50 protein-coding genes and 2 pseudogenes (1 of these 52 only partly in view) are annotated in these 56,451 nt (G+C 71.8%); 29 read left to right on the top strand and 23 right to left on the bottom strand.

Annotation, left to right across the window (positions count from 1 at the left end; genetic code table 11):
• Nucleotides 1–712, top strand: a 712-nt coding sequence (locus ABD466_RS31185; RefSeq protein ID WP_344660791.1) for an ROK family protein, incomplete at its 5' end; no start/stop codon positions are given.
• 9 nt (nt 713–721) lie between these two features.
• On the opposite strand, the gene ABD466_RS31190 is transcribed toward ABD466_RS31185, so the two are convergent.
• Nucleotides 722–2,353 carry an FAD-dependent oxidoreductase gene (locus ABD466_RS31190; protein ID WP_344660792.1) on the bottom strand — a complete coding sequence of 544 codons (1,632 nt, stop codon included), beginning with the start codon at nt 2,351–2,353 and terminating at the stop codon, nt 722–724.
• A 205-nt stretch (nt 2,354–2,558) separates the two neighbouring features.
• On the opposite strand from ABD466_RS31190, the gene ABD466_RS31195 reads away from it, so the two are divergent.
• The 10 genes from ABD466_RS31195 to ABD466_RS31240 all read left to right on the top strand — a co-directional run bounded on the left by ABD466_RS31195 (nt 2,559) and on the right by ABD466_RS31240 (nt 11,621).
• Nucleotides 2,559–3,644 carry a SchA/CurD-like domain-containing protein gene (locus tag ABD466_RS31195; protein WP_344660793.1) on the top strand — a complete coding sequence of 362 codons (1,086 nt, stop codon included), beginning with the start codon at nt 2,559–2,561 and terminating at the stop codon, nt 3,642–3,644.
• Nucleotides 3,645–3,738: 94 nt separating this feature from the next.
• Nucleotides 3,739–4,161: a cupin domain-containing protein gene (locus ABD466_RS31200; protein ID WP_344660794.1), complete on the top strand. Its 423-nt coding sequence runs from the start codon at nt 3,739–3,741 to the stop codon at nt 4,159–4,161.
• A complete protein-coding gene (locus ABD466_RS31205) occupies nt 4,158–5,423 on the top strand; it encodes a beta-ketoacyl-[acyl-carrier-protein] synthase family protein (RefSeq protein ID WP_344660795.1) in 1,266 nt (421 codons plus the stop codon). The genes ABD466_RS31200 and ABD466_RS31205 overlap by 4 nt, the downstream gene beginning before the upstream one ends.
• Nucleotides 5,420–6,652: a ketosynthase chain-length factor gene (locus ABD466_RS31210; RefSeq protein ID WP_344660796.1), complete on the top strand. Its 1,233-nt coding sequence runs from the start codon at nt 5,420–5,422 to the stop codon at nt 6,650–6,652. Before ABD466_RS31205 ends, ABD466_RS31210 begins: the two co-directional genes overlap by 4 nt.
• 35 nt (nt 6,653–6,687) lie before the next feature.
• A complete protein-coding gene (locus ABD466_RS31215; RefSeq protein WP_344660797.1) occupies nt 6,688–6,942 on the top strand; it encodes an acyl carrier protein in 255 nt (84 codons plus the stop codon).
• Between the two features lies 1 nt (nt 6,943).
• Complete coding sequence (locus ABD466_RS31220; protein ID WP_344660798.1) at nt 6,944–7,405, top strand: SRPBCC family protein; 462 nt, start codon at nt 6,944–6,946, stop codon at nt 7,403–7,405.
• On the top strand, nt 7,402–7,743 hold the full coding sequence (locus ABD466_RS31225) for a TcmI family type II polyketide cyclase (protein ID WP_344660799.1): 342 nt from the start codon (nt 7,402–7,404) through the stop codon (nt 7,741–7,743). The genes ABD466_RS31220 and ABD466_RS31225 overlap by 4 nt, the downstream gene beginning before the upstream one ends.
• Nucleotides 7,744–7,767: 24 nt before the next feature.
• The gene (gene accA / locus ABD466_RS31230; protein ID WP_344660800.1) at nt 7,768–9,642 is read left to right on the top strand and encodes an acetyl-CoA carboxylase carboxyl transferase subunit alpha; all 1,875 of its coding nucleotides are present in this window, start codon (nt 7,768–7,770) and stop codon (nt 9,640–9,642) included.
• On the top strand, nt 9,639–10,223 hold the full coding sequence (locus ABD466_RS31235) for an acetyl-CoA carboxylase biotin carboxyl carrier protein (RefSeq protein ID WP_344660801.1): 585 nt from the start codon (nt 9,639–9,641) through the stop codon (nt 10,221–10,223). The genes accA and ABD466_RS31235 overlap by 4 nt, the downstream gene beginning before the upstream one ends.
• Entirely contained in the window at nt 10,224–11,621 is a 1,398-nt protein-coding gene (locus tag ABD466_RS31240) for an acetyl-CoA carboxylase biotin carboxylase subunit (RefSeq protein ID WP_344660802.1), read from the top strand.
• 45 nt (nt 11,622–11,666) lie between these two features.
• Here ABD466_RS31240 and ABD466_RS31245 read toward each other — a convergent pair whose 3' ends face one another.
• Both ABD466_RS31245 and ABD466_RS31250 read right to left on the bottom strand, forming a co-directional pair.
• Nucleotides 11,667–12,698 (bottom strand): methyltransferase, encoded by a 1,032-nt coding sequence (locus tag ABD466_RS31245; protein WP_344660803.1) that lies wholly within the window; start codon nt 12,696–12,698, stop codon nt 11,667–11,669.
• A gap of 158 nt (nt 12,699–12,856) precedes the next feature.
• Entirely contained in the window at nt 12,857–13,069 is a 213-nt protein-coding gene (locus tag ABD466_RS31250) for a hypothetical protein (protein WP_344660804.1), read from the bottom strand.
• Nucleotides 13,070–13,257: 188 nt separating this feature from the next.
• Between ABD466_RS31250 and tsaA the strand changes: the two genes are divergently transcribed.
• Nucleotides 13,258–13,668: a tRNA (N6-threonylcarbamoyladenosine(37)-N6)-methyltransferase TrmO gene (gene tsaA, locus ABD466_RS31255; protein ID WP_344660805.1), complete on the top strand. Its 411-nt coding sequence runs from the start codon at nt 13,258–13,260 to the stop codon at nt 13,666–13,668.
• 344 nt (nt 13,669–14,012) lie between these two features.
• Nucleotides 14,013–14,192, top strand: coding sequence for a hypothetical protein (locus ABD466_RS31260; protein WP_344660806.1), 180 nt, complete (start codon nt 14,013–14,015; stop codon nt 14,190–14,192).
• A gap of 4 nt (nt 14,193–14,196) precedes the next feature.
• Here ABD466_RS31260 and ABD466_RS31265 read toward each other — a convergent pair whose 3' ends face one another.
• Nucleotides 14,197–14,469 carry a GlsB/YeaQ/YmgE family stress response membrane protein gene (locus ABD466_RS31265; RefSeq protein WP_344660807.1) on the bottom strand — a complete coding sequence of 91 codons (273 nt, stop codon included), beginning with the start codon at nt 14,467–14,469 and terminating at the stop codon, nt 14,197–14,199.
• A gap of 402 nt (nt 14,470–14,871) precedes the next feature.
• Between ABD466_RS31265 and ABD466_RS31270 the strand changes: the two genes are divergently transcribed.
• Nucleotides 14,872–15,819, top strand: a complete 948-nt coding sequence (locus ABD466_RS31270; protein ID WP_344660808.1) for a hypothetical protein — start codon at nt 14,872–14,874, stop codon at nt 15,817–15,819.
• A gap of 72 nt (nt 15,820–15,891) precedes the next feature.
• Here ABD466_RS31270 and ABD466_RS31275 read toward each other — a convergent pair whose 3' ends face one another.
• The 3 genes from ABD466_RS31275 to ABD466_RS31285 form a co-directional block, all read right to left on the bottom strand.
• Nucleotides 15,892–17,688, bottom strand: a complete 1,797-nt coding sequence (locus ABD466_RS31275) for a PHP domain-containing protein (protein ID WP_344660809.1) — start codon at nt 17,686–17,688, stop codon at nt 15,892–15,894.
• Between the two features lie 309 nt (nt 17,689–17,997).
• Nucleotides 17,998–19,623, bottom strand: coding sequence for an outer membrane protein assembly factor BamB family protein (locus ABD466_RS31280; protein WP_344660810.1), 1,626 nt, complete (start codon nt 19,621–19,623; stop codon nt 17,998–18,000).
• A gap of 79 nt (nt 19,624–19,702) precedes the next feature.
• Entirely contained in the window at nt 19,703–19,897 is a 195-nt protein-coding gene (locus ABD466_RS31285) for a hypothetical protein (protein ID WP_344660811.1), read from the bottom strand.
• Between the two features lie 12 nt (nt 19,898–19,909).
• Between ABD466_RS31285 and ABD466_RS31290 the strand changes: the two genes are divergently transcribed.
• The 4 genes from ABD466_RS31290 (at nt 19,910) to ABD466_RS31305 (ending at nt 24,255) form a co-directional block, all read left to right on the top strand.
• Complete coding sequence (locus ABD466_RS31290; protein WP_344660812.1) at nt 19,910–20,398, top strand: hypothetical protein; 489 nt, start codon at nt 19,910–19,912, stop codon at nt 20,396–20,398.
• 202 nt (nt 20,399–20,600) lie between these two features.
• A complete protein-coding gene (locus ABD466_RS31295) occupies nt 20,601–21,440 on the top strand; it encodes a tryptophan 2,3-dioxygenase (RefSeq protein WP_344660813.1) in 840 nt (279 codons plus the stop codon).
• 154 nt (nt 21,441–21,594) lie between these two features.
• Entirely contained in the window at nt 21,595–22,710 is a 1,116-nt protein-coding gene (locus tag ABD466_RS31300) for a TIGR03364 family FAD-dependent oxidoreductase (protein ID WP_344660814.1), read from the top strand.
• A 243-nt stretch (nt 22,711–22,953) separates the two neighbouring features.
• On the top strand, nt 22,954–24,255 hold the full coding sequence (locus ABD466_RS31305; RefSeq protein WP_344660815.1) for a S53 family peptidase: 1,302 nt from the start codon (nt 22,954–22,956) through the stop codon (nt 24,253–24,255).
• Nucleotides 24,256–24,522: 267 nt separating this feature from the next.
• On the opposite strand, the gene ABD466_RS31310 is transcribed toward ABD466_RS31305, so the two are convergent.
• A complete protein-coding gene (locus ABD466_RS31310; protein WP_344660816.1) occupies nt 24,523–25,506 on the bottom strand; it encodes an aldo/keto reductase in 984 nt (327 codons plus the stop codon).
• Between the two features lie 310 nt (nt 25,507–25,816).
• Here ABD466_RS31310 and ABD466_RS31315 point away from each other — a divergent pair, with 310 nt between their 5' ends.
• Entirely contained in the window at nt 25,817–26,740 is a 924-nt protein-coding gene (locus ABD466_RS31315) for a TIGR03118 family protein (RefSeq protein WP_344660817.1), read from the top strand.
• Between the two features lie 62 nt (nt 26,741–26,802).
• Here the strand turns inward: ABD466_RS31315 and ABD466_RS31320 are convergent, their stop codons facing one another.
• Nucleotides 26,803–27,312 carry a hypothetical protein gene (locus ABD466_RS31320; RefSeq protein WP_344660818.1) on the bottom strand — a complete coding sequence of 170 codons (510 nt, stop codon included), beginning with the start codon at nt 27,310–27,312 and terminating at the stop codon, nt 26,803–26,805.
• Between the two features lie 182 nt (nt 27,313–27,494).
• Here ABD466_RS31320 and ABD466_RS31325 point away from each other — a divergent pair, with 182 nt between their 5' ends.
• Together ABD466_RS31325 and ABD466_RS31330 are read left to right on the top strand one after the other, a co-directional pair.
• Complete coding sequence (locus ABD466_RS31325) at nt 27,495–27,680, top strand: hypothetical protein (protein WP_344660819.1); 186 nt, start codon at nt 27,495–27,497, stop codon at nt 27,678–27,680.
• A gap of 117 nt (nt 27,681–27,797) precedes the next feature.
• Entirely contained in the window at nt 27,798–29,309 is a 1,512-nt protein-coding gene (locus tag ABD466_RS31330; protein WP_344660820.1) for a GGDEF domain-containing protein, read from the top strand.
• 76 nt (nt 29,310–29,385) lie between these two features.
• Here the strand turns inward: ABD466_RS31330 and ABD466_RS31335 are convergent, their stop codons facing one another.
• Complete coding sequence (locus ABD466_RS31335; protein WP_344660866.1) at nt 29,386–31,959, bottom strand: WD40/YVTN/BNR-like repeat-containing protein; 2,574 nt, start codon at nt 31,957–31,959, stop codon at nt 29,386–29,388.
• Between the two features lie 741 nt (nt 31,960–32,700).
• Between ABD466_RS31335 and ABD466_RS44535 the strand changes: the two are divergent.
• Nucleotides 32,701–32,874, top strand: a pseudogene (locus tag ABD466_RS44535) (hypothetical protein); the annotation flags it as partial.
• A 114-nt stretch (nt 32,875–32,988) separates the two neighbouring features.
• On the opposite strand, the gene ABD466_RS31340 reads toward ABD466_RS44535, so the two are convergent.
• Nucleotides 32,989–33,387 (bottom strand): SHOCT domain-containing protein, encoded by a 399-nt coding sequence (locus tag ABD466_RS31340; protein WP_344660821.1) that lies wholly within the window; start codon nt 33,385–33,387, stop codon nt 32,989–32,991.
• Between the two features lie 159 nt (nt 33,388–33,546).
• Here ABD466_RS31340 and ABD466_RS31345 point away from each other — a divergent pair, with 159 nt between their 5' ends.
• Nucleotides 33,547–34,908, top strand: a complete 1,362-nt coding sequence (locus ABD466_RS31345; protein WP_425558799.1) for a S41 family peptidase — start codon at nt 33,547–33,549, stop codon at nt 34,906–34,908.
• A 198-nt stretch (nt 34,909–35,106) separates the two neighbouring features.
• Nucleotides 35,107–35,790: pseudogene (locus ABD466_RS44615) on the top strand (AfsR/SARP family transcriptional regulator); the annotation flags it as partial.
• 1,126 nt (nt 35,791–36,916) lie between these two features.
• Here ABD466_RS44615 and ABD466_RS31355 read toward each other — a convergent pair.
• The 11 genes from ABD466_RS31355 to ABD466_RS31405 form a co-directional block, all read right to left on the bottom strand.
• Nucleotides 36,917–38,548 carry a phospholipase C gene (locus ABD466_RS31355; RefSeq protein ID WP_344660823.1) on the bottom strand — a complete coding sequence of 544 codons (1,632 nt, stop codon included), beginning with the start codon at nt 38,546–38,548 and terminating at the stop codon, nt 36,917–36,919.
• A gap of 118 nt (nt 38,549–38,666) precedes the next feature.
• Entirely contained in the window at nt 38,667–40,214 is a 1,548-nt protein-coding gene (locus ABD466_RS31360; RefSeq protein WP_344660824.1) for a hypothetical protein, read from the bottom strand.
• Nucleotides 40,211–40,717 (bottom strand): SigE family RNA polymerase sigma factor, encoded by a 507-nt coding sequence (locus tag ABD466_RS31365; RefSeq protein ID WP_344660825.1) that lies wholly within the window; start codon nt 40,715–40,717, stop codon nt 40,211–40,213. Before ABD466_RS31365 ends, ABD466_RS31360 begins: the two co-directional genes overlap by 4 nt.
• Nucleotides 40,718–40,893: 176 nt before the next feature.
• Complete coding sequence (locus tag ABD466_RS31370) at nt 40,894–41,409, bottom strand: hypothetical protein (protein WP_344660826.1); 516 nt, start codon at nt 41,407–41,409, stop codon at nt 40,894–40,896.
• Nucleotides 41,410–41,497: 88 nt separating this feature from the next.
• The gene (locus tag ABD466_RS31375; protein ID WP_344660827.1) at nt 41,498–42,718 is read right to left on the bottom strand and encodes an ABC transporter permease; all 1,221 of its coding nucleotides are present in this window, start codon (nt 42,716–42,718) and stop codon (nt 41,498–41,500) included.
• Nucleotides 42,715–43,440 (bottom strand): ABC transporter ATP-binding protein, encoded by a 726-nt coding sequence (locus ABD466_RS31380; protein ID WP_344660828.1) that lies wholly within the window; start codon nt 43,438–43,440, stop codon nt 42,715–42,717. The genes ABD466_RS31375 and ABD466_RS31380 overlap by 4 nt, the downstream gene beginning before the upstream one ends.
• Nucleotides 43,437–45,059, bottom strand: coding sequence for a peptidoglycan-binding protein (locus ABD466_RS31385; RefSeq protein WP_344660829.1), 1,623 nt, complete (start codon nt 45,057–45,059; stop codon nt 43,437–43,439). The genes ABD466_RS31380 and ABD466_RS31385 overlap by 4 nt, the downstream gene beginning before the upstream one ends.
• Nucleotides 45,056–46,039, bottom strand: a complete 984-nt coding sequence (locus tag ABD466_RS31390) for a hypothetical protein (RefSeq protein ID WP_344660830.1) — start codon at nt 46,037–46,039, stop codon at nt 45,056–45,058. The genes ABD466_RS31385 and ABD466_RS31390 overlap by 4 nt, the downstream gene beginning before the upstream one ends.
• Nucleotides 46,040–46,096: 57 nt before the next feature.
• Nucleotides 46,097–46,849 carry a hypothetical protein gene (locus tag ABD466_RS31395; protein ID WP_344660831.1) on the bottom strand — a complete coding sequence of 251 codons (753 nt, stop codon included), beginning with the start codon at nt 46,847–46,849 and terminating at the stop codon, nt 46,097–46,099.
• Entirely contained in the window at nt 46,846–47,409 is a 564-nt protein-coding gene (locus ABD466_RS31400) for a SigE family RNA polymerase sigma factor (protein WP_344660832.1), read from the bottom strand. Before ABD466_RS31400 ends, ABD466_RS31395 begins: the two co-directional genes overlap by 4 nt.
• 128 nt (nt 47,410–47,537) lie before the next feature.
• On the bottom strand, nt 47,538–48,398 hold the full coding sequence (locus ABD466_RS31405) for a YhjD/YihY/BrkB family envelope integrity protein (RefSeq protein WP_344660833.1): 861 nt from the start codon (nt 48,396–48,398) through the stop codon (nt 47,538–47,540).
• A gap of 258 nt (nt 48,399–48,656) precedes the next feature.
• On the opposite strand from ABD466_RS31405, the gene ABD466_RS31410 reads away from it, so the two are divergent.
• From ABD466_RS31410 to ABD466_RS31420, 3 genes are all read left to right on the top strand, one after another.
• Complete coding sequence (locus tag ABD466_RS31410; RefSeq protein ID WP_344660834.1) at nt 48,657–50,042, top strand: hypothetical protein; 1,386 nt, start codon at nt 48,657–48,659, stop codon at nt 50,040–50,042.
• A gap of 57 nt (nt 50,043–50,099) precedes the next feature.
• The gene (locus ABD466_RS31415; protein ID WP_344660835.1) at nt 50,100–50,849 is read left to right on the top strand and encodes a protein phosphatase 2C domain-containing protein; all 750 of its coding nucleotides are present in this window, start codon (nt 50,100–50,102) and stop codon (nt 50,847–50,849) included.
• A gap of 260 nt (nt 50,850–51,109) precedes the next feature.
• Entirely contained in the window at nt 51,110–51,271 is a 162-nt protein-coding gene (locus ABD466_RS31420; RefSeq protein WP_344660836.1) for a hypothetical protein, read from the top strand.
• On the opposite strand, the gene ABD466_RS31425 is transcribed toward ABD466_RS31420, so the two are convergent.
• Complete coding sequence (locus tag ABD466_RS31425) at nt 51,265–54,411, bottom strand: AfsR/SARP family transcriptional regulator (protein ID WP_344660837.1); 3,147 nt, start codon at nt 54,409–54,411, stop codon at nt 51,265–51,267. The genes ABD466_RS31420 and ABD466_RS31425 overlap by 7 nt on opposite strands.
• A 136-nt stretch (nt 54,412–54,547) precedes the next feature.
• On the opposite strand from ABD466_RS31425, the gene ABD466_RS31430 reads away from it, so the two are divergent.
• Together ABD466_RS31430 and ABD466_RS31435 are read left to right on the top strand one after the other, a co-directional pair.
• Nucleotides 54,548–55,834 (top strand): PLP-dependent cysteine synthase family protein, encoded by a 1,287-nt coding sequence (locus ABD466_RS31430; RefSeq protein WP_344660838.1) that lies wholly within the window; start codon nt 54,548–54,550, stop codon nt 55,832–55,834.
• Nucleotides 55,831–56,451, top strand: the 5' portion of a protein-coding gene (locus tag ABD466_RS31435; RefSeq protein ID WP_344660839.1) for an ATP-grasp domain-containing protein. It continues 432 nt past the right edge of the window; 621 of the gene's 1,053 nt are visible here — the first part of the coding sequence; the start codon lies at nt 55,831–55,833; its stop codon lies beyond the right edge, outside the window. The genes ABD466_RS31430 and ABD466_RS31435 overlap by 4 nt, the downstream gene beginning before the upstream one ends.

A 56,451-nucleotide genomic window follows, 5' to 3' on the forward strand; every position in this document is an offset into this window, starting at 1 on the left:
CGCGGCCGGCGCCGGCCGCGGCCACGACGACATGGCCGCGGTCGTGGTCTCCACCGGCGTCGGCGGCGGCCTGATCCTCGGCGGCGCGCTGTACTACGGCGCCAGCGGCAACGCCGGGCACCTCGGCCACGCACCGGTCGTGGTCGGCGGCGAACGCTGTGCGTGCGGCGCCGCCGGCTGCCCTGAGGTCTACGCCAGCGGCCCGAACCTGGTCGCCTGGGCGCGCCGCAACGGGTGGGACGCGCCTTCACCGCGCCCCGCCACCGCGGACCTGGCCGGCCGGGCCCGCGCCAACGGCCGGAGCCTGCCCTGGAAGCACCACCCCGACGCCGACGCCCCGACGCCGGGAGACCCGCTCCCGCGGCGCCCCGACGCCGCCGCCCCGGCCGCCGCCGCGAGGGCGGGCGACCCGGTCGCCGTCGCGGCCTTCGGGCGCGGCGGGCGGGCGCTGGGCGCGATGCTCGCGGCGGCCGCGGCGTCCTGCGACGTGACGGCGATCGTGGTCGGCGGCGGTGTGGCGCGCGCCGGTGACACACTGCTGGACGCGGTGCGCAGCTCGTTCGCGGAGCACGCCGTGCTGCCTTTCGCAGCATCCTGCCAAATCCTGCCGGCCGCTCTCGACGCGGACGCGTGTCTGGTCGGAGCGGCCGCGCTGATCCATCGTCCGGACCGCTACGCCAGTGCGCGGTTCCACACGGGGGTCCCGTCGTAGTGCCGCGTTTCACGCGCTCCGGCGGAGGACCGCATCGAGGGCCTCGCCCAGCGTCGCGGCCGCGTCGGGCACGGAGCCCGTCGACCGCCACGCCACGAACCCGTCCGGCCGCACCAGCACGGCGCCGTCCGCCGCCGTGCCGTAGGCGTCGGCCCAGTCGGCACCGGGCTCGGGCGCGAGCTCGTGCCCGGGTTCGTCGCTGATCCGGTACGCGTCAAGCGGTATGCCGCGCTGGTCGGCAAGCTGGAGCGCCGCGGCGTGCCAGGCGTCACCCTCGCGCCCGGTGAGCAGCACGAGGGACTTCTCGAACAGGTCGAGAGTCGACAGACGTTCACCCGTCCGGCGTAGCCACAGGTGCGGGGCCCGGCTGCCCGGGGCGCCGTTCGACTGGAAGCTGTCCGGTACGGCCGGTGCCTCCGGGTCCGCGCCGAGGACCGCACCCGTGGGGTAGCGGTAGCCGAGGGCCACGGCCAGGACGTTCTTCTGCCGGCCGGTGCCCGGGAGCGCGTCGTAGCCCGGGTGGCGGTGCTCCGCCGAGCGGGCCGAGGCGCGCTGGCTTGTCGCGACCGCCACCGGCCGCCGCTCTTCGCCGTACGTTTCGAGCAGCGCGGGTCCGGCCCAGCCGGACAGGACCGCGGCCAGCTTCCACGCGAGGTTGTGCGCGTCCTGGATCCCGGTGTTCGAGCCGAACGCGCCGGTCGGGGACATCTCGTGGGCGGAGTCCCCGGCCAGGAACACCCGGCCGGCGCTGTACTGCTCGGCGACCCTTTCAGCCGCGTGCCAGGGCGCCTTCCCGGTGATCTCGACCTCCAGGTCGGGGACGCCGGTGGCGGTCCTGATGTGCTCGACGCAGCGCTCGTCGGTGAAGGCTTCGAGGGGCTCGCCCTTTTCGGGGTGCCAGGGGGCGTGGAACACCCACTGCTCCCTGTTGTCCACCGGCAGGAGCGCGCCTGAGGCCTGCTCGTTCGTCAAGTAGCAGGCGATGAAGCGCCGGTCGCCGACGACGTCCGCGAGGCGTTTGGCGCGGAAGGTGATGCTGACGTTGTGGAACAGGTCGCCGGCGCCGCTCTGGCCGATGCCCAGCGCCTGCCGGACGGGGCTGCGCGGGCCGTCGGCGGCGATCAGGTAGGAGGCCCGGACGGTCCGCTGCGAACCGTCCTCGCGGCTGCGCAAGACGGCGGTCACTCCGTCGGCGTCCTGCTCGAACGAGAGCAGCTCGGTGCCGAACCGCACGTCGCCGCCCAGCTCGCGGGCCTGCCGCACCAGGACCGGCTCCAGATCGTTCTGGCTGCACAGACACCACCCGGACGGGCTGAACCGGGCGAGTGCCCCACCGGGGTCGATCTCCTTGAAGAGCCACTCCTGGTGGCCTCCGGTGAGGTCCTCGGCTTGCAGGATCCCGTGGTTGTCGGCGAGGACCGAGGCGGCCTCGTGGATCAGCGGTTCCACGCCCGCCGTCCTGAACAACTCCATCGTCCGGACGTTGTTGCCGCGGCCACGGGGGTGGCTCGACGTGTCCGAGTGCTTCTCGACCAGCAGGTGCCCCACACCGAGGCGCCCGAGGAAGACGGAAGCGGAGAGCCCGACGAGCGAGCCCCCCACGACCAGTACCGGTATGCGGTCCACGGTCCGCGCGTTCATCGAAAGCTCCATGTCTCCCAGGGTCGGACACCACCGGTGATCACGCTCGGCCAGTGATCCCGCACGGCGGCATTTCGCACGGATGGCCTCCCATCGCTCGCGCCGATCTTGATGGGACACAACGATCGACCCCAGGTTTCGGGCAGCGCGATGACGGATTCTTCGGGCCCCGACAGTCTCCGAACCTTGAGGGAGAAAGCGGACCATGACAGTCCTGACGAAATCCGTTCCGCGTCGCCGCGCGGTCGCCGCGTCCCGGCTGCGCGTCGTGCTGATGTGCGACGTCGTCGACGGCGCGCAGCAGCGCTTCCTCGACGCCTACGAGCAGCTCCGCCACCAGGTGGCGGCCGTCCCCGGCCACGTCACGGACCAGCTGTGCCAGTCGATCGAGGACCCCCTGCAGTGGCTCATCACCAGCGAGTGGGAGAACGCGCACTCGTTCCTGTCCTGGGTGGACAGCCCGGCCCATCGCGAAATGGTGAAGCCCTTGCACGGATGTGTGCGCGACACCCGCTCGCTGCGCTTCACCATCATGCGCGAGACCACCGGCTCGGAGACCTTCGACGGCCCGGCTCCGGTGGCCGACGGCATCGCCCGGCACGCCCTCACGTTCACCGTGAAGCCGGGCAGCGAGAAGAAGGTGGCGGAGATCCTGGCGGGCTACACCTCCCCGGCCGCCCAGGTCGACGGGCGCACGCAGCTTCGCCGGACCACGCTGTTCATGCACGGCAACCGGGTGGTGCGGGCCGTCGAGGTGTCCGGCGACCTCGGCGCCGCCCTGCGCCACGTGGCGATGCAGCCCGAGGTCCGCGCGGTCGAGGAAGCGATCAACCCGTACCTGACGGAGGACCGCGACCTCGGCGACCCGGAGTCGGCACGCTCGTTCTTCATGCGGGCCGCACTGCCCGCGGTGCACCACGTGGCCGCCGCCACGTCCCGCGAGGTCAGCCGGCACGGCCTGATCTACCCCGTCCAGCCCGGGTGCGGCGCGGCCGTGGCCGAGCTGCTCGCCCGCCAGGACCGGCTGGCGGTGGACGACAAGACGCAGCCGCTGGAGTCCAGCACCGTCTTCCAGCGGGAGGACACGGTCGTCCGCGTGATCGACCTCGCGGCTCCGCCCGAGTCGGTGCCCGCGCTCGCGCTCGGCGTCGCCGGCCCGCGCGCGGCCGCCGTGCTCAGCCGCCTGGTCGACCTCGGAGGCCGGGAGCTGCGGGACGACGCGGCGATCGACCGGTTCCGGGGCGAGTGCGAGATGGCCCTGGTCACCGACCGCCACGCGAAGGGCGCCTGAGCCCTCCGCCGTCAGCCAGTTGTCCGCCGCCGGCCGTCCCGGCGCGGGTCAGGAATCTGCTGTCCTCGAAACGATCTGTGGAGGAATGGTCGCCATGGCCGGTTACCCGCGCATTGTGCATGTCGATGAGGTAGAGCCCAACCGCCGGCGCGGCGGGGATCTGCGGGCGATGCTCACGCCGACGGTGGTCGGGGCCACCAGCGGCTTCATGGGGTTGGCCATCGTGGCGCCGGGGGAACGCATCGGAGAGCACTACCACCCGTACTCGGAAGAGTTCGTGTACGTGGTCTGCGGCGAGCTCGAAGTCGACCTCGACGGAGTCGCCCACCCGCTGCGCCCCGACCAGGGCCTGATGATCCCGGTGAACATGCGCCACCGCTTCCGCAACGTCGGCGGCACCGAGGCGCGGATGGTGTTCCACCTCGGCCCGCTGGCCCCCCGGCCCGAACTCGGCCACGTCGACACCGAGGACGACCCGCGGGCTCTCCCCCCGGAACGAGCGGGAGTCACATCGTGACCCGGCGGGTGGCGGTGACCGGCATCGGCATCGTGGCCCCGGGCGGAACCGGGGTCCCGGCCTTCTGGGAACTGCTCACGGCCGGCCGCACGGCGACCCGCGGCATCACGCTGTTCGACCCGGCCGGCTTCCGGTCGCGGATCGCCGCCGAGTGCGACTTCGATCCCGTGGCCTGCGGGCTGGACGCCGACCAGCTGGCGACGTCCGACCGCTACGTCCAATTCGCCCTGGTGGCCGCCGACGAGGCCCTGCGCGACTCCGGCCTCGACGCCGACGCCGAGGACCCCTGGCGGATCGCGGTGTCGATGGGCACGGCGGTCGGCGGCACGACCCGGCTGGAACACGACTACACCCGGGTCAGCGCCGCGGGCACGCGCTGGGACGTCGACCACCGCCGGGCGGGCCCGCACCTGCACCGCGCGCTCTCGCCGAGCACGCTCGCGTCCGCGGTGGCCGAGCGCGTCGGCGCGCGCGGCCCCGTACAGGCCGTGTCCACCGGCTGCACCGCCGGGCTCGACGCGGTCGGGTACGCGTTCCAGGCCGTCGAGGACGGCCGCGCCGACATCTGTGTCGCCGGCGCTTCGGACTCGCCGATCTCGCCGATCACCGTCGCGTGCTTCGACGCCATCCACGCGACGTCCGAGCGCAACGACGACCCGGAGCACGCCTCCCGGCCGTTCGACGCCGACCGCGACGGCTTCGTGCTGGGGGAGGGCGGCGCCGTCCTGGTGCTGGAGGAGCTCGAGCACGCCCGGCGCCGGGGTGCCCGCATCTACTGCGAGATCGCCGGCTTCGCGACCTTCGGCAACGCGTACCACATGACCGGCCTGACCCGGGAGGGCCACGAGATGTCCGAGGCGATCGACCGAGCCTTGGCCCATGCCCGCGTCGACGGCTCCGCCATCGACTACGTCAACGCGCACGGCTCCGGGACCAAGCAGAACGACCGGCACGAGACCGCCGCGGTGAAGCGGTCGCTGGGCGCGCACGCGTACAAGACCCCCATGAGCTCGATCAAGTCGATGGTCGGTCACTCGCTGGGCGCGATCGGCGCCATCGAGCTCGTGGCGTGCACCCTGGCCCTGGCCGACGGCGTCGTGCCGCCGACCGCGAACTACGGCACGCCGGACCCGGAATGCGATCTCGACTACGTGCCGAGGACCGCCCGCTCGATGCCGCTGCGCAACGTCCTGTCGGTCGGCAGCGGCTTCGGCGGCTTCCAGTCGGCGGTGGTCCTCCGCCGCGAGGGGGTGGCGGCATGACGGCCTCCCGGACCGACCGCCGCACGGTGATCACCGGCATCGGCGTCGTGGCGCCGAACGGTGTCGGCGTCGACCAGTTCTGGAAAGCCACGAGCGAGGGTGTCAGCGTTCTGGGACCGGTCACCCGCGAGGGCTGCACCCACCTGCCGCTGCGCGTCGCCGGCGAGATCCACGGCTTCGACCCGGAGACGGCGGTCGAGGAGCGGTACCTGGTCCAGACCGACCGCTTCACCCACTACGCGATGGCCGCGGCCGACCTGGCCGTGCGGGACGCCGAGCTCGAGACCGGGAGCGGCTCACCGTTCGCGGTCGGCGTGGTGACCGCGGCGGGCTCGGGAGGCGGCGAGTTCGGACAGCGCGAACTCCAGCACCTGTGGGCGCAGGGTCCGCGGTTCGTCGGCCCGTACCAGTCCATCGCCTGGTTCTACGCGGCCAGCACCGGCCAGATCTCGATCCGAGGCGGCTACAAGGGGCCGTGCGCGGTGGTGGCCGCGGACGAGGCCGGCGGCCTGGACGCCCTCGCGCACGCCGCCCGGAACGTCCGGCGCGGGACGGAGGCGGTCGTCGTGGGCGCCACCGAGGCGCCGCTGGCCCCGTACTCGATCGTCTGTCAGCTCGGATACCCGGAGCTCAGCCTCGCCGAGGACCCGGATCGGGCCTATCTGCCGTTCAGCAGCCAGGCCCGCGGGTTCACGCCCGCCGAGGGCGGTGCGATGTTCGTCGTCGAGGACGAGGACTCCGCCCGCCGGCGGGGAGCCCGGATCCGGGCCGTCCTGGCGGGACACGCGGCCACGTTCACCGGTGCCTCCCGTTGGGAGGAGTCCCGCCACGGTCTCGCGCACGCGATCAAGGGCGCCCTGGCGGAGGCCCGCTGCGCGCCCGACGAGATCGACGTGGTCTTCGCCGACGCGCTCGGCGTGCCGGAGGCCGACCGTGCCGAGGCCCTCGCGCTCACCGACGCGTTGGGCGGCCACGGCGCCCGCGTCCCGGTGACCGCTCCCAAAGCCGGCACCGGACGGGCGTACTGCGGTGCCCCGCTGCTCGACACGGCCGCCGCGGCCGTGGCGCTGGAGCACGGGCTCGTGCCGCCCACCCCCCATGCCGTCGACGTCGACCACGACATCGACCTCGTGACCGGCCTGGCCCGGCCCGCGGAACTGCGGACGGCGCTGGTGCTGAGCCGCGGCCTGATGGGCTGCAACGCGGCCATGGTGCTGCGTCGCGGCTGACGGATCCATCCCCTTCGAAGCAAGGAGCGACACTCATGAACCCTCCGCTGACGTACGACGAGCTGGCGTCGCTGATCAAGAACCTGGTCGGCATCACCGTCGAGCCCTCGGAGCTCGCGCACCCGAACGCGACCTTCGACGCGTTCGGCGTCGACTCGCTCGGCCTGCTCGGCATCGCCGGGGAGCTGCAGAACCGCTACGGGACCCCGATCGCCCAGGGCGCCGAGATGTCCAGGACCCCCCGGGAGTTCCTCGACGCGGTCAACGAATCCGTGAAGGCAGGAGCCTGACATGCCCGGACACACCGACAACGAGATCGTCATCGCGGCCCCCGTGGACGTCGTGTGGGACATCACCAACGATCTGGAGAACTGGCCGCAGCTGTTCAGCGAGTACTCCTCGGTGGAGGTGCTGCGACGGGAGGGTGACAGCACGACCTTCCGCCTGACCATGCATCCGGACCAGAACGGCACGGTCTGGAGCTGGGTCTCCGAGCGCGACGCCGACCGCGCGGCGCTCGTGGTCAAGGCCCGGCGGGTGGAGCCCGGCCCGTTCGAGTTCATGGACATCCACTGGGAGTACGGCGAGGTGCCGGGCGGCACCAGGATGCGCTGGATCCAGGACTTCGCCATGAAGCCGACCGCCCCGGTCGACGACGCGGCCATGACCGACCACATCAACCGCAACTCGAAGACCCAGATGGCGCTCATCAAGGAAAAGGTCGAGAAGCAGGTCGAAGGGGTCCGGCGATGAGCTCGACGCACCGCGCCCTGATCGTGGCCCGGATGCGGCCCGACGCGGCCGACGACATCGCCGAGGTCTTCGAGACGTCCGACCGCGGGGAGCTCCCGCACCTGGTCGGCGTCACCGGCCGCAGCCTGTTCCAGTTCGGCGACGTCTACCTCCACCTGATCGAGGCCGAGCGCCCGCCCGGCCCGGAAGTCGCCAAGGTGGCCGGGCACCCGGAGTTCTTGGACGTCAGCCGGAAGCTGGCGGCCTTCGTCCAGGCCTACGACCCGGAGACGTGGCGGGAGCCGAAGGACGCGATGGCCCGTGAGTTCTACCGCTGGGAGCACCCCGTCGTCCCCTGAACGACAGCTGGAGGAGTACCCACCATGGTCGAAACGGACGACCGACCGGTCGCGGACATAGCCGACTGGGTACGGTGCGAACAGTGCGCCGCGCTCATCTACGGCAGACGCTTCCTGCGCGCCCTGCACGTGTGTCCGGAGTGCGGCTGGCATGCCCGGCTGACGGCGGCCCAGCGGATCGAGCAGTTGCTCGACCACGGGTCCGCCGAACCGCTCAGACATGTCGAGCCGCTGCATGACCCGCTGGAGTTCGTCGACGTCCGGCCCTACTCGGACCGGCTGCTCGACGCGCGCGCCAGTACGGGCATGCAGGAGGCGGTGCTCTGTGCCACGGGCCGCATCGAGGAGCGGCCCGTGGTGGCCGCGGTGATGGACTTCCGCTTCCTCGGCGGCAGTCTGGGCTGCGGCGTCGGAGCGCTCATCACCGAGGCGGCGCACACCAGCCTGCGCACGGGCCATCCGCTGCTTCTCGTCACGGCTTCCGGCGGTGCGCGGATGCAGGAGGGCGTCCTGTCCCTCATGCAGATGGCCAAGACCGCGCAGGCTCTGGCCGAACTCGACGAGGCGGGCATCCTCGTGGTGTCGCTGATCACCGACCCGACCTACGGGGGAGTGGCGGCGTCCTTCGCCACCCTCGCCGACGTGATCATCGCGGAGCCCGGCGCGCGGATGGGGTTCGCCGGGCCGCGGGTGATCGAGCAGACCACCGGCGAGCGGTTGCCGGAGGGATTCCAGACGGCCGAGTTCCTGCTCGAGCACGGGATGGTGGACAACGTCGTGGCGCGGTCCGCGCTGCGCTCGACGTTGGGGAAGCTGCTGGGCCTGCAACCGAGCCGGCCCCGTGCGGCCGGCTCCGCGCCGGACGGTGTCGAGTGGGACCGTATCGGGTGGGACGGTGCCGCGTCGGGTTCCGCCGACGCCGATACCGTCCTGCTGGATGCCGTCGGCCTGGACCGGGACCGGGACCGGGATCGGGACCGGGATCGGGACCGGGACCGGGACCGGGACCGGGACCGGGTCCGGGTCGACATTGCCGAGTCGACACCGAGCGCGGCCCAGCCGGGGGACACCTCCGACCGCGACTCCTGGGACACGGTCCGCCTGGCCCGCCACCCGGACCGCCCCACCACCCTCGACTATGTCAGCCATCTGTTGGAGGACTTCCACGAACTCCACGGCGACCGGCTCGCGGAGGACTGCCCGGCCATCGTCGGTGGTCCGGGACGGCTGAGCGGCCGGCCGGTGATGCTGATCGGCCATCAGAAGGGCGGTCCCGACCTGGCCGAGCGCCACCGCCGCCGGTTCGGCATGCCGGCTCCCGCCGGCTACCGCAAGGCGGCCCGGCTGATGCGCTTGGCGGCGAAGCTGGGGCTGCCGCTGGTCACCCTGATCGACACCCCGGGCGCCAACCCCGGCCAGGACGCGGAGCGGGGCGGTCAGGCGATCGCCATCGCCGAGAACCTGCGCCTGTTGTCCCGGCTGCCGGTGCCGATCGTCGCCGTCCTCATCGGCGAGGGCGGCAGCGGCGGGGCGCTCGCGCTGGCCGTCGCCGACCGGGTGCTCGTCAGCACCAACGGCATCTACTCGGTGATCAGCCCCGAGGGCTGCGCGGCGATCCTGTGGAAGGACCGCGGCGCGGCGCCGGTCGCGGCGGGCGCGCTGCGTCTGCACGCCGACGAACTGCTCAAGCTCGGGGTCGTCGACGGCATCGTGCCCGAGCCGTCGGGCGGCGCCCATCAAGACCACGCGGAAGCGGCGGCCCTCCTCGGCGCGGCCGTCAGCACAGCACTCGCCGAATTGATCCCCTGGGAGCCCGAGCGGCTGATCCAGGAACGCAAGAGCCGGTTCCACCGCTTCGGCACAGAGGCTGTGCCGCTGGCCGGAAGAGGATCACCATGACTGTGAACATCACGAAGAAGAGCTTCGAGGGGAACGGCCCGAAGGGGAACGTCCACTATCCGGGCGCCGCCCGCGGCCTCGTCGCCCCGAGCCCGGTCAACGTCGCGGCTCTGGAGTCGGTGTGCGGCAGTGTCGCCGAGCTGGCCCGGTCGTCACCGCAACCGCCGCGCAGGATCAGACTGTGCCATGGGTCGACCACGGTGGAGGTGGAGTGGGAGAACGTCCCGGCGCCGCCGCCGGCCGCCGCCCAAGCGACGTCGCCGGTGGTGGAGTCCCATCCGGGATCCGGTCCGCCGCCTGCGTCTTCGGGCCCGAACAACGGGCTCAAGTACATCTGCGCCCCGATGGTGGGCACCTTCTACCGGGCCGAGGAGCCGGGGGCGGCGCCGCTGGTGGCCGTCGGTGATCTGGTCCAGGCCGGACAGGCCGTGGGGATCTTCGAGGTGATGAAGATGCTGAGCAGGGTGGAGGCGGACGTGGCCGGACGGGTCGTCGAGATCCTGGCGGACGACGGGCAGTCGGTCGAGTTCCAGCAGCGGCTGATCGCCGTGGAGCCGGTCTCCGCTGGTGAGGGCGGCTGAATGTTCTCGACCGTACTCATCGCCAACCGGGGCGAGATCGCGCTGCGGGTCGCCCGGACGTGCCGCGAGCTCGGCATCCGCACGGTGGCGGTCTACTCCACCGTGGACCGGGACTCCGCCGTGGTCCGCTTCGCTGACGAAGCCGTGCACATCGGCCCGCCACCGTCCAAACGCAGCTACCTCCACATCCCGTCGATCATCGAGGCGGCCCTGCAGACCGGGGCGGAGGCCATCCACCCCGGGTACGGGTTCCTCTCGGAGGACCCGGACTTCGCGGAAGTGTGTGAGACGAACGGGATCACCTTCGTCGGCCCGCCCGCGAAGATCATGCGGCAGCTCGGTGACAAGGCCGTGGCCCGTGCTTTGATGGCCCAGGCCGGATTGCCCGTCCTGCCCGGCAGCCACGAGGCGTTGACCGGGCCTCTGGCGGCGCAGGAGACGGCCCGGACCGTCGGCTTCCCCGTGATCCTCAAGGCCGTGGCGGGCGGCGGCGGACGGGGGATGGCCGTGGTCCGCAACGCCGAAGACCTGTCGCGGGCCTACAGCCGGACCAGTGCCCACGCCCGCGCGGTGTTCGGTGACGAGCGGCTCTATCTGGAGCGTTTCGTCGAGGATGCCCGGCACATCGAGGTCCAGGTGCTCCGTGACACCCACGGGACGACCGTCCACCTCGGGGAACGGGACTGCTCGGTGCAGCGGCGGCACCAGAAGCTGATCGAGGAGTCCCCCGGGCCGGGCCTGCCGGAGGACGTGCGCGCCGCCATCTGCGCGGCGGCGGTACAGGGCGCCGCGGCGGTCGGCTACGTCGGTGCGGCCACCTTCGAGTTCGTCCTGACGCCCGACGACGAGTTCTATCTGATGGAGATCAACTGCCGCCTGCAGGTGGAGCATCCGGTGACCGAGATGGTCACCGGGATCGACATCGTCCGCGAGCAGCTCTTCGTGGCCGCCGGACAGCCCCTGACGATCGGCCAGGACGACGTCCGGCCGCGTGGCGTGGCGCTGGAGTGCCGCGTCAACGCCGAGGACCCGGCCCGGGAGTTCGCCCCGACGCCGGGACTGCTCAGCGAGTTCGTGCAGCCCGGCGGTCAGTTCGTCCGCGTCGACACGCATGCGTATCCGGGCTGGTACGTCGGGCCGGACTACGACTCGCTGCTCGCCAAGGCCGTCGTCTGGGCGCCGGACCGCCCGCAGGCGCTGGCCCGGATGGACCGGGTGCTGAGCGAGTTCCGGATCGACGGCTGCGGCGTGCGGACGACGATCGGCTTCCTGCGGAAGGTCCTGGCCCGGGAGGAGTTCCGGACGGCGCGGCACACCACGGGGCTGGTGGACGCGATGGCCGCGGAGGCGACGGCTCAGCCGGAGCTCGAAGAAGCCCCGGCTGAAGTCGTCACCTGATTCCCGGCGGCCCGGCTGCGGATCCTCAGCCGGGCGCCCGGATCGTCAGCCGGGCACGGTGGTCTCGAACGCGTCGAGATACGGGTTGACGGGCCGCACGTCCTCGACCTTCAGGCCGGCCTCGGTCAGCAGGGCGAGCATGCTCGCCCTGGTGTGCTTGGCCCCGCCGACGTTGAGGAGCAGGAGCAGGTCCATCGCGGTCGTGAACGACATCGACGGACTGTCGTCGACGAGGTTCTCGACCACCACGACCCGGGCGCCCGGCCGCGCGGCCGCGACCACGTTGCGCAGCGTCCTGCGGGTGCTGTCGTCGTCCCATTCGAGGATGTTCTTGATGATGTAGAGGTCGGCCTGGACGGGGACCTCGGTCCGGCAGTCGCCCGCCACGAGCCGGGTCCGGGACGCGAGCGTCCCGCCCTCGCGGAGCCGGGGGTCGACGTGGTCGACCACCTGAGGCAGGTCGAGCAGCGTGCCGTGGATCCCGGGGTACTTCTCCAGGATGCTGGCGAGCACGTGCCCCTGGCCGCCGCCGATGTCGACGACGCTCGACACGCCGGCGAGGTCGAGGAAGCCCACGAGGTCGGCCGCGGACTGCCGGCTGGAATGGGTCATGGCCTTGTCGAACACCGTGGCCGACTGGCCGGCGTCGTCGTGCAGGTAATCGAAGAACTCCTTGCCGAACAGGTCGGTGAAGACGCTGCCTCCCTTCCGCACCGCGTCGTCCAGCCGGGGCCAGGCCTGCCACGTCCACGGCTCCGTGCACCACAGGACGATGTAGCGCAGGCTGTTCGGCGCGTCCTCGCGGAGCTGCCAGGACATGTCGGTGTGGGCGTACCGGTCGTCGCCGGCTTCGGCGAAGACCCCGCGGCAGGACAGCGCCCGCAGCAGGCGGCGCAGTGATCGCGGGTCGGCCTGGACGGCGGCCGCCAGTTCGTCGACGGTCATCGCTTCGTCGCCGAGGGCGTCGGCGACCCCCAGCGAGGCGGCCGCGCGGAGCGCCGCGGCGCAGGCCGCGCCGAAGGCGAGCTCCCGAAGGCGCATGGGGGGCGGTGGGGAAGGCGGTTGCACGGTGGTCATCGGCCGTCTCTCTCGCTATGGACGGCCGGCCCGGACGAGTCCGGACGGCCGCCAGGCGAATCCATTTGCTGACAACCAGTTTCAGACAGACGGCATGATGGCGCGCGTTTCGGTGCGCTGAGTTGCCCCCTCCGGGTGACGGGCGGCGGAAGGCGGCGTCAGACTTGCTCGACGAACTCGAAGACCACCAGCGTCGGATAACGGTCGTCCAGCTTCGAAGTGGGCGCGTAGCGGTAGGTGACGTGGCCCCGGGTGATGTTCAGCAGGAACCGGTGGTCCGTGAGGGCGTGGGTCTCCCCGTCGAGCGGTCCGCCCCGGAGCACCGCCGTCGGAGGCGGGCCGTCACCGTGAGGCTCGTTCAGACGGTCCATGTCTCCATGATCGCTCAGGAGCGCCGGGGCTGCATCGCCACTCCCGGCATCATGTGCTTGACCTGCGTGGAGTCCAGCAGCCCGCCATCGCCACGTCGCTGCCGCGGGCGGAGTCCCTCACCAGCACGCGGGCGGGACGTTCATCCAAGCAGCGTCCCGGCCTCCGACCCCTGACTTATCCTGAGGCGATGACCGATCTTGACCTTCGTCCCGTCGGACGCGTGGAGTCCTCACTTCGTGATCGTGCCGACGCCCCGCGGCAGGGTGACGAGGGTGCTCCCGACGCGTGGATCGTGATCGACGCCGCGTGCGCCCCGGCGCTGGCCGGCCTTGAAGCGGGCGCCGACGTCATCGTGCTGACCTGGCTGGACCGCGCCGATCGGGCCGTGCTGGCGGTGCATCCGCGCGGTGACGTGAGCCGTCCGGTGACCGGGGTCTTCCAGACCAGGTCGCCGGACCGGCCCAATCCGATCGGGCTGCACCGGGTGCGGGTGCTCGCCGTCGAGGGAACTCGGCTGCACGTCCGGGACCTGGAGGCGCTCGACGGCACCCCGGTGCTGGACCTCAAGCCGGTGCTCGGCGACGTCGGCGATCGGTGAGGACTGTTCGCCGCTCACCCGGCTCGGCGCCGCCGCCACGTCACGGGGCCCGTCACAGGAACAGCCGAGCGAGTAGGTGAAAGGCCGAACGGCGGCCCGGACACCGAAGGCGGGCTGGACCATGGAGGTCGAGATCCGGCAGCTGGACCAGTAGCCGGACCGGACGCGCAGACTGCGCGCTCGGACGACACGCGCACCGGAGCTGGGCAACGCCGACTGCTTCAACGCGTCGAACCCGACCTACGCCACCTCCGGCGAGTCCATGGCCGGCGACTCGTTCCTGGTCGCGCCGATGTACGTCCAGCACCACGACCCGCGACGGGATCTACCTGCCGGCCGGGACCATGACCGAGTCGTTGCCCGTGACCGCTTACGTCCGGATCTCGCCGGCCACCTTCGACCCGAGCCGGTTCGCCGAGGTCGAGGCCATGAACACGAAGACGTCGGAGTACCTGGTCCCGGCCCTCAAGCAGCTGCCCGGGCTCATCCATCACTACGTGGGCCTCGCGCCGGAGGCCGTCTGATCGGTCAGCGCCGCGCCGCGCTCCGTCCCGCCCACAGGGAGCTGGCCAGGGCGACCAGGGCCACGGCGAAACCCAGCTGGAGGGCGTGGCGGATCCAGTCGACGCCGCCGGTGTGGCGGACGCCGATCCAGCCGGCGACGGCGTTGCCGAGCCAGGCGCCGCCCATACCGGCGAGCACGGTCAGCCAGATGGGGATGTCCTGCTTGCCCGACAGGATGAGGCGGGCGAGGACACCCAGGATGAGGCCCAGGATGATGATCCACAAGAGCTGGAACATCGCAGTTCCTCCACGGTGGTAGGTCCGGCGTGCTCGAACAGCTACCTCCTTGCCCTCGTTCAGCATTTCGAAGCGGAGGGACGGCCAAACGGAGGAGCGCGCCGGACGGGCCTTCGAAGCGGACGCGTCGAACGGTGTGGCGAATTGCCCTGAGCCTGGTGCATAGAAGACAGAGCCTTAAATTAGGGCCGGTATGCAACGTTCGTACACCAGCTCGGCGACCATGAAGCACTCCGCCGGACGGAAGATGCTGCATCAGGACGCGTGGCCGTGACCGTGTCCTCGAGTACGCGCTGAACCGATCATTCGGGCGATCGGCGGAGGTCGTTCACCGTAGCGAGATCATCTTGCTTCCTCGCTGCGTCAAGGTGAGCTCAACCGCTTCATCGGAGGTCACCGAAAATGTCCATCACGTCGTTCTGCTCTTCTCGTACGCGCGCCCGGTTCCGGGCCCTCGCGTTCGCCGCACTGGGCTGTGCGTTCGCCGTATCCGCGGCGCACAACGCCGCTCCCGCCGCGGCGGCGGACCGGGCCCCGGCCGCGCCCGCAGTCCCGTCGCTCAAGGGCCTGCGCTATACCGGCCAGTACACCATCGACTCCCAGTCGCAGGCCCAGGGCCTGGCCACGGTCTTCGGCCCGCACGGCCGCTCTTCGCTGTATTACAGCGGCAACACCTCGATCCCGGACTCGGTGCGTGCCGCGGGCTGGCCACACGTCGGGGACCCGGACTCCTCGGCCGGCCTCGTGTTCGACGCGTATCAGGGCACGGCGGCGGACTCGGCGAAGATGTTCCGGGTCACGCTGCCGTCTGGTGCCGCCTACAACTACGTGCATCCGCTGGCGCCCGGTGAGGAGATGAACAACTCCTTCGCGGCGGTGTCGCCGAACGGCCAGTGGATGGTCGCGGGCGAGTGGGACACGATGACCCGCCTGCTGGTCTTCCCGACGCCGGTGCTGAACCGGGCCACCGCGCCCGCCGGCGGTGAGCTGCCGCTGGCCGCGACCATCGAGCTCGACCACCCGGTGCAGGACATCCAGGGCTGCACGTTCGCCGACGCGACCCGCCTGCTGTGCGCCTCCGATGCCAACGACACGGCGCTGTGGCCGACGGTCAAGCCGCTGCTGCAGATCGACCTGCGGCACAAGCTCGACGGCACCACCGTCACCGGCCACGTCACCACGCTCGGCGCGCTCCCGCTGATCAGCGCCTGCGCCGGGCAGCCCGCGGACTTCGAGTCCGAAGGCGTCGACTTCGACCGCCGGACCGGGACGTTCCGGGTCGAGATGATCCCGCCGGCCGGATGCGACTCGCGGACCACGGTGTACGAGTACCAGGCCACTCGCCGCTGATCGACGACGACAGACGGTTCGCACTCCCCATGGAGTGCGGACCGTATGTCTGTCAGGCTCCTGTCACCCGAGTCAGTCCCGGCCGCCCGGACGCTTCACATCCAGGAAGATCGGGTTGCTGTAGAACCACATGTCCTGCCACGGGTCACCGTCGTTGTCCGGGTGCTGCACCGGACCCGCCGGGTCCACCGCGGCGCCCAGCGGTCCCACGCCGAGCCGCTTGCCGTCGCTGCCGCGCAGCCGCACGTACGAAGGCGTGTCCCGGCGCGGCAGCGGGACCTTCAGGGTGTAGGTGCCGGTGCGGCCGGTGACGTCGATGCGCTTCATGACCCGGGTGTCGGGGGCCTTCCACGAGTCGGGGTCCTTGGCCCGGCCGGCGACCGACCCGGTGATGACGTCCACGTGCGCCAGTGCCGGCAGGTCGCCGTGGAAGTTCGGGCGGGTCGCGGTGGTGATCGTGATGTACAGCGTCGCGGCGCGGCCGGGCGGCAGCGTCAGCCGGCCGCCCAGGGTGACCGGCTCGCCCGCCCCGTGCTCCGGGACCGCCCAGACGTCCAGGCCGTCGAGCAGCTGGCCGTGGTCCACCCACACCCGGCCGGCGCGCAGGCCGTCCATCACCTGCCGGTAGTCGTAGCTCTCCACACCCACGTGGGTGCGGCTGAACTGGCCCGGCCAGAAGTCGCTGCCCGGCTGCGGCACCCCGGTGTCCACCGGGAGCGGCTTGGAGCCCAGGTCGTCGAAGCCCTTGCCGGGCGGGTACTGGCCGTCGGCGTAGGTGTCGAACAGGGTGCGGTGGTTGTCGGAGTTGGAGGTGATCGACCACAGCCGGCCCTCCGACAGCAGCGCGTCCCACATGCCGCCGACCGTCGCGGTCATCCAGTCGAAGCCGCCGAACGTCCGGTAGCTCTCCGGCGGGTAGCCGGGCCAGCTCTGGTCGGACGGAGAGTTCTGATACTCGCCGCGCTGGTAGGTGCCCGGCCCGTAGACGCTCTCGCGGTACGCCACCCAGTCCGGCTCGGCGTTGGCCTGCGAGCCCGGAGCGCCCTCGAAGCCGATGAAGACCGACGGATCCGCGTCCTGCCAGGCCCGCAGCTCGTGCGGGGAGTCGATGCCCAGCCGGCTGGGGTGGTTGGCCAGCACCAGCACGTCGTCGACGAAGCCCTCGCGCTTCTTCTGCCCGAGCCAGCGGATGCCCGCGAGGGCCTTCGCCTCGTTGGCGGCGGTGGCCGGGTCGCCGGCCTTGCCGACGCTGCTGCCGGTCAGCTTGCCGTCGTAGGCCAGCTCGAACTGGGTCAGCAGCGCGACGTCGTTCGCCCCGGGCGCCACCATGACGGTGGCGTGCTCGGCGGCCGGGATGTACCACTCCAGGCCCTGGAAGATCAGGACCCGGGGGTTCTCCTTGCGGGCCTTGACGATCTCGTCGTGCTCCCGCTGGGCGCCGCCGGCCTTCGCGTGGCCGAAGTTGCTGTGCTCGGTGTAGACGATCCAGTCCAGGCCGAACTGCTCACCGCGGTTCACCGACTGCGCGAAGCCGTACTTGGCGTCGTGGCTGTAGACGGTGTGCACGTGGTGGTCACCGACCAGGTAGGCGTACTTCGGCCGGGGCGCGCCCTGCGCGTCGTAGTCCGAGTCCGTGGCCGCCGGGGACGGCGCAGCCGCCGACGCCGACTCGGCCCGTGCGGGAGACGCGGACAGGCCGGCCGCGCCGAGCGTCGACGCGCCCAGGAATCCGGCGCCGAACATCCCGGTGCGGCCCAGAAGCCCGCGCCGCGACACCCCCTGGGGGTCGAGGCGGCTCTCCGGTACCTGCGGGTCGGCCCATGCGGGCAGCTGGATCTCGGGTCGCTCGGGGTGTTCCTGTGTTGCCATGTGCGTCCTTTTGGTGCAGGTAAGGGGTGTGGGACGCGGCACACGTTACGAGGGCTAGGTGGCGGGGCGGCAACGCCGGCGCGACTTCCCCGTGGACACCGGGACGTTGACAAGCCGCTGGGGAGACCCGCACTTCCGATCCACGTCGGCGGGTCGAGCCGGCTGCGGCCCGGCGAGCCGGACGAGCGGTGCGCCCAGTTGGCGGAGTTCGCTGAGCGCTTCGGCCTGGGCATCGACTGACCGGTGGGCCCGGTCGACCAGTCGCGCAGCGGCGAGCGCCGCGTTTTCGGGTCGACCGGGCCTGTTCCATCAGGGTGCCGCTGCGGCGATCGGCGGCGTCCGACCGGTCCCATCCTCCGACAGGTAGACGTAGTGGCCGCCCACTGCCGCCAGAGCGTCGTCGGGCCAAGGGCTCATGGATGTGGTCGCGTTCAGATACGAACCGAGGACCTTCCCCGTCGTCACGTCGAGCCGCAGCAGGCGCTTGCCGGTGGCGACCGCCACCGCCCCTCCGTCCGGGGCGACCCCGAACACGCTCTCCGAGCCGGTCCTGGTGCTGCCGGCGCGTGGGTCGACGGTCCACAGCCGCTGGCCGGTCGCGAGCGAGTAACCCGAAATCCGGCCCGCGCTGGCTGCGCCCGGCACGGTCACCGGGACGACGAGCGTGTCCGCGGAGACCACGAAGGGCGGGCTCACCGCGGCCTGCAACACGGTGTCCGCCACGTCCTCGTCGGGTCCCGACACGGAAATCGCAGCCCTCTGCTTGCCCGTGGCGTCGTAGGACACGATGACGTCCTGGCCCCGGCTGCCGATCTCGTCCAAGCGCACCACCGCCGGATCCGCGGAGAGGAACTCCGGGCCCGTCTTCCATTTGCCGCTGAACGGCGGGTTCGCCTGCCACAGCTGCTTGCCGGTGGTGGTGTTCAGCGACAGCACCCTGCGGCCGGCGTCGCCGCAGTCGATGCCGACGAGCGTGGCGGTCTTCGCGGCCAGGGTGCCGGTCGCGACGCAGCCGGAGTCGATCGGCGTCTGCCAGAGCGGGTGGCCGGTGCGCAGGTCGAGGCCCTTCAGGTCGGCGTTCTCCGCGAGCACCGCGACGCCGGGGGCCGCCGAGAGGACGTCGATCGTGACGCCGGAGCCCGTGGCCTCGTCGTCGGTGACCCGGTCGGTGTGCCACAACTCCTTGCCGGTGGTCGTGTCCACGGCGACGACGCCGGCGCACTTCTCGCCGTCGAGCGCGTAGGAGAGCAGTCCGACGCCGTCGGCGACGTCGCGGCTCATCGAGCAGAGCGCGTCCTCGCCCGGGAACGGGAAGGTCCACCGGACGGCGCCGGTCGCCGCGTCGAACGCGGTCGCCCGGTCGGTGCGGACGCGCACCACGGCGCCGTCCGCGGTCGTCCAGTGCCCCTCGCTCCGGACGGTCGACGGCCGGTCCGCCGGCGCGGCCCACAGCTTGTGGAGCGTAGCGGGCGCGGGCGGTTGTTTCGGCCCGGCGGCGGAGACCTTCCATTCGCCGGTGCGCAGCCAGTGGTAGCCGGCCAGGCCCGGCGCGGTTCCCAGTACGACACCCGCGGCGAACACCGAGCACGACAGCAGGCGACGGCGCCGCCACGCCTTGCCGGCGAACGCGGCCGCGGCGCCCAGGGTGCCGATCCCGGCGAACGTCCACAAGAACGCCAGCAGGAGCACCGGTGCCATCCCCCGGGGGCACGGCCGCAGGCCGATGCCGCCGCTGCCGCACCGTCCGCCCGCCTCTCGCGCCAGGGCGCTCCAGCCGAGGACGTGGAACAGGACCGCCCAGTCCACGAGCACCCCGGCGAGCAGCAGGAAGGCCACCGCTCTCACGATGGCCTTCCAACTGATGAATTCCTTCGGGACCAGGATGTCCTTGACACCCCAGGGCTCGAAGCCCTCGGGGATCTTGTCCTGCACCACTTCGCTATCCCCCCAACCAGTCATGCCTGAGCCTTCTGAGCGTGACTGTAGCGCCAGTTCGAGCTCGTCACCCTCAGTGTTATCCGGTGGTCACCGAGGGCGCGGTGGGCCACACCACACGCCCGCGCGCGGGTCCGGTCACGACCAGGCCGACTTCGTCGCCGCAGCCCATCGAACCGATCTCCAGATGGCCGGTTTCGACCTCCTCGTCGCCGTCCTCGTCGAGGTGGTACGAACCGCTGTCGCCCTCGGGGAACGGTTGCGCGCCGCGCATACTATGGCGGCCATGGCTGAGAACCCCGTGCGTACCGCCATCGGCTATGAGTTTCCAAAAGCGGACTGGCTCGATCCGTTCGACGTCGACGAGACCCGCACGCAGTGGTTCTTCGTGAACCAGGACAGGATCAGCCGAGCCTGGGTCGCTCCGACCGGGGAGGACGCATGGTGGGGCTTCGCCAGGAGCGAACGCCTGTGGGACGTGTTCGACAACCCGCGCTCCTGTCTGTACTGCCTGGAGAAACTGGTGATCGTGTCCGGCGGGCAGGTGCTGCGTGAGTGGTCCCCGACGCCGCTCAGACAGCAGCCCGCACCGAAGAGTTGTGCCCAGCACAACGGCCTGTTCCTGCTGCACGGTCAGGAGCAACAGGTCTTTCCGGTCCACGAGGCACCCAAATACGCCACCTACGACGCGGCGCTGGCCGAAGCGCTCGCCGATCGCGAGGCCGGCCGGATCACCATGATCGCGCGTGTGAACGAAGCGCAGTCCCTGTGGTGACCGTCGAACCCGGAGTCGGTTGACACAGGGAGCCGCCACGGGTGGTCGTGATCGGGTCGGGCACTCGGACGCTTGCCGTGGGGAGCGCGGACGTCGCATGATGGGGTCGGGTCGGCCGGCGGCGCCGGATGGCCCGAGGGGACCGGCGCTCCGATGAGTACGAGCGGACCGCTACCCGGCAGCCCACACCAAGGATGTGCCGATGTCCTCCGCTTCCCAGCAATCCGACGTGCTCGCTCCCAGGCTCGACTTCGGAGGCACGACCCCCTACGACGACTACATCCGGGCGTCCGTCCTGTCCGGACTCCAGCAGACCCGCACCGAGGACCCGGGCGAGATGGCGTTCCTCGTCACCAGCCAGGTCATGGAGTTGTGGTTCGCGCTCCTGGTCCACGAGTGGCAGACCGCCGCGGCGGCGCTGCGGGACGACGACCTCCCCGCGGCGATGGACGCCCTCGGCCGCAGCCTCGACGAACTGCAGGCGCTGAACGCGTCCTGGCAGCCCCTGGCCCGGCTCACCCCGGCGCAGTTCAACGCATACCGCCCCGCGCTCGGCGACGGCTCGGGCTTCCAGTCCGCGATGTACCGGCGGCTGGAGTTCCTGCTCGGCGAGCGGTCGGTGTCGATGCTCGTGCCGCACACCGGCACGCCGGAGGCGCACGCGGAGTTGCAGAAGGCGCTGAATGAGCCGAGCCTCTACGACGAAGTGCTGCACCTGCTGCACCGCCGCGGTCATCCCGTTCCGCAGGCGGTCCTGGACCGCGACGTGACCCGGCGGCACGAGGCCGACCCGGAGGTCGAACAGATCTGGGCCGCCGTCTACGCCGACCCGGAGCGCGAGCCGGACCTGGTCGGCCTCGGCGAGGCGCTCACCGACATCGCCGAAGCCATGTGGCGATGGCGCGGCGACCATCTCATGGCGACCCGCCGGGCCATGGGCTCCAAGGTCGGCACCGGCGGATCGTCCGGGGTGGCGTGGTTGTCCAAGCGCGCCGACGTTCTTGTGTTCCCCGAGCTGTGGACGGCGCGCAGCCGGGTGTGACGGCGGCGGGACGCGGCCTCCTCCGCCCCGGAGATTCGTCGGGGCGGCAAGTCGCCGTACACATTCCGTTCACCCCTTCTTCCGCGCGCGCCGCCCTGCGGGTTCTAAGGTCGGGCGGATCTGATGGCGATCTTCGAGCGGCAGGCGGTTCGGCGTGACGGTTTCAGCGGGTACGGCGGACGTGGTGGTCGTCGGGGCGGGCATCGTCGGGTTGGCGCACGCCCTCGTCGCCGTGGACCGCGGCCTGAGCGTGGCCGTTGTGGAGCGGGACGAGCGCGCGGTGGGCGCCTCCGTGCGCAACTTCGGCCACGCCTGTGCCACGGCGCAATCCGGGCGGGCCCTGGCTTACGGCCGGGCCGCGCGCGCCACCTGGATCCGGCTGGCCGCTGAAGCAGGGTTCTGGGTCGGGCGCACCGGGACGGTGATGGTGGCCCGGAACGCCGAGGAGGCCGCGGTGCTGGCGGAGTTCGCCGAGCTGCGGGCCGGGGAAGTGCGGCTGCTCAACGCCGTCGAGGTCGCCGAGCGCGTTCCGGTCGGGCCCGGCGTCCTGGGCGGTGCGTGGCTGATGGACGACCTGCGGGTGGATCCGCGGGCGTGTGTGCCGGCGATCGCCGCCCACCTGGCGTCCCGCGGCGTGGTGTTCCACTGGGGCACCACGGTCCACGGCATCGAGCCGGGATCGGTCGGCACCAGCCGGGGCGTCCTGCGCGCCGCGACCGTGATCGTGGCCGTCGGCCACGACGTGGACCGTCACTTCCCCGACCTCGCGACGGCGCACGAGATCCGGCGCTGCGCTCTGCGCATGCTGCGGGTCGACAACCCGACCGGCGCGACGATCGGGCCCGCCGTGCAGACCGGCTATTCGATGCTGCGCTACGGCGGGTTCGCGGAGTGCCCGTCGCTACCGAAGCTGCGTGAGCGGCTGACCGCCGAGCACCCGGAGCTGATCGACGCCGGACTGAACTTGATGTTCACCCAGCGGCCGGACGGCACGCTGACCATCGGGGACACCCACGCCTACGCCACGACGCCGGAGCCGTTCGACGACGAGGCACTGGACGCCGCGGTTCTGGAACAGACGGCCGGACTGCTGGGCGTCCCGAACCTTCGGGTGCGTGAGCGCTGGCGTGGCGTGTACGCGTCGGCGCCGGAGCCGTTCCTGATCGCGGCACCGGCCGACGGGGTGCGCGTCGTGTCGGTCACCGCGGGAGTGGGGATGACGACCGCCTTCGGGCTGGCTCCCGAGGTGATGGACGGCCTGGGGATCTGATCCGCGAACCGCGTTGTCAGTTGGCGGTTCCTCCAGAGCATCGACTGAGAGGCGAGGGCCGACGGTCGCCATTCAGTGACGCAGAGTTCTGTCACAGGGGCTTGACTCTCTACGCGGACGCTCGCATAGTCCCAGGGAGGGCGACGGTCACGGCCGGTGGTGGGACGGCTTCCGTCGGTATCAGAGGTCGGCGACCTCGCCCGATGCGCGCTCCCGTACGTCCGTCTGCCGTCTGGAGGCGACATGGACCCACGCACATCCGCCCCGTCCACGAGGATCTTCCGGAGAACCGGTGCCAGGATCGCCGCGCTCGGCGCGGCGCTCGTCATGGCGCTGGCCTTCACCGCGCCCGCGCGAGCCGGGTCCGGCCCGGCCCCCGGGGCCGCCGCGGCCGCTCCCGCGGCCCGGTCGGCGACGCCGCCGATCCTGCCGTTCGGTTGCGCGGCGCCGGGTTCGGGGAAGATCCGCTGCTTCGGCAAGGGGCGGCTGGCGCCCGCCGCCACCGGTGACCCGAACAGCTCCGGGCTCCGTCCCGCGGACCTGATCGCCGCCTACAAGCTGAGCGGGACCGACGGCGCCGGGCGGACCGTGGCGATCGTCGACGCGTTCGACGATCCCAAGGCCGAAGCGGACCTCGGGGCCTACCGCAGCGCCTACGGCCTGCCGGCCTGCACCACGGCCAACGGCTGCTTCAAGAAGGTGAACCAGAGCGGGCAGGCCTCACCGCTGCCGTCGGCCGACTACGGCTGGGCTGAAGAGGAGAGCCTTGACCTCGACATGGTCTCGGCGATCTGCCCGACCTGCCACATCCTGCTCGTCGAGGCGAGCAGCGCGGACACCACGTCGCTGTCGGCCGCCGAGGACGCCGCCGCGGCCACGTCCGGGGTCGTGGCCGTCTCCAACAGCTGGGGTGGTTCGGAGGACAGCACCACGACGGCCGCGGACCCGCACTTCAACCACGCCGGCGTGGCCATCACGGCCAGCTCCGGCGACAGCGGCTTCGGCGTCAGCTGGCCGGCCTCGTCGCAGTACGTCACCGCGGTCGGCGGCACCAGCCTGAAGACCGCGTCGAACGCGCGCGGGTGGACCGAGACCGCCTGGTCGGGCGCGGGCAGCGGCTGCTCCTCGAACGAGACGAAGCCGTCGTGGCAGCACGACAGCGGCTGTGCGAACCGGACCGTCGCGGACGTGTCCGCGGTCGCCGACCCGAACACCGGCGTCGCGGTCTACGACACCGCGAACAGCTGCGGCGGCGGGTCCTTCTGCGACCTGCTGCTGGCCTTCGGGCTGGCTCAGGGCGCCGACGGCTGGGTGCAGGTCGGCGGGACCAGCGCTTCCTCGCCGATCATCGCCTCGGTGTACGCGCTGGCCGGCAACACCGGCTCGATCACCTCCGGCTCCTACCCGTACGCCCACACCGGGTCGCTGTTCGACGTGACCAGCGGGTCCAACGGCACCTGCTCGCCGACGTACCTGTGCACCGCGGGCGCCGGCTACGACGGTCCCACGGGTCTCGGGACGCCGAACGGCACCGGGGGTTTCTGAGAGCCCGCGTCAGGGTTTCGCCCCGGTTGCGGGTCGGCTTGTGAGAGCCTGAAGGGGTGGGGAGGGAGAGGCAGGACTCGACTCAAGGGTCGGTGGACCGCCGTCGGCCGATCCCTCACCATCCCTCCGTCTTCGATCAGACGGCTCTCGACGAGATCAGCCTGTACGGCGAACTCTTACAAGCTGTGGCGGCCAGTCCCGCGGACGCGGACCGCCTCAGCTTGTCGGAGATCGATCGAGCCCTCGGCCTGGAACGCTGAGGGCTGATCACCAGCGGTCGGCCACCTGGGGTGCGATCAGGTCGTCGTAGACCGCCTCGACGGCCGCCATGCTCTCGGCGGGGAGCGGGGCCAGGCCGGCGGCCGCGGCATTGGCCCGGGCCTGATCGGGATTGCGCGCACCGGGGATCACGACGGACACCCCGGGCTGGTCGATGATCCAGCGCAGCGCGAACTGCGCCATGGTCGCCTCCGGCGGGACCAGCGGGGCCAGGCGCCGCACGGCTTCGAGACCGGTGGTGAAATCCACGCCGGAGAAGGTCTCGCCGACGTCGAACGCCTCGCCGTGCCGGTTGTAGGTGCGGTGGTCCTCGGGGGCGAACGTGGTGTTCTCGTCATAGCGGCCCGACAGCAGTCCGCTGGCGAGCGGGACGCGGGTGATGATGCCGACGCCGGCTTCGCGCGCGGCGGGCAGCACGTCGGCCAGCGGCGCGAGGCGCAGCATGTTCAGGATGATCTGCACGGTGGCCACGCCCGGGCGCCGGATGGCGGCGAGCGCTTCGGCGCGGGTTTCCACACTGACCCCGTACGCCGCGACGCGTCCCTCGGCGACGAGGGTGTCGAGCGCGTCGTAGACCTCGTCGGTGGAGTAGACGACCGTGGGCGGGCAGTGCAGCTGGACCAGGTCCAGGGTGTCGACGCCGAGGTTCGTCCGGGACCGGTCGGTCCAGGCGCGGAAGTTGTCCAGCGTGTAGTTCTCGGGGACCTGCGGCATACGCCGGCCCATCTTGGTGGCGACGGTGATCCCCTCGCCGCCGTGGGACTTCAGGAAGCGGCCGATGAGCTGTTCGCTGCGGCCGTCGCCGTAGACGTCGGCGGTGTCGATGAAGGTGACACCGGCGTCGGTGGCCGCGGACAGCACGTCCAGGGCCTGGTTCTCGTCGACCCGACCCCAGTCGGCGCCGAGCTGCCAGGCCCCGAGGCCGACGACACCGATCCGGCGGCCGGTCCGGCCGAGCGTGCGCTGTTCCACGGGAAGTCCCTTGGTCGAAGATCCGGCGATTCGGCACGAGTCTACGGAGGTGACAGTCGAACCATCTCCCTGTGGCCGTCGTTTCGGCCTGGTGGCGTCCGGATGGGCGTCACCTCATGGAGGTGAACAAGGTGAGGCAACCGAGGAGACGGGTGACGTCCGGGGTCGTGGCCGGGCTGTTGGCGGTCAGCGGGGTGATGCTGGGACCGTCGGCGTCCGCGCACGGGCACGCGACCGCGTTTGTGCAGACCAACCTGGTGTCCGACATTCCGGGGATGGCACAGCTGACGGATCCTGCGCTGGTGAACCCGTGGGGGCTGGCGCATGGGCCGGCGACGCCGGTGTGGGCTCGGACAACGGTGCCGACGCGACGACCCTCTACGCCACGCCCGCGGGCGGGGGAGTGGCGAAGGTGTCGCCGGGCGGTCACGCGACGATCGCCATCCCTGGAGGGGCGCCGACCGGTCAGGTGTTCCACGACCCGGCTGACACGGGCGACTTCGTCGTGACCGAGAACGGCAAGTCGGGCCCCGCGTTCTTCATCTTCGACAGCGAGAACGGCGGCATCTCGGCCTGGAACCCGCAGGTCGACACCGGCAGCGCGATCACCGTCGCGCAAGCGGACGGCGCGGTCTACAAGGGCCTCGCGCTGTGGACGACGCCGCTCGGGTCGTTCCTGCTCGCGGCCGACTTCCACAATGCGCGCGTGGATGTGTTCGACTCCCGGTTCCGCCGCCTCGCGGTGCCGCCGACGATCTTCCACGACCCGACGCTGCCCGCCGGCTACGCGCCGTTCAACGTCGCGGTGGTCGGTGACGCGGTCTACGTCTCCTATGCGAAGCAGGACGCGGATAAGCACGACGAGGTGGACGGCGCCGGGCTGGGCTTCGTCGACGTCTACACCGACTTCGGCCAGCAGCGGCACCGCTTCGCCAGCCGGGGCCCGCTCAACGCGCCCTGGGCGATCACCGTCGCCCCCGCGTCCTTCGGCCAGTTCGCCGGCGACATCCTGGTCGGCGACTTCGGTGACGGTCGCATCAACGCCTACGACCACCGCGGCCACTTCGAGGGCCCGCTCCGCGGCGCCGACGGCAAGCCCTTGGCGATCGACGGCCTGTGGGGCCTGCTCCCCGGGACCGCGGCCAACGGCGGCACCGACAATCTCTGGTTCGCCGCGGGCCTCAACCATGAGGCCGACGGGCTGCTGGGGCTGATCGGGCCTGCGAAGAGCTGAGATCACGCGACGAGACGCGGCCCGGGATGTCATCCGGGCCGCGTGGTTCGTGTGTTCTCAGCTCAGCCGGTGACCGTGGCCCAGACGGTGATCTGCTCCAGGGTCGAGGACTGGCCGCCGGGGCCGACCGGGCCGGAGGGGACGTCCGGGTCGAGGAAGACGGCGTTGTCGGGGCCGACGAGGGTGCCGGTGCCGAGGGTGTGCGGCAGGAAGAGGGTCGCGCGGACGGGAGTGCCCGCCGCGGCGGTGGTGGTCGTGCCGTCGACGAGAACGGTGTCGGCGTCGAGGTGGACGGTGCTCGGCTGGTAGGCGAGGCGGGTGCCCGGGCTGCCGAGACGGCCGGTCATGGTGGCGTCGACGTCGTCGGGTGCGGTGGTGCCGGCGGCGCTGACGTACCCGTAGGTGTGGACCTGGGTGCCGGTGACGTCTATGCAGGACTGGAGGTAGTGCGTGCCGCTCAGCTTCCAGTTGCTGCACTTGGTGACGGTCTGGTCGGCGTGAGCGGGGGCGGCAGCGACCGCCGCGCCCAGGAGGGCGGCTCCGACGACGGCCAGCTTCCGGGTGGTGCGCATAGCGATTCCCTTTCGGTGCGAGCGGGCGGGTGGGTGCCCCGCCGATCGCTAGTACTATGTCACACCTCATATGTCAGAAGCCTGAGGACGGGGTGAAGTGACTCAGAACTCTGCATTACCGGTCGGCGCTCCGCCCGCGTCAACGCAGCTCGGCTCGTGCTGCGAGCTGCGGAACGGACCTGATGATCGGCGACGCCGACTACCGCGTCTCCGACTCCGCTTCGACCGAGCACGTGTCGCAGGCCATCGCGGACATCACGGTCGACGCCGACGGCTCCGGGTCCATCGTCTTCACCAAGATCATCGACATCGACGGCGGACAGGCCATCTCCGGGTCCGTCACCTGGAAGTGCGTGGAGCCGAAGTGACCGGACGCCGGCGACTGTCCCCACCCCCGTCCGGCCCCTTTCCACAGGGCGGAAGTGCTCCGGTCGGCGCAGGATGGAGGGGAGGCCGATCTTGCCGGAACCATGCTGGAGTCGCAGGTGAGCAGCGAGGAGGGTTCGTCGGTTTGGGGTGGGCCCCGGCTGGCCGTTTCCAAGCTGAACTGGGAGGCGCGGCACGCGGAGGCGATCGAGCTCGCGGACCGGTTGCTGGTCGGCTTGGAGGACCCGCAGGAAGTTCTGGGGGTGTTGCTGGCCAAACTGTCGGCCCTGCTGAACACGGACCGGCTGCGGGAGTGCCCCGAAGTCATCGACGAGGCGTGGCGGGTGGCGCAGGGCGGTGGGGTGGCCCCGGCCGACTTGGGGGAATTTCATGCTTTGGCGGCCTTCTTCGCCCATCGGGAGGGGTCGCTGGAGCGGTGTGTCACCAACCTCGTGCGCGGGGCCCGGGCGCTGGAGGCCACGGTCACCGACGTCCGGGCGCTGCGGCCCTGGATCGCGATGGCGGTGACCTATTCGTACGTCGGCTTCCACCGGCACGCCGTGGTCGCGCAGGGCCACGCCGAGCAGATCAGCCTGCAGGGAACGGCGATGGACCGGCGGCTGGCGACGCATCCCGAGATCCAGGTCCGGCACGCCGTGTGGCTGGACCAGCGGGGGGAGACCGAGGCGGCGAAGGCCATGCTCCGGGAGCTGTTGGTGAAGCTGCACTCCTCCGACCTGATCGAGATGGAGCGGGCCTATCTCGGGTACGCGGCCGCCCGGTACGCCGCACTCGGCGGGCACGGCGACTTCGACGCGCGCGAGCTGCTGAACGGCGGGACCGAGCCGTTCCTGGAGAGTGAGGAGCTGCGCCGTCTCGGCCACGCCGCCCTCGCGATCGCGGAGTACCGGCCCGCCGTCGCGTTGGATCTGCTGAAGGGGGCGAGCGCGGCGGACACCCGGCTGGGCAGCGCGGAGGTGCCGCGGCTCAGAGCCCTGGCCTATGTCGTCCAAGGCGACTACGCCGCGGCCTACGCCGCCGCGCGCGAAGTCACCGTGTGCTTCGCGAAGGCCGCCGATCCGGTGTACGACCTGTTCGTCGACGGCATCACGGTCCGCCTCGACTTCGACGAACTGCGCCGCACCCTCACCCGCTACACCGACGAGGCCCACACCGACGCCCTGACCGGCCTGCCGAACCGGCGCCACCTCGAGCGCTACGTCGACGAACTCGGCCGGAGCGACGGCACCGCCATGCTCGGCGTCTGCGACCTCGACCACTTCAAGGAGGTCAACACCGTCCACGGCCACCTGGTCGGCGACCAGGTGCTCGGGCAGGTGGCCGCGATCCTGTCCCGCACCATGCGCTCGAACGACTTCCTGGCCCGGTACGGCGGCGACGAGTTCGTCATCGTGCTGCCCGGTGCGGGGCCCGCAGAGGCCCGCGAGATCGGCGACCGGCTCCGCGCCGCCGTCGAGGCGCACGACTGGAACGATCTGGCCCCGGGCACGCCGGTGAGCATGACGGTGGGCTTCGCGCCCCTCAACGAGCCCAGCGGGCTGGCCGAGGCGTTCCGGACCGCCGACTTGCTGATGCTGCGGGCGAAGCGGCAGAGCGGCGAGAAACGGTGAGGGGACACGCAAAAAGGTGCGGCGCCCCGTAGCCCGGGGCGCCGCATTGTTGCTGGCCGAACGATGGTGCCGGTGGTTACGGCATCCGCAGCTTCCAGATGCCGCGGCCGTGGGTGGCCGCGTACAGGTACCCGTCCGGGCCCTGCTTCAGCTGCAGCGTGGCGTTGGTGGGCAGGTGCTCGCCCAGCACGCTCCAGGTGCGGTCGTGGGCGCCGCGGTAGAACACGCCCAGGTCGGTGGACACCGCCAGGCCGCCGTGGTCGGTGATGACCAGGGAGTCCGCGGGGATGTCCGGCAGGTTGGCGGACAGGTCCTTCCAGGTGGTGCCGCCGTCGCGGGACTCGTAGACGTGGCCGACGCCCGCGCCGGGGCCCTCGGTCCAGGCCCGGGAGAAGCCGGAGACGGTGACGTACACGTGGTTGCTGTCGTTCGGGTCGACGGCCAGCGAGGACAGGTAGCGGTTGGGCAGCACGCTGCCGTCGGCGGGCAGGTTCAGCTGGTGCCAGCCGGTGCCGTCGGCGTTGCCGACGGCGATGCCGCGGGTGAAGCCGACGGTGTTGCAGCCGGCGCCGCACCAGGCGGCGTAGATCTTGCCGCCGGACTCGGCCACGGCGGAGGCGTAGTTGCCCGCGCCGAAGTCGTAGATGTCAGTCCACTCGCTGCTGTCGCGGATCGCGTAGCCGTGGGACTGCACCGCCACGTGCTGGCCGCCGGCCACCCAGTGGTTCGGGTCCTTGATGTCGGCGGTGAACGGGGCGATGAAGCGGGCGGTGCCGTTGAGGCCGTCGTTCGGGGCCACGCTGTACTCGGTGGAGGTGGAGTAGTCCGTGGAGACGTTCTGGCCGCAGTCGTTGGTGACCCAGATGTTCAGGTTGGTGTACTCCTCGGCGATGTTGCAGCCGTTGGCGGCGTCGACCAGGGTCTGGCCGCCGTCGCCGCCGAAGTTGGAGCCCATCACGGTGTCGCCGTTGCGCAGGATCGACTGGCCGTTGTCCTGCAGACCGCCGGAGACCGCCACGCCCTTGCCGGAGGGGTCGGCGCCGACGCCCACGGAGTAGTACTGCAGGGTGCGGATGCTGCCGTCGTTCAGGGACTGCCAGTCGGCGGCGTGGCCGTTGGCGTCGAGCTTGCCGTCGACCGGGCGCTTGTAGGCGCCGCCGTCGTTGCCGACCACCACGAAGCTCTTGCCGCCGACGCTGCCGATGGCCACGGCGTGCTGGTCGGAGTGGGTGGTGGGGGAGCAGTCACCGGTCTGCTTGGCCGGGTCGATGTTCCAGCACGCGTAGGTGAAGTTCCAGTACGGGCCGACCGTGTTCCAGGTCGCGCCGGCGTCGTGGGACTCGTAGACCTCTTCCAGACCCAGGTACACGTGCTTGGGGTCGGCCGGGTCGACCTGCAGGAACTGGTTGTACCAGGACTGCACGCCGGGGTTGTAGGTGGCGCCGGTCTCCGCCGAGCCGGAGGCTTCCAGGCTGGCCGAGTCGGCGATCTTCTTCCACGGGCCGAACGGTCCGGTGGTGGAGGAGTAGACGCCACCCAGGCTCGACTTCGGGTTGGCGATCTGGGTCGGGTCCTCGTCGATCACGTAGAAGATCGAGTTGTCGGCGGAGTGCGCGAAGGTCACCGCGCCGATGTTCGCCGGGGTGTTCGGCAGGTCGCCCAGACTGTCGGTGATCTTCGTCCAGGCGCCGCCGACCTTGGTGTAGAAGCCGTTGTAGGCATCGCCGCTGCGCCACCCGATCGCCGCGATCAGCTTCGACGGGTCCTTCGGATCGGCGGTGACGTCGTTGACGATGTTCTTGTACGGCGCGTGCGGGTCAGCGGCCTGCGAACCACCGGGCAGGAAGTCCGGGTTCGGCGCGAACTCCAGCTTCCACGGCCCCCACAGGTTCGTCGCCGAGTGCGAGTACAGCCCGCGGGTGGTGGCGGCGTAGACCGTGTCGCCGATGAAACGGATCTTGCGGATGCTGGTCGACTCCAGCTCCTTGCCGCCGACCCGGTTGAACACCGAGAACTGGCCGTGCGCCGGGTCGGAGAGCACGAACACGCCGGCACCGGTGAAGGTGTCCGAGGCCGTGTTCGCCTCGCCGGTGGCGTACCAGAGCCGCCCGGAGCCGTCGAGCTCCAGGTCGCCGGTGGATTGCGCCGGCAGCCCGTCGGAGATCGGCGTCCAGTTGCCGCCGCCGGTGGAGGAGCGCCACACGCCGCCGTTGGCCGCGCCGGCGTAGACGTGCCCGGAGTTGTCCGCGGCCAGGCCGGTGATGCGGCCGGTGACGTTCCCGGCCCCGCCGGAGGAGTTCGAGTCGTAGTCGCGGTACCGCGGGTCGTCGGCGTTGTAGGGCTTGGTGGTCACCTCCTTCCACGTCGGCCCGTAGTGCGGCATGAACTGGGTCTGCAACCAGGCCGCGCCGTAGGCCCCGGGCGCGACCACACCCGGCGCGCTGCGCTCGGCGAAGTACTCCTGGTCGGCGGCAGAGGGGTCGTCCAGACCGCCGTCGGGGTCACCGGGCGGCCCACCGACGGCGTCGGCCCGGATGCCAACCCCAGTAGACGACTTCGCAGTGGTCGACTTCGCGATGGCGTGGGGATGCGGATGGGGTTGCGTGGTTCTGAGACTTTCGGCGGAAGCCTGAGGTCCGGCCATGGCCATGGTCAGGGCCGCACACGCTGCTCCGATCGGAAGCAGTCGGAAGCGGGTGGCAGTTCGCATGCCGTGGAATCCAACCTGTCGAGGGGTTCGTGAGGTGGTGCCTAGCGAAGCGTGCCATGTGCCATAGCCCCTTGGTCATCCCTTGGAAGGTCAAGGTTCGATAAATCAGGTACCTGATGGTTACGCGGGACCTGGCCGGGTTGTCAGGGGGATGGATCGTGCCTCACGAAGGCCTCGAAGACGGTGATCCGGCGGCGCGGGCGGTGGCCGAGGCGACTCTTCGGGCTCTCCATCACCAGCATCCGACGCCGCTGCCGCATCAGGGCAGACATGCTTGCCGACGCGCCGAAGACCGCCGCCGACTCCAGCAATGTGACGCTTGAGCGCCGCCGACTCCAGCAATGTGACGCTTGAGCGCTGCCGGATCCGGGCATGCGCGGGTCGCGTGGGCGTGGCAGGAGTCGACGACGCATCGCTGCGGGTCGTCGGTTCGAATGTGGTGGGGTCCGGTGCTGGGGAAGGCCGTCGCTCATGTGGAGGACTCCACGATTGAGCGGGAAGCGGCCAGCGCCCCTTCGGATCGAGGGCGCCGACGGCACGGGCGGTCAGCGTTCAGCGCGGTCCACGCGGGACGTTCGTCTGTCTCGGCCCGGGAACGTCATGTGGCCCAGATTTCGGAACACGGCCACCAGGCGCGGGCGCACCAGTACGAGCTGACATAGGCGGCCCGAGACGGCGCTCGCGGCGTACTTCGCGGCCCTGCAGAAGGGCGCGGCGCGGGAGTTCGGCAGCGGCCGAGCCGCGGGCCAGGTCTTCCAAAAGATGATCTCAATGCGCGCACAGCGCTTGGCCGCGATGGTCGACGTCGCCGCCGAAGACCTGTTCCGCCTGAGGGCGGAAGACGTCCCGGGGTGACGCTCTACCATCGCGGCCAAGCGCTGCGTGCGGCCCGCGTTCAGTCGCGGAAGGCGCGGAGGGCGCGGAAGTCGCGGCGTCGGGCGGCGGCCTGACCCCGCCGCCGCGGCGGGGTCAGACGGCCAGGAGTTTCTTCTTGGCCTGCTCGTACTCACTTTCGGAGATCGCGCCGGTGGACTTCAGGTCGGCCAGCTTGGCCAGCTCCTCGGCCGGGCTGGCGGCGCCGCCCCCGGCACCTGCGGTCTGCCGGATGTAGTCGTCGAACTCCTGCTTGTTCCGCTGGGCGTGGGCCGCGCTGCGCTCGGCCATGCCCTTGCCGCGGGCGACGAGATAGATGAAGACGCCGATGAACGGCAGCAGGCATACCAGGATCGTCCAGCCGACCTTGGCCCATCCGCTGAGGTCATGGTCGCTGAACAGGTCCGCGATGATACGGAACAACAGCATGAACCACATGATCCAGAGGAAGAACCAGAAGATCATCCAGAACGCGTTGAGCAGGGGGTGGGACATGGTGACCGCTCCTCTCTTTGGGGCCGACGCTAAGCGCGGTGTGCGTGGTGCACCCGGTGGGAGCGGCATTCGGGGGACGGCCGGCGCGGATGTACGGGGCTAGCCTCGTACTGAAGACGGCGGATAGCACGGTGTAATACCGCCCCGTTCCGGATAACCATGAGACACGTGAAGAGATCCACGTGTTCGGCGGTGGCGGCGGTGATGGCCGGCTCTGGCCTGTTCGGAGCGGCTGCGGCCCAGGCTGCGGACGTCCGGATGGACGGCGTCTGGCGGACTGACGGCTACGGCACCATCCTGCGTATCGCGGGCAGTACGGTCGAGACCTACGACACGACGGCGGTCAGCTGTATCCGTGACACCTTGAGCGACGACGACGGCGAGGTCTCGACGTTCACGCCGGGTCCGGGTCCGTCGCGGGCGCGTTGGCACATCGATGCGAATCTCGGCGACCGGACCCTGATCCGTCTGCCGGCGTTGCCCGCGGCCTGCGAGCACGCCACCCCGGCGACGCCCGTCGAGACGTTCGACGTGTTCTGGCGGACGTTCGCCGAGAACTACCCGTTCTTCGCCCAGCGCGGCATCGACTGGCAGCAGGTCTACGACACCTACCGGCCGCAGGTCACCGCGACCACCACCAACGCGCAGCTCCGCGACATCCTCGCCGCCATGATCCGTCCGCTTCACGACGCGCACGTCGGTCTACGGGGCGACGGCGTCAGCATCTACGAGCAACGCCCGGGAACCCCGAGCCCGTCCCCGGACTTCGACGCCCAGGCCCTGGCCCTGATCCAGCAGGCGGACCTCCCGAAGACCCCCGCCTCGACGCTGCGCACCTGGTGCCAGGGCCACGTCGCCTACGCCGACCTCCCCGGCCACATCGGCTACCTCCGCATCTCCGAGTTCGCCAGGTACACCGACGCGGACACCTATGCCGCCAACGCCGCCGCCTTCACCACCGCCCTCGACGCCGTCTTCACCGCCGACCGCACGGCCGGCCCCCACCGCCTCCAGGGCCTGATCCTCGACCTCCGCGTCAACGGCGGCGGCGACGACCCCCTCGGCCTGATCTTGGCCTCCCGCCTCACAGACCGTCCCTTCTTCGCCTACGCCAAGCAAACGCGCGACGACCCCACCCACCCGAACCGCTTCACCCCACCGCAGCCCTTCCTGGCCCACCCCTCCACCACGCCCCACTACACAGGCCCCCTGGCCATCCTCACCAGCGGCGCCACCTTCAGCGCCGCCGAGACGACAACCCAGGCTCTGCTCAACCGCACGCCCCGCCCGACCCTCATCGGCGAGAACAGCCAGGGCGTCTTCTCCGACATCCTCACCCGCCGACTTCCCAACGGCTGGGTGTTCGGCCTGCCCAACGAGGAATACCTCACCCCGTCCGGCAGCACCTACGACATCGCCGGCATCCCACCGGACATCCGTGTCCCGACCCTCACGCCGGAGCAGTTCACCGAGGGGCGTGATCCGGCGTTCCGGGCGGCGCTGCGAGCGCTCGGGCGATGACGTCCCAGAACGTGGGCACCGCCGACCCGTCTGCGAACAGCTTCGCGTGAAGGCGGCTCTTGGAGTCTGTCGCCTCTGCAGCCACTGGTTTCCCCAGCGAATCCTGAACTATTTGACCCTGGTCGAATCCCAGGCCCATCCGTCGCAGAGCCCTTTGATAATGACAGCTCCTGGTGCTGACGCGGTGGGGAGCGGTCGATGGACGGTGGGTGTGCGGGGTTCTACGTGCTCGGGCCGTTGGAGGTGCGGTTCGGTGGGCGGCGGGTGGCGCTGGGCGGACAGCGGGTGAGCAAGCTGCTCGCGTGCTTGCTGCTGGGGGCCAATGAGGTGGTGTCGACGGAGCGGCTCATCGACACGTTGTGGGAGCGCCCGCCGGTTTCGGCGCGGCAGCAGGTGCACAACGTCGTGGGGCTGCTGCGGGGTGAGCTGGGTGGGGCGGGGGGTGAGATCGCCGTTGTCACGACGGCGCGGGGTTATCGCATCGAGGTGGCGGAGGAGCTGATCGACCTCCATGGGTTCCGGGGGTTGGTGCGGCAGGCTGAGCGGGCGGTCGTGGCGGGGGATCGGGGTGGGGCGATCGGGTTGCTTCAGCGAGCGGTGGGGATGTGGCGGGGGCCGGCGCTGGCGGGGGTGCCCGGACAGCGGTTGGCGGACGCGGCGGCGGCGCTCGACGAGGAGCGGTTCGGGGCCGTGGAGCGGCTCATCGCGTTGCGGTTGGAGGGCGAGGCCGGGGACGCCGGGGCACTGGTGGCGGAACTCAGGGCCCTGGTCGCCGAGCATCCGTTCCGGGAGTCGCTGCGCGCCGGCCTCATGACCGCGCTCCATCACGCCGGACGGCGAGCGGACGCCCTCGGCGTCTTCGAGGAGGGGCGCCGGTTGCTGGACGAGGAGCTGGGCTTGTACCCCGGTGTCGAGCTGCGCAGGGCGCAAGCGCGGATCCTCCGCGAGGCCGCTGAGAACCCGCCGCTGGAGCGCAAAGGCAAGGCGCCGCAAGCGCCGAACTTCCTCCCCTACGCGCCGTTCGACTTCACCGGCCGGGACGAGGAAGTCGCACGGGCCACGGCCGTGGACCTGCCGCGCATCCTCGCGATCGACGGCATGGGAGGCGTCGGCAAGACGGCGCTCGCCGTCCATCTCGCCCACAGACTGGCCGACGCTTTCCCCGACGGCCAGTACTACGTCGACCTCCACGGCTTCAGTCTCACCGACGCCCCGCTGACATCGGCCCAGGCGCTGGAGGCGCTGTTGCGAGACGCCGGAGTTCCTTCGCACCGCATCCCCGCAGCGCTCGAGCGTCGCAGTACCCTGTGGCGCTCGCTGCTCGCCGGCAGGCGCGCCATCCTCCTCCTCGACAACGCCCTGGACGCCGCCCACGTCCTTCCCCTCCTCCCGGCTACGCCGTCGACGCTGGTCCTGACCACGAGCCGGCACAGGATGACCGCGCTGGAGGCCGCGACCCCGCTGTCGCTCGACGTCCTGCCGCACCACGACGCCGTCACGCTCTTCACTCGCGTTCTCGGCGACCGGCGGGCCGAGGCCGAGCCGGATGCGGTCGCCGAAGTCGTCACCCTGTGCGGCCACCTGCCGCTCGCCATCCGTATCGCCGCGGCCCGGCTCCGCGATCGGGCCGGCTGGACGGTCGCGCACCTGGCCGCCCGACTCCGCGACCGCTCGGGACGCGCCCGCTTCCTGTCCACGGCCGACCACGACGTGATGGCCACCATCGCCTTGTCGCACCGCCGTCTCGACCCGGATCTGCACGGATTTCTCAGGAGCCTGAGTCGCTACTCCGGGCCGGAGACCGATGCGTACACCGCCGCCGCCCTCGCCGCGGTCCCACTGGACGTCGCGGAACGCAACCTGGAGTCGTTGTTCGACGCCTGCCTGCTCCAGCAGCCGCAGCCCGGCCGCTTCCGCCTCCACGACCTCGTCCGCGACAGCACTCCGCCTCCGGGATCAGCGTTCTCGCCGGCCCCGGAGGCAGAGACAGACCTCACCCCGCAGACGTCTACGCGACCGGCACCGCCGGCCGACTCGGCGCACTCTCCTGAACCGGCATGCTGTTGGACGTCGGCAGCGGGTAAGGGATCCCGACGTCGAGCGTCCCGGCCAACGCGTTCAGCACAGCCTGTTCCGCCACCGAGGTATCCCCGAGCGTGACCACCGGCAGCGTCGGGAACGCCGGGTTCGCCGGCGCGGTCAGGTTCAACGCGCCGGTGAAGTCCCCGGTGACCCCGCGCCGCCACGCCGACAGGTTCGGCACCGCGACACCGAACCGCGTCTCGATGAACCGCAGCACCGACGTGTGGTCCAGCGTCCCCGAATACTTGAAGCCGCCCGCGCTGAACGGTGAGATCACCAGGGCCGGCGTCCGGAACCCCAGCCCGATCGGTCCGTCGACCCCGCCCGCGGCCGAGGGCAGCGTCGCCAGCCATTCGCCGGGCGTCCCCCGCGGAGCGGTCGGCGGCGGCACGTGGTCGAAGAACCCGCCGTTCTCGTCGTAGACCACGAACACCACCGTCTGCGCCCACACCTCGGGGTTCGACACGAGCGCGGCCAGCACTTCCTGGACGAAGTACTCGCCGTAGTACGGCGGCGCGGCCGGGTGCTCGCACTGCGCGACCGGCGGGATGATCCACGACACCGACGGCAGCTTGCCGGAGGCGATGTCGGACGTGAAGTCGTGCGGGTAGCTCGGGGTCAGCCCCCGCGCGATCAGCTGGATCCCGGTGAGGGAGAACGGGTTGTCGTAGTTCTTGAAGTACGGCAGCGGGCTCAGCGCCGCCAGCCCGATCGGGTCGTTGTAGACCTTCCAGCTCACCCCGGCCGCCAGCAGCCGCTCCGGCATCGTCTCCCATGTCAGCTTCCCGGCCTCGCCGATCCGGTTGCTGAAGGTCTGCACCACCGGGCCGCCGTGCGCGCCCTCGGGGTCGATCGAGGCCGACATCAGCATCAGCCGGTTGGGGTCGGTCGGGCCGAGCACCGAGCAGTGGTACCCGTCGCAGATCGTGAACGCGTCGGCGAGGGCGTGATAGAACGCCAGGTCCTGCCGGGTGAAGTAGCCCATCGTGACCGGGCCGTCGGTGGCGCCGTCGGCGGCCAGGTGCGCGGTGATGAACGAGTCCATCGCGCCGCCGTTCCAGCTCTGGTGTTGCGTGGCCCAGCTGTGCGAGACGTCGTTGGTGCTCTGCCCGTTCTCCAACGGCGGATTGCTCACCAGGTGGAACGGCTGCAGGTACCCGGTCGCGGACGGGCCGACGCCCGGCGCGAAGCCGAACTGGTCGAAGACCGGGTGGGTCTTGCCGCCGACGGTCTGGGTCGGCACCGCCGGGTCGGAGAACCCGCGGACTCCGGACAGCGTGCCGAAATACTGGTCGAAGGAGCGGTTCTCCTGCATCAGGACCACGACGTGCTTCACGTCGCTCAGGCTGGCCGCGCCGGTCGAGGCGTCCAGCGCCGTGTCCAGCAGCCGCTTCTGCGCGTCGCTGGGCTGACCGGACCGGCCGGAGCCGGCGCCGACCCCGGCCACCGCGGCGGCGCCGAGCGCGCCGGCCGATCCGGCGATCAGGTCGCGGCGGCTGACGTCGTGCTTCTTCTGTCGTTCCGGATCGTGCGGCTGCGGGGCGGGCTGGTGGCTCACGGGTTCCTCCGCGGAAGACGGTTCCGATGGCTGCACTACGCGCTAGTAACGTAGCCTTCCGCAGTGGATTGACAAGCCGCGCCGGCCGTCGCTTCGGCGGCGATCCGGTGAAGGTTTCTCAGTCGAAGATCGCGATGGAGTCGCCGGAGAGCGGGTCCACAGCCCTGTTGACCGTCTTGACGACGTCCGCGATCCCCGGTGTCCGCATCATGGCGGCGAACTGGTCGAGGCTGATCAGCGAGCCCCCGGCGTTGAAGGCCTCTCCTGTGCGGGCCGGCGGCGGCCACGCCTTGCTCGGGTCGGCGTACGTGCCGTCGGTCGGGCGGGTGGCCGCCCAGGGGATGTCGCGGATCTGCTCGCCGGTCGAGAGCTCGATGACCGTTCCGTTCGGGTCGTCGGGAAGGTAGGTGTACACGTCGCCGCCACTGATCACCGCCGAGGTCTGACCGTCGGCGTAGTGGGAGGCGCCGCCTAGCGCCTGCATGGATCCCGAGGTGTGCACGACCTGGACCTCCCCGCCCGGCACCTCCTTCCAGGTGCAGTTCTCCTGCGTGTGCCGCTCGCAGGCGAATCCGTGCTGCCAGGTCTTCACCTGCGGCCGGGCCTGCCAGCTGAACAGGTTCGCACCGGACGGCCCGGTCAGAACCAGCTCGCTGCGTTGTGCGGCGCCGGTGGAGCCGTTCGAGATGGCCAGCGTGAGGCCGGGCGGCAGGATCGGTTTGACGGCCGCCGCGATCGTGGCGTCCGCCGTCTTGTGCCGCTCCAGGGTCGCCTGATCGACCGGGGAGTCCGGGTCCAGGAGGGTGGAGACGGCGGAGAACCCGGGCTTGGAGATCAGGGCCATGAAGTCGTCGGGGGACAGCAGGGCGCCGGAGGCGTTGAAGCTGGTATTGGGCTGGGCCGGAGGCGGCCAGGGCGCGTCGCCCCAGTCCTTCGGCGCCCTAGCGGCGTACTGCTCGTGCGAGACCGTCGTGGCCAGGGCCACGTCGACCACGTGGCCGTCGGCGGCCGCCGGGAGGAACTCGTACTCCGCGTTCACGGTCAGGACCTGCTTGCCGGTGCCCGGGGCGTAACCCGAGTTGCCGCCGTAGTCGGCGGTGAAGTTCTTGGTCTGGATGTACAGGGTCCCGCCCGGCACGGTGCGTTGGCTGCACACCCCGCCGACCACGCAGCCCCCCTCTTCCATCGCGCGATTCCGCTGGCCCTTGGGCGAGGAGGTCAGTGAGAAGTCGTTGCTCCCCGTCGGGCCGACCAGTTGGTATCCGCTGTTGGGCACCTGTGATGTGGACCTGACGACGGACAGCCCCTTCGGCAGCAACGGGTTCAGTATGCCGGGCAGCCTGGAGGAGATGTCGTGGTTCTTGTCCCACACGGTCTGCCCGGTGGGCGGCGCGGCCGAGACGGTCGGGGTACTGGAGGCCGCCGGTACGGGACGCGCCTCGGTCGATGATCCGCTCAACCAGATCGCCACCGTGGCCCCCGCGGCCACCATGAGACCGGAGCCGGCGGCGCCGTACGTCCGCATCAATCGACGGCGGTGCAACACGATCTCCACAGCCGGCCCTATCAGGTCCCGGTGTTCCTTCTCGTTCCTCATCGCCGCCCCGCTCAGCATTCGGCGCACGTCCTCGTCGCCATCCATCGGCTCCACTCCAGAACTGTTCATCGGCGGGCCTGCTCCTCGAACGCCAGCGTCAAGCGTTCGCGCAGCTGCGCGACGGCCCGCGAGGTCTGGCTCTTCACGGTCCCCTGCGTCACCCCCAACAGTGCGGCGGTCTGTTCCACGCTCATGTCCTCCCAGAAGCGCAGCACGATCACGGCCCGCGCCCCGGGTGGCAGCCCGGCCAGCACTTCCAGGACGACGCCGTCGAACGGCTCGCCGGACTCCGTCGCGACCGGTTCGGTCAGCCCCTCCATCGAGACCATGGGGAGCTGCCTCTTGTCCTTGCGGTACTGGTCGAGGAAGCAGCGGTAGACGACCTGCCGGGCGTACGCCAGCTGGTTTTCGACCTTCCGCACCCTGCGCCACGCACGGAAGATCTTGACGAAAGCGGACTGGACGATGTCCTCGGCCAGATGCCAGTCACCGCACAGCAGATAGGCGCTGCGCCTCAGATGACCCTGAACCGCCGCCGCGAATTCGCGGAACTCCTCTTCGGCTTCGGTCATGCCCCCCGCTCCCTCGGTCACTTTCCACACAGGGAACGACGGCATGGTCCAGGCAGGTTGGAAGGAACCCGGAGTTTTTCACGGGGCCATCGGTGGTGCGGTCACGAAGGATGGCCGGACCCGGACATCTGAGGCGGGTCCGGCCTGGAACCGCCGATGTGCGGTCTTGAGGAGCGTCAGCCCCCGCAGGCCTCGGCGAGGGACTGGGCGTCGGTCAGCGCCTTCGACGTGTCCGGCCGCTTGCCGCTCTGTGCCTGGGACATGATGTCCGACAGGTCGTCGGCGACCTTGTTGATCGCCTTCTTCACCGACGACGACTTCGCCTTACCGGCAGCGTCGTGCAACTGGCGGATGGACGACTGGACGCTGCTGAGGGCGTCCTTCGGGTCGCTGGCGCCCTGGGCCTTCTCGGCGTTCTGGATGGCAGTCATCGCCGCGGCGCAGCCCGGGTCGGAGCTCCCGTTCCCGCCGGAGTCGCCGCCGAGGCTGCCGCCGCTGCTTCCGCCGGAGCTGTCGGAGCCGTCGGAGACGTCGGATCCGCCGATGAGACCGCCCGAGCCCCCTTGCGACGAGCCCTTGTGACCGCTCGAACCGCTGCTTCCGACCGTGCCCTCGCTCGCGCAGCCCGCGAGGAGCAGCAGCGTGGTGGCCGTCGCGGCGGCGAGCGCGGGTATCCGATGACGAGTGGACATGATCCAAACCCCCGTGGCTAAAACCATCTCGTGTTGGCAAGCACAGTAGCTGACAGTGGCTGTACGTGTCAGCGAACTGGGAAACGCGTCACACTCCGGCTCGCAGCGCGTCCACCGGTTCGCGTCGTGCCGCGCGGACCGCCGGATAGACGCCGGCCGCCAGACCGACCAGCGCGCCGGCGACCGGGGCCGCCAGCGCCAGCCGCAGATCCAGCACCGGGGTCCATCGGTGCGCGGCCGAGACGGCCACCACGCCGAGCATCCCCAGGGAGGCGCCGACGACGCCGCCGACGAGTCCGACGCCGGTCGACTCCAGCAGGAACTGGTAGGCGATGTGGCGGCGGGCGGCTCCCAGCGCCCGGCGCAAGCCGATCTCGCCGGTCCGCTCGACCACGGTCACCAGCGTGACGTTGGCGATGCCGACCGCCCCCACCACGAGCGAGACCAGGCCCAGGATCAGGAACAGGGCGTCGGTGTCGCCGGCGACGCCCTTGCGGGCCCGTTCCAGGCTCGGCGGCGCGACGACCGTCAGCGCGGCCGAGCGGCCCGGAGCCAGGGCGACCGGCGCCTGGCCCGCGACCTGCGCGGCCGCTCCGAGCGCCGTGGTGATCAGGACCCTGCCGGGCGGGCCGAAGCCGAGGCGGTCGTGCGCGGTGGTCGGGGGCAGGATCACGGTCGCGGCCAGGAACTGCTCCCGCCCGATGCCGCCGAGGATCCCGATCACCGTGAACGGCTGCCCGTCGACGAACACCGCGGGCGCCTCGCCGAGGTCGCGGATCCCCAGCAGGGCCGCGGCCTGGTCGCCGAGCACCGCGACCCGGTCGTGCCGGGCCACCATGCCGGCGTCGAAGAACCGCCCCGCGGTCACGGTGCCGCGCACGGCCCCCGGCAGGCCGGTGGTCGCCGCCACGACCGGGATCGAGGCGCCGGCCCGGGCGGGGTCGTCGAGCGCGCTGGCGCGGACCGGGAGGTCGTGGCCGGCCGGGGCCTCGGCGAGGGCGGCGGCCGCCGTCACCCCGGCCAGACGCGTGACCTGCTCGGGACCGTCCCAGTCGAGCAGCGGGAGGTCGGTGGACCCCGCGGCGGGCGCCGGGGCGGTGACCGACACCGTGGTCGCGGTCATCGCGTCGAAGCGGGTGGTGATCTGGTCGGCCGCGGTGGCGGCGACCCCGAGGGTGATGACCAAGGTCGTGATGCCGAGCACGGTGCCCAGCGTGGTGAGCGCGGAGCGCAGGGGACGGGTCAGCAGGCCGATGAGGGTTTCGGCGACGAGGTCGCGAGGGTCGTAGCGGTTACCCGGCCTGCTCACAGGGCGACCTCCACGGTCTCCTCGGTCAGGACGCCGTCGGCGATGCGGACCCGGCGGGCGGCGCGGCGGCTGACCGCGTCGTCGTGCGTGATGACGAGCAGTGTGACCCCTTGGGCACGGAGCTCGTCGAAGAGGTCGAGGAGGGTCTCGGTGTTGGCCGAGTCGAGGTTGCCGGTCGGCTCGTCGCACAGCAGCAACGCCGGATCGCCCATCAGGGCCCTGGCGACGGCGACCCGCTGCCGTTCGCCGCCGGACAACCGGTTCGGCAGGAAGTCCGCGCGGTGGCTCAGGCCGACTCGGTCCAGGGCCGCGAGGGCTCGGCGGGACCGGCCGCGGCGGCCGCTGCTCCCGCCGTCGCTTCCAATGCTGCTCCCGCCGTGGATCTCGGCGAGCTCGACGTTCTCGCGGGCGCTGCGGTGTGACAGCAGGTGGAAGGACTGGAACACGAAGCCGATCCGCCGGCCGCGCAGGACCGTGCGTTGCCCGTCGCCGAGGACGGTGGTCTCGACGCCGTCGAGGGCGTACGACCCCGACGTCGGCCGGTCCAGCAGGCCCAGGACCGCCAGCAGCGTCGACTTGCCCGAACCGGACGGTCCGACCACGGCGAGGTGGTCGCCGCGCCGGACGGTCAGGTCGACGTCGCGCAGCGCCCGCACCGGCGGGGTCGCCGGATACTCGCGGCAGAGGCCGTGGAGCTCGATGACGGATTCGCGGCCGCTCATGCCTGGACCGCCACCCGGTCGCCCTCGGCCAGCGGCGTGCCGGCCCGCGGCTTGATCTCGACGTAGCCGCTCGCGGCGAGGCCGAGGGTGACCGGGAGCGGCTCCAGCGTTCCGTCGGCCCGCAGAACTCTGATCTTCGCCTGGCCGTCCGCCGACGTGAACACCGCGGCCACGGGGACGGCGAGCACGGGACCGTCGCTGGCACCGACGGTGACGGTCATCTGGACGGCGCTGTCGGCGAGGCCGGCCAGCGACTCGGGCTTCGTCGCGGTCACGCGGACGGCGACGGGGGCGTTCGGGTCGGTTGGCGGGTTCGGGGCGTTCGGAGTGTCGGGAGCGTTCGGGGCGTTCGGCGCGGTGGGGCCGGTGCCTGTTGTCGCAGAACCCGAAGTCGTGCCTGACGCGCTGTCGGCGACGGCCGCCTCAGCCCCCAGAACACTGACCACGCCTTGCGCGGGGGCTCCGGACGGGACCGCGATGCTCACCGCCATGCCACGGCGCAGCAAGGCGGCGTCGACGCCGGGGACCACAGCCTGGACGTAGAGGTCGTTGCTCGTCGCCGTGGCCACCGCGCCGGTCGGAGCGTCGCCCGGCTTCACGTTCACCTTGTCCAGTCGAGCGGGCAGCGAGGGCAGGAAGACGACCTCGCCGGCGGGGACCGTGGTGCCGTAGCCCTTGAGATAGTCGTCGAGTTGGTTCTGGGCTCGGTTCAGCGCGTCCTTCGCGCCTTGCAGCTGGAGCGCCGACAAGTCTTTGTTGCTCGTTCCCGAGTGGGCTCCGGTGCCTGTCGGGGTGGCGGAGGCCGGCGTGGCGGCGGTCGGGATGGTCGTCGCGTTGTCGTACGCCTGCTGCGCCGAAAGCTTCGCTTCCTTCGCGCTCTGCACCGCGGACCTCAGCGTCGCGAGCTGTTGCGCCTGTGCGAGGGTCGGTTCCTGCGCGGTGTATCCCTTGTGCCGGTACCAGGTCCGGACAGCGTCGGCGGTGGCGGTGCTGAAGGTCCCGTCGACCGGTCCGGGGTTCATGCCGAGTCGCTTGAGCGCCGCCTGCAGCTGTTTGACGTCGTCGCCGGAGGTCCCGAGGCCCAACGTCCGATACATCGGGACGGTCCCGGTGAAGACCAGCACCGGCCGTCCGCTCACCTCCATCAGGACGTCCCCCTCGGCTACGGTCGCCCCGGCGACCGGCGCCTTGGTGACGCGCTGCGCGACCGTCCCGACCGCGTCCCCGACGCCGACGTCGCCGCCGAGCTGGATCGGCTGCGGCGAGGCGTAGTGGACGGTGCCGTTGGCGATGACGGTCGCGGACAGGAGGCGTTTGGTCACCGCCGCCGTCACCGGCGTGGCCGGCGGGGGACGGTGCGCGGCGGCGGCGTCGGCCGGGGACTTCAGGCTCGCGCCCGCGACCCAGCCGCCGGCCCCGGCGAGTATGACGCCGCCGAGGACGGCGGCGAGGACGCGGCGTCGTCGGGAGACGGAGCCAGCCGCGAGATCAGCCGCGGCTCCGGAACTTGAACCCGCCCCGGAACCGGAACCAGAACCGGAACCAGAACCAGAACCGGAACCGGCATCCGGTTTCCCAGGAGTCTGATTCTCCAGCTCCGCAGACTCGCCGCTGCTCACCCGACTCCCTCCGCGCCCGGGAACTGCTTCAGCTTGGGCAGGTAGGCCGCGCGGAAGGCCCGGCCGCAGTCCAGGTCGGCGAGCGAGGCCTGGATCTCCGCGGTGAGCAGCGGGGTCGCCGTCGCCACGTCCAGATGCCCGCCGGGAGCGTCATGCGCGTGGCGGGCGGCTTCGCCGAAATACTGGAACCGCAGCGCCGTCCGGATTTCGGTGACCTGGGTCGACGACACCGTGATCCCCTTGCCGCGCAGGCAGTTCGCGTAGCTCTGGGCCAGCGCCACCAGGGCCGGGTCGCCGTTCAGGTTCTGCCGGTCCTGGCCGGCGCGGACCGCGTCGGCGTGCGCGGCCGAGGAGGCGGCCGCCGGGTCGGGCTGGTTCGGGTAGACCTTCGCCATGGCCTGGCCGGTGCAGCTGTTCGGGTCGAACTTGGTGCCCCTCTGCTTGATCATCGAGGAGTCGCCGACGAGCGTCGTGTCCCACAGCTTCTGCTGTGCCGCGTCCAGGGCGCCGCGCGCCGCGGTGTTCGGGTCCTGCGGCACGTCGACGTGACCCGGCACGTTCGGGTCGTTGGGGTAGACGTACTGGGCGTAGGCGCCGTAGCCGTACTTGGCCAGCACCGCTTTGGACGCGTCGTAGTCGGCCTCGTCGTCGATCGGCGAGTCGGCGGCCGTGGGCTTCGGGATCCAGGCCTGGTAGGCGAAGCCCTTGCCGCGCATGCAGACCGCGATGGCGTTCTGGAGCTGGTACGACTTCTTCATCTCGGCGTCCGTGTCGGCGGGGATGGCGAGGGTGCCGTCCCCGGTGTTCCCGGCGGCGCTCGGCGCGCCGCTGGAGGTGCCGCCGGAACCGCCGGGCCTGCCGTCTGACGTGGAACGGCCGTCCGACGTGGGGTGGCCGTTCGAGGCGCCGGAGCCGCAGCCGGCGCCGAGGAGTGCGACGGTGGCCGCGGCGAGGGCCGCCGCGACGGTTTTCGAGCGCATGACAGTGCCTTTCGAAGGTCGGTGATGTGATGGTGGGGCGGCGCGATGCGCGAATCATCAGAGGGCGGCGTCGCGCATCCGGGGATCGGCGGCGAGGGCGACCAGCGTGGTCGGACTGAGCGGAGGGGCGTCGGCGTGGGCGTCGAGCGCGTCGCGGTAGTCGGCGACGACCACGACGCGGGTGCCGTCGGGCCAGAGGTACGCCGCGCCCCAGGCCGGGGAACCGTCCTGGGCGGCGGCCGTGAACGTCCAGGCGCGGCCTCCGGCGCCCGCCGTGGCCGCGCAGTGGGCGACGGTTCCGGCCCACGGCAGCGGTCCGGGACAGCCCGAGCCGTCGCGGGCCGCGTGGACCTGGATCTCGGCCAGGCCGGACTGCCACACCAGCTCGACCCGGACCGCGGCCGGGTCGCGGGCCGGTTGGCCGATCGCGGTGCGGTCCGGGGCCGCGGCGGCCACGGCGGCGACGACGCCGGGTGCGGGCTGGCGCTCGAAGCCGGCGCCGGCCGGTGGGGCGGTGCCGGGCCGCGGGCTCGGGACGCCGGAGCCGCCGGAGCCGCCGACCGCCGCCAGCGCCCCGAAGGCGGCGAGGACGACGCCGGCCGCACCGGCCGTCATCGCGGCGGCGCCCGAGGCCCGGCGCCGGCGACGCCGCCGGGCGCCGCGCTCCATCGCCGGGGCGATGAGGCCGGGCAGCGGCGGCTCGTCGCCGGCGTCGAGGTCCGACAGGACCAGGGACAGCCAGGCGTCGTCGGCCGGCGTCGGCGCGCCGTCGAGGCCGTCCCGTCCCCGTCGGGGGAGAAGGTGCTTCACCGCTGGATTCCTCCGTCCTGGAAACCGGTGCGCGTCGCGGAGGTGTCGGCTCTTGAGCCAGGCAGCGCGGAGTCACCGTCCCCGTCGCCGAGCCGGGCGCGCAGCAACATCAGCCCGCGCGAGGTCTGGCTCTTCACGGTCCCGGTGCCGCACCCCAGCGCGTCGGCCGTCGCCTCCACACTGAGGTCCTCCCAGAACCGCAGCAGCAGAACGGCCCGGCACTTCGGCGGCAGTGTCATCAGCGCCTGCCGCACCACCAGGCGTTGCGCGATCGGGTCCTCCCGCTCGGCGACGTCCGGCAGCACCTCGGTCGGCGTCTCGTGCCAGCGGCGCCGCCGAGTCTCGGTGAGGAAGGTGCGGTAGAGGACGCGCCGCGCGAACGCGTCGACCTCCCGACCGCGACGCACGCGGGGCCACACGGCGTAGAGCTTCACCAGCGTGGTCTGCGCCAGGTCCTCGGCCAGATGCCAGTCCCCGCACAGCAGGAAACCGACCCGGCGCAGGTGGCTCTGGCGCGCGACGGCGTACTCGCGGAAGCCTGCCTCGTCGTGCTCGTCCACGCGCCTCCCTCGGTTGTCACGTCGGGTATACGCGGTGGGAGGCGGGAATGGTTGGAACCGCTCATTCGGATGCGAGGGCCGAAAGCGCCGGTCTCCCGCGGACCCGCGCGCCGGAGCCGTCGAACGGGTCAGCCGGGCTCGGCCAGGATGCGCCCCACGCCGGCCCCGAGGACGATCACCCCAGCCACCACCAGCAGCCACGTCATCATGCTCAGCACCAGTCCGAACGGGCCGTACTCCGCCACGCTCCGCCCGGTCACCGTCGGCATCACCGCCCGGGATCCGAGTCCGAGCGCGACCTGCCCGAGTCCGGTCAGGAGCGCGGTCGGCAGCAGCCGCCGCCAGCCGACGCGGCGCAGCAGCAGCAGGTGCGGCGTCCACCACCACAATCCGACGCTCAGTACCGCCGACGCGCCCCACCCGAGGACCAGCAGGCCGCCCTTGCCCGCCCGCATCGGCGCTTGCGCGGCGAGCACGGCCACCCACACCAGCACCCACGCCAGCCAGCGGACCGCCGACGACCGCATGGGTCCGGGCTTCAAAGACCACTGCCTCTCGTAGAGGCGCTGCAGCCGCCGGGTCAGGCTGGTCGCCGAGATCAGCGCGGCGACCACACCGACGATGCCGATCGCCTCCCGCAGCGAGTTCTCGCCGTTGAAGAACGTGGTGACCGTCTGGGCCGACTGTCCCTGCACGCCGAGCTGTTGGCTGAAGCTCTTGCGGACCTGGTCCCGGAGGGCGTGCGGCAGGAACGCGATGATCGCGAGGGTCATCGGCAGCGCGGTGACGAAGATCTGCGCCGCCACCGCGAAGCAGCGGTCGATGGTGTCCGGGGCCAGCACGAAGCGGACGACCTCGGCCGCCTTCGGGTGCCGCTCGTCCAGCCGGCCGCGCAGCTGCCGCAGCGATGCCGCCCGCCGCGAGAGCCGCTCGGCCGTCCTCCGCACGAGCCCGGCGCCCGCCCCGCTCTCCTCCTCGTCGGCGGTCATCCGACCGTCCTCTCCGTCCCGTTGCCGAAGCTAGGAGCGGGGAACGGCGCGCACGCGTTGTGCGGGGCATTCGGTGGATCACCCGAACACAGCAGCATAGGACGCTCCCGGCGGCGGTATCGACCAGGGGAGGAGGGGCGGACGAGGATCGAGGAGAGCACCGATGCACGGTGGTTGCGCCCCCGGATCGCGCGCGCTGACGGCGCTGCCCGGGCCTCCCGGACCTTCTGGGGCGCCGAGCCTTGAGCGGGTCGACCCGTGACCGCCTCGGCGAACGGCGGCGGCAACGGCGAGCCCGTCGACCGGAGCGCGTCCGGCTCCGGCGGCGACGCCGCCGACCGCGCCGAGATCGCGGCGCTGCGGGCCCGCGTGGCGGAGCTCGAAGCGGCCAAGGCGTCGGCGGCCGCCGCTCCCGCTCCCGTGAAGAAGCACCGGATCAGGTCTTTCTTCTCGGCGCTGCTCATCTTCCTGGCGTGGATCCTGGCACCGCTGGCCGTCGTGGCCGCCTGGTCGGCGAGCGTGGTCGGCGACACCGGTCGTTACGTCAGCACCGTCGCGCCGCTGGCCAGGAACCCGGACATCCAGCAGAGCGTCGCGAACCGGACGACCGACGCCATCATGAGCCACCTCGACATCCAGACCCTGGTCCAGGAGGCCGCTCCCGCCGACCGGCCCCGCCTGGACGCGGTGCTGCAGAAGGCGGCCGGGCCGGTCACCAGCGCGCTCACCAGCTTCGTCCACGAGCAGACCCTGAACCTCGTGCAGAGTGACTGGTTCGCCTCCTTCTGGGACGACGCCAACCGCGCGGCCCATGCTTCCGTGGACAAGCTGCTGACCGGCCAGGGCGGCGGCGCGGTGCAGGTGAAGAACGGCGCCGTGACCATCGACCTCGCGCCGGTCGTGGACAAGGTGAAGACGCAGCTGGTGGCCAAGGGCGTCACGGTGGCCGACAAGATCCCCCAGGTCCATACCGACATCACCGTGATGCAGGCCGAGCACATCAACAAGTACCGCACCTATTTCCGCCTGCTGCAGATCCTCGGCGTCTGGCTGCCGTTCGTCTTCCTCGCCTGCGTCGCCGGCGGTGTGCTGCTGGCGAAGAACCGTCGGCACGCCCTCATCGTGGCCGGGCTCGGGGTGTTCGTCGCGGCGGCCCTCGTCGGCATCGGCGTGCGCGCCGGTCGGACGTTCTATCTGAACGCCCTGCCCGCGGACGTCTCCCAAGCCTCGGCGTCCGCCGTCTACGACATCATGTCCCGCTTCCTCATCACGACCAACCGCACCGTCGCGATCCTCGGACTCCTCGTCGCTCTGGCGGCGTTCCTGGCCGGCCCCACCCGGGTGGCCGGTGCCGTCCGCGGCTTCTGGCACGCCGGCATCGACTCCACGCGCCAGTTCGCCGACCACCTCGGCATGCGCACCGGTCCGGTCGGCGCCTTCGTCTACCGCTTCCGCTCCTGGATCACCTGGGGCGCGGTCGTGATCGCCGGGGTCGTGTTGCTGCTGTGGCACTATCCGACGGGGATGGTCGTGTTCTGGCTGGCGCTCGCCTGTCTGCTCGTGTTGCTGGTGGTGGACTTCCTGTCCGAGCCACCGGCGGCGGGAAGCGAAAGCGGCAAGACGGCCGGCGGCCAGACGGCTTGACCGGTCGACCGGCTGACCGGCTGACCGGCTGACCGTTGATCACAGGGGAGGGCCAACATGGAGGTCACCTACGTCTGCCAGGCGGCGTCTCCCGCCCGGCCGAACGACGACTTCGTCCTCGCGACCGAGGACTTCGTCATCGTCCTGGACGGTGCGACGGCCCCGGCCGGGGTCGACTCCGGCTGCGTCCACGACGTGCCCTGGCTCGTCGCCCGGCTCGCCGTGAACCTCGCGGCGGCGCTGCTGACCGATCCCACGGCCGGACTCGCCGACGTCCTGCGCGACGGCATCACGGCGACCATGGCCGACCACGGCGACACCTGCGACATGGAGAACCCGGACAGCCCGTCGAGCACGGTCGTGATCCTGCGCCGCGGCCGGGACGCCGTCGACTACGCCGTGCTCGGGGACTCGGCGATCCTCATCGAGCGCGGCGACGGCGAGCTGATCGTCGCGCATGACGACCGCACGGCCTTCCTGGACGACCACTCCGTCGCCGGGGTCAGCAGGCTGCGCAACACCGACGAGGGCTTCTGGATCGCGTCCAACCGGCCGGAGGCGGCCGCGCGAGCCATCGTCGGCGGCGTTCCGCGCGCGGAGGTGAAGCGCGCGGCGCTGGTGACCGACGGCGTCACGCGCCTCGTCGAGCGCTACGGGCGGACCTGGCTCGACCTGCTGGACCGGCTGGATAAGCACGGCCCGCGCGAAGTCCTCGCCGACATCCGTGCCGAGGAGCTCGCCACACCGCCGGGCACGTATCGCGGCAAGGCCCATGACGATGTCACGGCGGTCTTCTGCCGCTTCTGACCGGGTGACTGGGCGCCGACGCCGTCGGGCACCCGACTCAGAGGTCTGCGGTCCTTCGTGGCCCCGGCCGATGCCGGAACCGGTCGTGCTCGGCACGGTCGGCTGCCTCATCGCCGGATTGTTCGCGGTCGTCCGGGTTCGTTCCGGCGGCAGCCCGCGCGTGTTAGCGTCGGGCGAAGGTATCCAACGGGGAACAAAGTGGGATCAGGCTGGCGGATGCTCTTCTGAACCCCAACCACCCACTGAGCAAGGGCAGCAAGATGACGAAGTTCAAGCGCACCGTGATCGCTTCGATACTGTCTGTGGCGGCGCTGACCGCCGGGGTCGCGGCGGTCGCCCCGGCGGTGCACTCCTCCCACCAGCACAACCAGCCGGTCGCGTCCGACATGGGCCCGCGTGACGTCGTGAAGCCGACCTACTGAGCCCCAGCACCTTCCGGCGCGCTTTCCAGCGCGTCCCGCGGCGCCTCTTCGGGGGCGTCGCGTTTCAATGCGGCGAACAACTCGCCGGCCTCGGCTGCCCAGCGCCGGGCGTCGTCGTGGCGCCCGAGCGCCGTCGCACACGCCGCCATCCCGTTCCGGGCGCGGGCGGCTTCGATGCGGAAGCCGATCGCGGAAGCCTTGCGGTACGCGGACTCGAACGCGTCCAGGGCCGCCTGGTGTCGGCGCGCGTGGTGGCGGAGCCGTCCGATGATGTTGGCCACGGCCGCCTGCCGGACCGGGGAGCCGCCGGTCTCGTCCAGGCGCCGGGCACGGTCGGCGAGGTCGGCCGCCGCGGCGGCGTCGCCCTGGAGCTGGCGGACGAGTCCGGTGTAGGCGAGGACCAGCGCGATGTTGGCCGGGAGACGCGATTCGTCGGCGATCGAGGCGGCGCGGTCCAGACAACGTGTGGCCTCGGCGAGGTCCTCGGCGCTCGGCTCCGCCTCCTCCCGGTTCAACCACGCGGCGACCTCGTCGGCGAGTGCGGCGATCTCGATGTCGACCGACCGCGATTCCCGGCCGATCCGCGCGGCCTCCCGGGCGGCGGCGACCGCGTCGGCCGTCCGGCCGCGGTTCTCGTGCAGTGAGCTGAGCACGGTCCACGCCTCGGCGGCTTCCCGCAGGCGTCCGGCCTGCCGGTTCAACGTGATCGAGCGCTCGATGTGGGGCAGCGCCTCCGCCAGCCGTCCCAAGGTGGTCAGCAGCAGGCCGAGCGAGCCGAGGCACCCGGCCTCGGCGGCCAGGTCACCGGTCTCGACGGCTGCGGCCAGGCCCTCGCGGGCCAGCGCCACGCCCTCCTCCAGCAGACCGAGCTTCCAGGACGCGACGGCGAGGTTCGACAGGCACAGCTCCAGGAGTGCGGGATCGGCCAGGAGGCGAGCGGCTTTCAACGCGTCGCCGGCCACGTGGTGGTAGTCCTCGAACAGTCCGCGCAGGTTGAGGAAGAACGCCGTGTTCCGGCCGAGTGCGATCGCCTGCATGGGGAAGTCGCCGGCGGCCTGCTCCACGGTGCGGATCAATGCGGGACGCTCACGATCGGCCCATGCCAGCGCGGTGTGCGCATCGTCGAACGGCGGCAGCGGGCCGGCGAAAGACGCCTCGGTGCCCGCCAGCGGCCGCCATCCCGCGAACACGATGCCGCACGCCTTGTCGGTGGCCGCGCGATAGTAGGCGACCAGGCGGCCGAAGGCGGCTCGGTCGTCCTGCGTGCTGTGGGGGTCGCTCAGTCCGCGACCGAAGGCTTTCACCAGGTCGTGGAAGCCGTATAGGCCGACGCCGAGGTCTTGGAGGAACCGGGTGTCGAGCAGGTGTTCCAGAGTCTGTTCGGCTTTCGGCAGCGGGCAGTCCAGGAGCCCGGCGGTCGCGTAGGCGTCCACGCTGCCTCCCGGATGGTGGGCCAGCATGCGCAGTGCCGCGCGGGACCAGTCGTCCATCGCGTCGTACGAGGAACGCAGCGTCGCCTCGACGCTGCGTTCGGAGGCGCTGAGCTCCGCCAGGCGGCCGGACTGGTCGTCGAGGCGGCCGACCATGTGGTCCAGGCTCCAGCGCGGCCGGTTCCGCAGGCGGGCGCTCGCGATGCGCAGGGCCAGGGGGAGGTGGTCGCACAGCTCGGCCAGGCGGGCGGCGGCTTCGGGTTCGGCCGCGACGCGTTCCTCGCCGAGGGTGTGGTCGAGCAGACTGCGGCTCTCGGCGGCCGACAGCGCGGTGAGGGAGACCGGGACGGCGCCGTCGAGGTCGAGGAGGGCCGAGCGGCTGGTGACGATGGTCAGCACGCGCGGGGACGGGGCCAGGAGCTGCCGGATCTGAGCGGTGTCCAGCACGTTGTCGAAGACGACGAGCAGGGCGCGGCCGGCGGTCTCCTGGCGCCAGCGGGCGATGCGCAGGTCCGGGTCGTCGGGGATCCGGTCGGGCGGGACGCCGAGCATGCGCAGGAGGTGGTCGACGACCGCCTCCGGGCGGGCCGGGGCCTGGCCGGGGGAGAAGCCCGCGAAGTCGACGTAGAGCCGGCCGTCGGGGAAGTGCCCGGCCGCTTCGTGGGCCGCGCGGATCGCGAGCGCGGTCTTGCCGCTGCCGCCGATGCCGTCGATCGCCACGATCCGGGCGCCGGTGGAGCGTTCGGCGACGGCCACCGCGGCGATGCGGCGGAGCTCGGCGGCGCGGCCGACGAAGTCGGGGACGTCGTAGGGGAGGGTGTCGGGGGCCGCGGGTGAGGGTGGTGCCGGGTGGGCCGCGTCCTTCGGCGGGCTTGGTCGGCTGTCCGAGCGGCTCGGCCGGCTGTCGCCGGGGCCGTGGCCCGAGCCCGGCGAACCGGCCGGAGGCTTCGGTGCCGCGCCCAGGACGGGGTCTTCGCGCAGGATCGCCTCGTGCCGGGCCGCGAGCTCCGGTCCGGGGCTGATGCCCAGGTCGTCGCGGAGCCGGCGCCGGAACGTGTCGAACTCCCCCAAGGCCTCCGTCTGACGGCCGGCCCGATACAGGGCGAGCATCAGCTGCCCGCGTGGCCGCTCCCGCAGCGGATGCTCCGAGACCAGGGCGCGGAGCTCGCCGACCAGCTCCGCGCCCTCGCCGAGGGTGAGCCTGGTCTCGTAGAGCAGCTCCAGGGCCGCGAGGCGGCCCTCTTCCACGCTGACGGCGACGGTGTCGAAGTACCCGGTGCGGACACCGTCCAGGAAAGGGCCCCTGACCAGGGCCAGCGCCTCGCGCAGCTCGGTGGCGGCCGCCGCGGCGTCGTCGTGCGCGATCCGCTCCCGGGCCCGGCGGACCGCCGCGCCGAAGCGTTTGACGTCGACCTGGTCGTCGTCGACCTCGATGCGGTAGCCGGATCCGACGGTCTCGATCAGGGACATCCCGTCGGGCAGCGTCCGCCGCAGGCGGGAGACGGCCTTGCGGACCTGGTGGACGGCGCTGTCCGGCGGGTCGCCGTCCCACATGGCGTCCATGATGCGGTCGACCGAGACGACGTAGCCGGCGTCGACGAGGAGCGCGCCGAGGATGCGCTGGAGGGGTGGGGCTGTGAGGGGTATCCGCTCGTCGGCGGCCCACACCTCCAACGGGCCCATGAGGCCGAAGCGCAGGTGATCCCGCATCCACGCCTCCCTGCCGTGACCGGTTCGCCCCTATATATGGAAATTATCCAGGAATCGAGCGGGGATCGCAGGGGTATCGGCGGGCGACAGGCTGGTCAGGACCGATCCGAGCAGGAGATCGAAAGGATCGCTGAGGATGGACGCCAGCATGGGCACCATGGGCACCGCCACGGCCGGCGGCGCCACCCACACCGTGCTCGACCACGTGGGCGTGGCGCGGCTGTTCCGGCTCCAGCGCCTGGCCCCGGCCGAGGCCGGCGGGCTGTGGGTGAAGTGGGAGCGGGCCAACCCCGGGGGCAGCGCCGAGGACCGGCCGGCCCGCCACATCGTGGACGTCGCCGAGCAGCGCGGGCTGCTGCGGCCCGGCGGGACCATCGTCGAGGACAGCAGCGGGGACTTCGGGGTGTCGCTGGCGATGGTCGGTGCGGCGCGCGGGTATCGGGTGATCGTCGTCGTGGGGCCGGAGGCGTCGGGCTCGACGCGGGCGGCGCTGCGGGCGTTCGGGGCCGAGGTGGTGGTGGCGGGCGCCGGCGGGGCTGCCAGGGCCGGGACCAGGGGAGGCGCGGAGGTCGGGGGCTCGGTGGGGTCGGTCGGCTCGGCGGGCTCGGCCGGCTCGGTGGGCTCGGTGGGCGCGGCGAGCTCGGCGGGTGCGGCCGGTGCTGCGGACGGCGCTGGCTCCGCCGGTTCCACGGGCGTCGCGGGTGCCACGGGCACCGCCGGCTCCACGGGCGTCGCGCGCGCCGGGCTGCCGTCCGAATCGGCGGCGGCCGTGGCGAATCGGCTGGCCCGCGAGATCCCCGGGGCGTTCCGGCCCGACCGGCGGCTGAGCCTGCTGGATTCGCAGGCGCACTACCTGACCACCGCCCGGGAGATCCTGGAGGAGACCGGCGGCGACTTCGACGTGCTGGTCGCGGCGGTCGGAGCCGGCGGGCAGCTGGCCGGCCTGTCGCGGCGGCTGCGGGAGCAGGCCCCGCACGTGCGCGTCGTGGCCGCCGACCTGGCGAGCGCCTCGGCGAGCTCCGGCTCGGGCCGCGGCTGGATCGCCTGGAACCTGGACTTGGGCCTGATCGACGCCGCCTACCGCGTGCCGACGGCGGACGCGGCCGGCGCCTGCCGCGCGCTCGCCCGGCACGAAGGCGTGCTGACCGGTCCGGTGTCCGGTGCCGCGGCGCTGGTGGCGCTGCGGGAGGCGCTGATGGCGGGCCCGCGGGCGCGGGTGGTGGCGGTGCTCGCCGACGGCGGGGACCGGCACCTGGACACGGTCTATGACGCGGCCTGGCTGGCCGGGCGCGGACTGCCCGCGGAGATCCCGACGTTGTCTGAGATCCGGGCGCGGGCGCGGGGGGTGGCCCCGGTCGCGCTGCCGTCGGCGGCGAGCCGCCGGACCGTCGGGGCGCAGCGCACGGCCGAGGAGCCGGCATGATCATCGCCGCGGTGGAGGCCCCGGCCTTCAGCCTGGACCGGCTCGTCGCCACGGCCGGCGTCCGGGGCGTGCGCACACGGGTGGTGACGCGCGACGCGGACGTGCGCTCTCCCGAGTCCGACGCGGCCGCGGGCGAGGAGTTGGCGGTGACGCTGGTCAACACCTGCGAGATCGCCGGCTCGCCCGATCCCGACGCGTGGTCGAAGGCGGCGCTGACGACGGCGATCGGCCTGGTCCTGGATCATCAGAGCCCGAACGCCGAGGTCCTGACGAGGAATCGCGCCGCCCTGCGGAGCCGGCTGTATCAGCACGGGCTCTCTCGGGGACCGGGGTTCGCCTTCGGCCCGGGAGCCTCCCGCGAGTCGCTGCTGCGGTCCCTCACGTTCCCCACCGTGATCCGGGACGCCGCGGGCATCGCGGACCGCGCCGGCTGGCTGGTCCGGAGCCCGGCCGACCTTGACGCGGTCCGGGCCGCGTCGTCGGCCGGGGAGATGCTCGGCGACGTGCTGACGGCGGAGCCGTACTTCGACGGACCGGTGTGGGATGTGGAAGTGCTGGCCTGGGGCGACCAGATGTGGGTCAGGTCGGTGGAGCCGCGTTCCGAGGCCGGTTTCCCG

The sequence above is a fragment of the Catenulispora subtropica genome, from assembly GCF_039531675.1.
Classification (GTDB): Bacteria; Actinomycetota; Actinomycetes; order Streptomycetales; family Catenulisporaceae; genus Catenulispora; species Catenulispora subtropica.

Excerpts from the sequence above, each read along its gene's own strand:
- ABD466_RS31190 (WP_344660792.1), bottom strand. The coding sequence starts at position 2,353 with ATGAACGCGCGGACCGTGGACCGCATACCGGTACTGGTCGTGGGGGGC.
- ABD466_RS31195 (WP_344660793.1), top strand. The coding sequence starts at position 2,559 with ATGACAGTCCTGACGAAATCCGTTCCGCGTCGCCGCGCGGTCGCCGCG.
- ABD466_RS31200 (WP_344660794.1), top strand. The coding sequence starts at position 3,739 with ATGGCCGGTTACCCGCGCATTGTGCATGTCGATGAGGTAGAGCCCAAC.
- ABD466_RS31210 (WP_344660796.1), top strand. The coding sequence starts at position 5,420 with ATGACGGCCTCCCGGACCGACCGCCGCACGGTGATCACCGGCATCGGC.
- ABD466_RS31215 (WP_344660797.1), top strand. The coding sequence starts at position 6,688 with ATGAACCCTCCGCTGACGTACGACGAGCTGGCGTCGCTGATCAAGAAC.
- ABD466_RS31220 (WP_344660798.1), top strand. The coding sequence starts at position 6,944 with ATGCCCGGACACACCGACAACGAGATCGTCATCGCGGCCCCCGTGGAC.
- ABD466_RS31225 (WP_344660799.1), top strand. The coding sequence starts at position 7,402 with ATGAGCTCGACGCACCGCGCCCTGATCGTGGCCCGGATGCGGCCCGAC.
- accA (WP_344660800.1), top strand. The coding sequence starts at position 7,768 with ATGGTCGAAACGGACGACCGACCGGTCGCGGACATAGCCGACTGGGTA.
- ABD466_RS31235 (WP_344660801.1), top strand. The coding sequence starts at position 9,639 with ATGACTGTGAACATCACGAAGAAGAGCTTCGAGGGGAACGGCCCGAAG.
- ABD466_RS31240 (WP_344660802.1), top strand. The coding sequence starts at position 10,224 with ATGTTCTCGACCGTACTCATCGCCAACCGGGGCGAGATCGCGCTGCGG.
- ABD466_RS31245 (WP_344660803.1), bottom strand. The coding sequence starts at position 12,698 with ATGACCACCGTGCAACCGCCTTCCCCACCGCCCCCCATGCGCCTTCGG.
- ABD466_RS31250 (WP_344660804.1), bottom strand. The coding sequence starts at position 13,069 with ATGGACCGTCTGAACGAGCCTCACGGTGACGGCCCGCCTCCGACGGCG.
- tsaA (WP_344660805.1), top strand. The coding sequence starts at position 13,258 with ATGACCGATCTTGACCTTCGTCCCGTCGGACGCGTGGAGTCCTCACTT.
- ABD466_RS31260 (WP_344660806.1), top strand. The coding sequence starts at position 14,013 with ATGACCGAGTCGTTGCCCGTGACCGCTTACGTCCGGATCTCGCCGGCC.
- ABD466_RS31265 (WP_344660807.1), bottom strand. The coding sequence starts at position 14,469 with ATGTTCCAGCTCTTGTGGATCATCATCCTGGGCCTCATCCTGGGTGTC.
- ABD466_RS31270 (WP_344660808.1), top strand. The coding sequence starts at position 14,872 with ATGTCCATCACGTCGTTCTGCTCTTCTCGTACGCGCGCCCGGTTCCGG.
- ABD466_RS31275 (WP_344660809.1), bottom strand. The coding sequence starts at position 17,688 with ATGGCAACACAGGAACACCCCGAGCGACCCGAGATCCAGCTGCCCGCA.
- ABD466_RS31285 (WP_344660811.1), bottom strand. The coding sequence starts at position 19,897 with ATGCGCGGCGCGCAACCGTTCCCCGAGGGCGACAGCGGTTCGTACCAC.
- ABD466_RS31290 (WP_344660812.1), top strand. The coding sequence starts at position 19,910 with ATGGCTGAGAACCCCGTGCGTACCGCCATCGGCTATGAGTTTCCAAAA.
- ABD466_RS31295 (WP_344660813.1), top strand. The coding sequence starts at position 20,601 with ATGTCCTCCGCTTCCCAGCAATCCGACGTGCTCGCTCCCAGGCTCGAC.
- ABD466_RS31305 (WP_344660815.1), top strand. The coding sequence starts at position 22,954 with ATGGACCCACGCACATCCGCCCCGTCCACGAGGATCTTCCGGAGAACC.
- ABD466_RS31320 (WP_344660818.1), bottom strand. The coding sequence starts at position 27,312 with ATGCGCACCACCCGGAAGCTGGCCGTCGTCGGAGCCGCCCTCCTGGGC.
- ABD466_RS31325 (WP_344660819.1), top strand. The coding sequence starts at position 27,495 with ATGATCGGCGACGCCGACTACCGCGTCTCCGACTCCGCTTCGACCGAG.
- ABD466_RS31335 (WP_344660866.1), bottom strand. The coding sequence starts at position 31,959 with ATGGCCATGGCCGGACCTCAGGCTTCCGCCGAAAGTCTCAGAACCACG.
- ABD466_RS31340 (WP_344660821.1), bottom strand. The coding sequence starts at position 33,387 with ATGTCCCACCCCCTGCTCAACGCGTTCTGGATGATCTTCTGGTTCTTC.
- ABD466_RS31345 (WP_425558799.1), top strand. The coding sequence starts at position 33,547 with ATGAGACACGTGAAGAGATCCACGTGTTCGGCGGTGGCGGCGGTGATG.
- ABD466_RS31360 (WP_344660824.1), bottom strand. The coding sequence starts at position 40,214 with ATGAACAGTTCTGGAGTGGAGCCGATGGATGGCGACGAGGACGTGCGC.
- ABD466_RS31365 (WP_344660825.1), bottom strand. The coding sequence starts at position 40,717 with ATGACCGAAGCCGAAGAGGAGTTCCGCGAATTCGCGGCGGCGGTTCAG.
- ABD466_RS31370 (WP_344660826.1), bottom strand. The coding sequence starts at position 41,409 with ATGTCCACTCGTCATCGGATACCCGCGCTCGCCGCCGCGACGGCCACC.
- ABD466_RS31380 (WP_344660828.1), bottom strand. The coding sequence starts at position 43,440 with ATGAGCGGCCGCGAATCCGTCATCGAGCTCCACGGCCTCTGCCGCGAG.
- ABD466_RS31390 (WP_344660830.1), bottom strand. The coding sequence starts at position 46,039 with ATGCGCTCGAAAACCGTCGCGGCGGCCCTCGCCGCGGCCACCGTCGCA.
- ABD466_RS31405 (WP_344660833.1), bottom strand. The coding sequence starts at position 48,398 with ATGACCGCCGACGAGGAGGAGAGCGGGGCGGGCGCCGGGCTCGTGCGG.
- ABD466_RS31415 (WP_344660835.1), top strand. The coding sequence starts at position 50,100 with ATGGAGGTCACCTACGTCTGCCAGGCGGCGTCTCCCGCCCGGCCGAAC.
- ABD466_RS31420 (WP_344660836.1), top strand. The coding sequence starts at position 51,110 with ATGACGAAGTTCAAGCGCACCGTGATCGCTTCGATACTGTCTGTGGCG.
- ABD466_RS31425 (WP_344660837.1), bottom strand. The coding sequence starts at position 54,411 with ATGCGGGATCACCTGCGCTTCGGCCTCATGGGCCCGTTGGAGGTGTGG.
- ABD466_RS31430 (WP_344660838.1), top strand. The coding sequence starts at position 54,548 with ATGGACGCCAGCATGGGCACCATGGGCACCGCCACGGCCGGCGGCGCC.